Source organism: Aphanothece hegewaldii CCALA 016, from assembly GCF_003007785.1.
GTDB classification, from domain to species: domain Bacteria; phylum Cyanobacteriota; class Cyanobacteriia; order Cyanobacteriales; family Microcystaceae; genus Chroococcus; species Chroococcus hegewaldii.
The window spans coordinates 1-57,671 of record NZ_PXOH01000014.1; the positions used below are offsets into that span (position 1 = coordinate 1).

Here is a 57,671-nt window from a genome sequence, read left to right on the forward strand (position 1 = left end):
AATTTTTACCTACTAGCAACAACTAGAGCCACTAAAAGCTTACCACAAATATACAATTAATTATGCATTGTTACTTATAAACGCAAGTAAAAATATTTTGGCTGCGGGACTCGCAGTGTCAGTCTGTGGAGCGACCGTAAGACCCGAACAGAGTAAATCTGTTAAGGCTAGTGCTATGAAGCAGAAACCTAAATCGTGAGATTTGGGAATCTCCCCCGTTTACGGGGTGAGAGGATGTCAAGGAGAAACCGATAGAACATTAATTGTTTTAGATGAGACTAAAAATATCTCTTTGGAAGCTTCAGCTAGGTTTAATCAAATATGTAATCTTCAACTACGAATAGCAGAAGCTCAACCAATAGCTACTTCAGATATACTGGAGCTATTAGCCTACACGATAGAACGTACTCAAACTAGGATTCCTGCATGGGAGCGTAGTATCGAAGAAGTTAAACTAGACTGGAATCTACCATGAACGAACAATATCCTCTACCTGACCCCGAAAAAGTTAAGCAGACCGTTGCGAAATTACGTCAAACTCGTCTTGAGTTACAAGAATTTGGAATAGAGTTAGAAGAAATTATAGCTTTATTAGAAAAAAATATTCGTGAACAAAGATTGAAAAGAATACAGAAATCAAAGGAAATCTTAAGCTAGTTAGGATAACCTACAATGACACAACATAATTTAACACCAAAACAAGAACAACTAGGAAAAGCATTAGAACTGACTCAGCAGTTTGAACAAAAACTTCAAGAGCTTGATCACTTTAGTGAGGCTTTTGTACAAAAATATAAAAGGGAAGGCATTTTCAATAGCTTTAAAGAGAAAATTAATTTAGGATGGCAAAATCAAATCCCGCTCGAAGCCAAATTAATTCTTTTAGGAGAAGTTATTTATGCAACAGAAAGACAGGATCTAACCCCTAAGCAAGCTAGAGAATTAGAAGAATTATTAGATTTATCTAAGTTTATTCAAGATTATTCAAAGATTAGAGAACAAGCAATTTTAGGAGAGTTAGTTTAAATAGTAAAATCTCCATAGTTTAACATTTTGGTGTGTTCCTTCAGTTAAAGGCCAAGCGATCGCTCATAGTTAATCCTGTAGACGGCTGAGAAGTTCGATAATTGCTGCATGATTTCCATCCTTATAATGTCCTTGAGCTTGTCCAGTTCGGGCATAGCCTAACGCATCATTAAACTCATCATCAAAAGTTCGCTGAAAGGGATCGGCTCCTGCACTTAATAATCGCTCGACAACAGCTAAATCACCTCTGTAGGCGGCATTAGCGATCGGTGTACACCCAGTTTTCCAGCCGAGATTTACATCTGCACCTGCTTGGATTAAGCGATCAATTATTGCTAGATGCCCATTACCAGCCGCAGTAACTAAGGCACGACCATCACAATAATTTACATTTACGCCAGAGTGTAACAGTTCCTCTAGTTTCGTCAAATCTCCCCGATCAGCCGCATCCACTAAAGCAACCTCATTCAGACCTTCTTCGGAAGCTCCAGCCTGACGGAGTAACTGCTGTATCGCCCAACTTCCTAGCATCATAGCCGTATTGCCTTCCTTGTCTCGGATGTTTAGATCGGCACCTGCTTCTATCAATGCTTTTACCGCGTCAGCATTTTCACCAGCTTTTATGAGTGCGGTTTGTCCTTGATCATTCTGTACATTAACATCAGCCCCTCGCTGGATGAGAAACTTAATAACTTCAGCCCGATTAGAAGCAAAAAAGCTACTAGCAATGTACATCAATGCAGTTTCGCCCTCATCAAACTCTTCGTCACCACGCAGATTTGGGTCGGCACCTGCATCTAGAAGTGCTTCCATCACGCTTTTATGACCGTACATTGCAGCCAGCATCAACGGACTTTTGCCACATTCTGTAATTGTATTGGGGTCTGCACCTTCGGCGAGGAGTCGCTGAACTTTGGCTAGTTTACCAAATACTGCCGCAGTTCCTAATTTTTCTCCTAATTTATTGGCTTTTCGTTCCTTGCGTTTGATTCCTCGTTGAATGTCTTTCTGTCCATGTTTGTCAGCATAGCGACGAGTTTCTGCATCGAGTAATGGATAAAGATATTCGTATACATCTCGATGGACATTGCGGGCCGCACTCATAATGGCTGTCACTCCTTGACTCCAAGCATTTACATCAGCACCATAAGCGACTAGGAGTTTTACCATTTCCAAACGACCGTGTAAGGCCGCAAGCATAATCGCTTGATAGTCATCCTCCATCCCCATATTCGGGTCGGCACCCGCTTCTAGTAGCATTTGCAAAATGGGCAAGTTATTCTTATTAATTGCCACTGCCAATCCTGTATGCTCAAGATCGCCTCCATCTGGTGAAGCTCCAGCATCCAGTAAGAATTTAACCAAATCGGGTCGATTTTGCTTAATTGCTATACCAATTGGATGTGCATTGATATTCAAATCGAGTTGATCTAGGTTGGCTCCTGCTGCAATTAACGTTTGAATGATCGCTATATTTCCCCGATAGACGGCTGCAACGAGTGGTACTGCTTCATCCCAACTGCTAGGGTTAATGTCTGCTCCATCGGCTAAAAGAGCTTCTACTTGGGCTAAATCATCCTGAATAATAGCTCGAATCAATGGAGAGACTTGATTTTCATCGTAGTCAACGCGATCGTCATCATCTTCTTCCTCATCGTCATCATCTTCAATCTCATCAGCATTATCCCCCATCATTTGATCTACAGTTGCTTGGGCTAGTCCACCCGCGAATTGCAGGAAGCCGTGACCAATGTTAGATTGCTGACGGATGGTGTATTCATCGATGGTTTGTGCGATCGCCAATAAATCCGTAAAGATTGCCTGTACTGCACCGCTTCGGTTTTGAAAGTCTTGAACATAAGCTAGATGTTGTTCTAAAAGCTCGACAGCATTTAATCTAGGTAAGGAAACGCGAAATAGTTTCTGTTCGTCGTAGGCATGAGGGACGACTTGTACTGTAGTGGTTGTGAGAAAGCTATCGTCTATGAATTTACAAACACAATCAATTCCCTTTAAACTCGATTCGGCTGCCATGATTAAGACGGCGATGCGTTGCTCTGGTGTAGCATAGGCATAAATTTCGACTTGAGAAAATTGTGAGCAAGTTAACTGTCCTAGATAGATTAAGCCTTGATTTGTGAGCAGTTGACCCGCCTCAGCAATGCTAAAATGTACGTCGGCGGGTAAAGCCTCATAATCTGTACCGAAGTAGTTTCCAGCTTGACCACTGTAGATTAAGGGGATCGGTTGGGCTGCACTCATGAGATACCTTTAAAATAAGACATTAAAGAAATGTTTCTCCTAAAATGCCCTAAATGTTCGATGAAATTAACAATTAGTTGGTGTTGCCCCGATTAATTATGATAACGAACAATATTAAGGTCAGCGTATGATAATGAAAGTTGGTCTAGACAGGGTGAATTTTTAGATGATAGAACAATTAAACCGTCTGACAATTAATCCTGAAATTGACTTTTACTGATAAACTTTTAGAAGGTCAAGCTGTAGTAATTACAGATCAAACAATCCGTATAGTTACTAATTCTGTACGCAAATATTGCATTGAGTTTAAAATTAGCTTTATAGACTTTTACCTCTAATGGACGAACTACGCGCCTAATATCGAGTCCCAATCTAACTACTAGAATTAGAGCGCCTTCTCGACTACTTTAATTTGTACAACGAGAGAGTTTAAAGCTAAAACTTTTACGTCAACCGCTTAAATAGTTAAGGTTAAAATTAGTTAACATTTTCTTGGTTGACAACCTTCTAGTTTTAAAGTTAATTATTCTTTTGTTAAGGTGCTATTGAGATTTTAGGAGATTTGCTGCCATTTGACTACATTATTGTTAAATCTTTACAATACGCCAATTGCCTATTTAACTTAGCTCAAATCATGACCAACAACGGTACAATGGATCGTTTAGTAATGTGATGTATAGCTTGGGACAGTATGGCAGAAGTATTATTATTCAATGCGCTACGGCAAGCCCTCGATGAAGAAATGGGGCGCGATGAAACAGTATTTGTACTCGGTGAAGATGTTGGACACTATGGCGGTTCCTACAAAGTTACCAAAGATTTAGCTAAAAAATACGGAGACTTGCGCGTTTTAGATACTCCCATTGCTGAAAATAGCTTTACTGGAATGGCGGTCGGTGCAGCAATGACGGGATTACGTCCTATCATTGAAGGTATGAATATGGGCTTCTTGTTACTCGCCTTTAACCAAATTGCCAATAATGCGGGAATGCTACGCTATACTTCTGGTGGTAATTATAAAATCCCGATGGTTATTCGTGGGCCCGGTGGAGTCGGTAGACAGTTAGGCGCGGAACACTCCCAACGTTTAGAAGCTTATTTTCATGCGGTTCCAGGTCTAAAAATTGTGGCTTGTTCAACTCCTTATAACGCAAAAGGTTTATTAAAAGCAGCCATTCGAGATGATAACCCGGTTCTCTTTTTTGAACACGTTTTACTCTACAACCTAAAAGAAAATATCCCTGATGGTGAATATATTGTCCCTCTAGACAAAGCAGAAATGGTCAAAAAAGGAAAAGATGTCACCATTTTGACCTATTCTCGGATGCGTCACCATTGTTTACAAGCCGTCAAAGATATCGAAAAACTGGGCTATGATGCCGAAATTATTGATTTAATTTCCCTCAAACCTTTCGATATGGAAACCATCAGCGCATCGGTTCGCAAGACTCATAAAGTGATTATCGTCGAAGAATGTATGAAAACGGCGGGCATTGCTTCCGAATTAATTGCACTAATTAACGAACAATTATTCGATGAATTAGATGCCCCCGTGATTCGTCTTTCGTCACAGGATATCCCCACGCCTTACAATGGAACATTAGAGAGGCTAACAATTGTTCAACCGAATCAAATTGTAGAAGCGGTTGAAAAAATTATGACCTTGCGAGTGTAAAAGGGCTTCTAACTAGCTAACGATTTACTAACAATCGCTACCTTTCTTTAACCTTTGCTTTAGTCCTCTAATATAACTACGAAGTACATCCGTCATGGTTCTGTTAGTTTGTTGGCAATACTTTTCTAAAATCTCTTTTTCCTGTTTTGGTAACTGGATTTCAAGTCTTTCCATTTCCGTAAATCTTCCGTATAATAATTATATGGCTATCATATTCGGATTTAAGACAGAAATCAAAGCTAATAATGTTCAACGTACAGCTTTTTTAAAACACGCGGGTACGGCGCGTCATGCTTACAATTGGGGGCTAGGGTTAACTAAGCAAATCCTTGACCATAACAAAGCTAATCCAGAAGATAAGATTAAATTTCCAAGTAGCATTGACCTTCATAAATGGTTGGTCGCATTGGTAAAGAGCGAAAATGCTTGGTATTATGAGGTTTCTAAATGCCCTCCTCAATATGCCTTAAAAGCATTAAGGGAAGCTTGGGATAGATGCTTTAAAAAGACATCAGGAGTACCTAAATTCAAAAAGAAAGGTAGACACGATTCTTTTACTCTTGATGGCTCAATTAAGCTTGAATCCAAAAGAATCAAAGTGCCTGTCATCGGTTGGCTCAAAACTTATGAGATTTTACCCACTGGCTACACTCTGAAATCTGTCACCATTAGCCGTACTGCTGATAGATGGTTTATTAGTTTCTCTCTAGAAGTAGAACCACAAATCACACCAAAAACAGTTGATGTTGTTGGGGTTGATTTAGGGGTTAAATCACTAGCTACACTCTCGACTGGACAAGTATTTGAGGGGACTAAATCATATAAACAATACGAAGCCAAATTACAAGGGTTGCAATGGTTAAACCGACATAAAATCATCGGTTCAGCTAATTGGAAAAAAGCTCAAATCAAGATTGCTAGACTCCATCAGAAGATAGCTAATATCCGTAAAGATACATTGCACAAACTTACTACTTATTTAGCTAAGAACCACAGCGAGATAGTGATTGAGGACTTAAATGTATCTGGCATGATGGCTAATCATAAATTGGCTAAAGCGATACAAGACATGGGATTTTATGAGTTCCGCAGACAACTTGAATACAAGTGCAAAATCTACGGCTCTACATTAACAGTTGTTAGTCGTTGGCTCCCATCGTCTAAAACTTGTTCTAGCTGCGGACAAGTCAAAGAATCTCTTTCTTTGAGTGAAAGAATCTTTAGTTGTGAATGTGGCTTGGTTCTCGACAGAGACTATAACGCAAGCCTCAACTTAAAGAAGATGGCGGTAAGTCATACCGTTTCAGCTTGTGGACTGGTTTAAGCCGACTTATCCAGATTGAAGCAGGAAAATTTCAGTTTGGAGCGCAAACGTTAGTAAATTATGGACGGATTAAACTGATGCAACGACAACCGTGGTTACTCGCTCTAATTATTGGATTAGTTATAGCAGCGATCGTCATTCTAATCAAGCTACCATTACAATTGGGACTAGACCTTAGAGGTGGCGCACAACTCACAATTCAAGTCAAACCAACCGCAGAGGTGACAACCATTCGCCCTGAAGATTTGATAGCCGTTCAAAACGTCATTGAAAACCGAGTTAATGCGTTGGGAGTTTCCGAACCTTTGGTACAAACAGTCGGTAGCGATAAAGTTCTGGTACAATTACCCGGTGTGACAGACCCCGAACAAGCAGAAAGGGTTCTCGGTGGTACAGCCCAATTAGAATTTAGACAGCAAAAACAGGGTACAGAAGGACAATTCACGGCTGAATACACTATACAACGTCAGATGGAATTGGAATTAGAACAACTTCGTAAAAATCGTAGCGACCCCAATAATCAAAAGCGAATTGCTGAACTACAAGAGTCGTTGAAAAAGTCTAATGAAGCAATTTTAGCTTTATTTGACCCTATCGGTTTGACGGGAAAAAACCTTAAAAATGCCCTTCCTAGTCCAACTCAAGGCACAAACTGGGATGTTTCCCTCCGTTTTGACTCTGATGGCGGAAATAAATTTGCTGAATTAACGAAGAATTTGGCGGGTACTGGACGTTCTTTAGGAATTTTCCTCGATAATAGCCTGATTAGTGCGCCAGTCGTCGGGCCAGAGTTCGCCGCTACTGGAATTACGGGGGGAAGTGCCGTTATTACTGGTAATTTTACCCCAGAAACCGCCAATGATTTAGCGGTACAACTGCGCGGCGGTTCTTTACCATTCCCAGTAGAAGTCGCTGAAAACCGCACCGTAGGAGCAACTTTAGGACAAGATAGTATCCGTAGTAGTATTTATGCGGGTGTGTCTGGGTTGCTGCTGGTACTGGTGTTTATGGCGGTTTATTACCGTTTACCGGGTATTATTGCAGATGTCTCTTTATTGATTTATGCCCTGTTGTGTCTAGGGTGTTTTGCTTTAGTCGGTGTGACGATGACTTTACCCGGAATTGCCGGATTTATTCTCAGTATTGGGATGGCTGTTGATGCAAATGTACTAATTTTTGAAAGAACGAGAGAAGAATTAAAAGCGGGTAAAAGTTTATATCGGGCTGTTGAGTCGGGTTTTTATCGAGCATTTTCGAGTATTTTAGATGGTAACGTGACGACCTTAATTGCTTGTGCTGTACTGTTTTGGTTGGGTTCAGGATTAGTAAAAGGTTTTGCTTTAACCTTGGGAATTGGGGTTTTAGTGAGTATGTTTACGGCAATTACCTGTAGTCGAACATTTTTGTTATTGACGGTTTTAAATATTCCTGGTTTGCGTCAAAAACCTGAACTCTTTTCACCGAATCTTAAGGGGTGATGATGATGAAATTTAGTGTTACTAAACAACGTTCTTTTTGGTGGACAATTTCGGGTTTTGCGATTATTGCTAGTTTAGGTGCGATGATTATTTCCTACACTACCATCAAAGCACCTTTGCGCCCTAGTTTAGACTTTATTGGCGGAACTCGAATTCAACTTGAACTCGCTTGCGCTAAACAAAATAATTGTGCAAAACCTTTAACGACGGATGAAGTTCAAAATCTTTTAACCGAACAAGGTTTAGGTAATAGTAGTGTTCAAGTGATTGATAATTATACGCTTTCAATTCGTACACAAACTTTAGATGTCGAACAACGAACCAAACTACAAACCGCTTTAAATGACAAAATTGGTCAATTTGACCCCGAAACCATTCAAATTGATACAGTTGGGCCAACAGTAGGAAAAGAATTATTTGAGTCGGGTTTAAAGGCTTTAATATTATCTTTTGTCGGCATTATTGTTTATTTGAGTTTTCGCTTTCAATTCGATTACGCTTTTTTTGCCATTGTTGCCCTATTCCATGATGTTGTGATTACGGCGGGAGTCTTTGCTATCTTGGGTTTAGTGGCTAATGTCGAAGTTGATAGTTTATTTTTGGTTTCTCTCTTGACAATTATCGGTTTTTCTGTTAATGATACGGTAGTTATTTACGATCGCGTTCGGGAAAATTTCGCCTTAACCCCCGACTTGTCTGTGAGTGAAATCGTCGATAATGCGGTTAATCAAACTTTAGGGCGTTCTATTAATACAACTTTAACGGCTTTGCTCCCTCTTGTGGCGATTTTCTTATTTGGTGGTGCTACTCTAAAATTCTTCGCCCTAGCTTTAATTATTGGTTTTACTGCGGGTGCATATTCGAGTATTTTTATTGCGAGTACCTTGCTTGCTTGGTGGCGAGAACGTCAAAAGAAAACACAAATCATTAAGGAAATGTAGAATGAAAATAGCTATTCTTCCCTCACCGCATGACTACTATTTGTCCTCGTTGCCAGAAAACTATTAGTACACAAGCGATTAAATGTCCTCACTGTGGTAATATCCTTAAAGCCTATGGTCATCCTGGAATGACGCTACATCAAGCCACACAAGAAACCTATTTGTGTGAAAGTTGTACTTATCATGAGGATGATACTTGTACCTTTCCTCAGCGTCCTTTTGCTAAAAGTTGTATTCTTTATCAAGATAAATTACAAAAACCTGAGCAACCCATTATATTACCATTAAACCGAAGAATTAAAAATTGGTGCGATCGTAATCGAGGATTATTATTACTAATTGTATTGCTGCTGATGGGTCTAATTTTGACGTTTATAAGCTAAAAACATTAGAAATAGTATTCGACTGGTTAATATTTCGAGATTCTAATGTTGTCATTTGTTCTTCAAATAAATCCAAATCAAACCAGAAAGTTGTACCCACTTCAACCTCACTGATTAAATGAATTTTACTACAGTGTTTATCAATAATATTTTTCACAATAGATAAACCTAAACCCGTTCCCTCTAAAGTATGAACGCGGTTTTCAACACGGTAAAAACGGTCAAAAATTGCATCTTGATCTTCTGCATCAATACCAATACCTGTATCGGATACTTCGACTCTAATTTTATTTAAATCAGTATGATTATATTTAATTTTAATAGGATAAGCCCTTAAAACAACTTTGCCACCCGATTTAGTAAATTTAAGGGCATTTCCGACTAAATTGGAGATGACTTGCAACAAAAGATCGTAATGTCCTAAAACTGGAGGTAAATTAGATTCGACCTCGTAACTTAATTCTAATCCTTTATCTTTTGCATTTAGTTGATAAGTCCTTAAAATTTGTTCAATAATTTGACCAATATCAATCGCATCAAAATTATAGATTTTGCTCGATTCGAGACGCGATAAATCTAATACATCATTAACTAATCTAGTTAGCCTATCTGTCTCATTATTAGCAGTTTCTAAAAACTCGCGTCGTTCAGTTTCCGTCAAATCTTCGCCAAATTCTGTTAGAGTTTCTATAAAAGATTTAATATTAAATAAAGGGGTTCTTAATTCATGAGACACATTACTTATAAAATGACTTTTCGCTTCATTTAATGCTACTTCTCTCGTAATATCTTGAACCGTCATGGCAATTCCTTTAACGGTTTCTCGATATTGATCAAATACTTGAATTAAGATAATTCTTAAACTTTTGCGAAAGGGTGAACTCAGACTAATTCGCAATTCAACTGGAGTAGGTTGATGTTCTTCCGATTCATCTAATAAATCATTACTTGGCGAATCATCTGTATTTACATTAAGGGATTCACCTGCTGCCATTTTAGCCAAAGGTTGACTTAATTTACCCGTTAATTCTCGCGGAAAAAGATTGAGTACATTTTGTCCCATAATATCGGAACTTAACCAATCAAACATTCTGCGGGCTGCTGGATTAACTAACAATAAATTAAAGTTAGTATCTAATAAAATTGCACCATCAGCAATAGTTGAAACCAAAGTTTCTAATTTAGCTTTTTCGGATGTTAATTCTTCGATGTTTTGTTCTTCATAACTTTCTAACCGTTGCGCCATCTCATTAAAACTGTAGATTAATTCCCCTAATTCTCCACCCAAAGGTAAATCAATCCGTTGTTTAAAATTTCCTGCCGCAATATTTTTTACTCCAACTGACAATTCTTTAATCGGTTTAGTAATCGTTAAAGCATTAAAAACCGCACCTAAAATCACCATTGCCCAAATCGAAATAAAAACCGCGATCGTCACATCACGAGTTAAATTAGAAGAAGCGACTACCGTAGCATTTGGGTTAATTCCAATGGCTAAAACCCCTAAATTTTGACCCTCATGATTAATCGGTACAAAAACATCTGTTACTTCTCCATCGGGTGTTTTATGCTGACGAATCAACGGTAAATCCGTATTTTGGGCATAATTTTCGGGTAGCTGGATACTGCGTTCAATAGATAAAGAATTCTGGACGGCTGCTTCAGAATAAGGAATCCCAAAAAAAACCTTACCGTCTACATCAGCATACATCAAATAGCGAACACTAGACGTACTGCGATAGAAACGACTCGAAAAGCGTGCCACTTCTGTTAAATTATTTTCAGCAATCAAAGGGGCTGTATTTGTTGCCAGCAATAAACCTAAGTCGCTGCCAAAACGTGTATCATTGAGACGAGCATCTAACTGAATCGTATTGACAGCCCAAAACGTTAAACCACTCATCACCAAAGATACAACAAGAGTAGCCGCAGCCATTAACTTGGTTTGCAGTGGAAATTCTAGCCACCAACGGCTAATTGCTTCTCGAATCGTTTGCAACAGAGTTAGCACATTCACACAATGATTTTGATTGATGTTTAGCCCATCAGTATAGGAGTCAAGACTATCTTAACCCAGAACTATCGTTTACAGTTACAGCCCCGATAGATCATTCGTCTTCTAATGAGTATATCTATGTCTTACCAAGAAGGCGATTACCGATATCATGACGATAGTACATTCCTTCAAATTGAATTAAGTTAACTGCTTGATAAGCTTTTTCTATCGCTGTCTCAAAGCTTTCTGATACGGCAGTTACACCCAAAACTCGCCCGCCATCAGTGAGAATGTGATCATCTTTACAGATTGTTCCGGCATGAAAAACGATAACATCTTCTGATTCTGCTTCTTTTATACCTTTAATGACTTTACCTTTCTCATAAGAGTCTGGATAACCGCCAGATGCAACGACAACACAGACAGAAGATTCGTTTTTCCAAGCAATGGGGGGAAACTCGCCTAAACGCTGTTCTAAACAAGCTAGAATGAGTTCGATCAAAGATGTCTCTAAAAGAGGTAAGATAGCCTGAGTTTCGGGATCACCAAAGCGACAGTTATACTCTAATACTTTAGGTTCTCCTGATGGTGTAATCATTAAACCCACATAAATAATACCCCGATAATCAATACCTCGGTTTTTAAGGGTTTGTAAAGTAGGTTCAAGAACTTCTTGCTGGATGCGTTCCATTAATTCAGGTGTTACCAAAGGAGAAGGAGCATAAGCACCCATTCCCCCTGTATTTTTTCCTGTATCGCCGTCACCGACTCGTTTATGATCTTGTGCGGGTAATAAAGGACGAATCGTTAGACCATCAGTCAGAGCTAAGATAGAAACCTCTTCACCTTCTAAATAGTCTTCGATCAACAGTTTAGTAAAACCACCGGCAAATAATTCATCAACCGCTTGTTGTGCTTCTGCTTCAGTATGAGCGACAATTACTCCTTTTCCTGACGCAAGTCCATCAGCTTTAATGACAATAGGTGTACCCTGCTTTTGGAGATAAGTTTTAGCCGACTCTATGTCACTAAAAGTCCCAGAATGAGCCGCCGGTATACTTGCTTCATACATTAAACTTTTAGCCCAAGATTTACTCGCTTCGAGTTGTGCTGCTACTTTATTGGGGCCAAAAACTCGGATATTTTGTTCTTGTAGATAGTCTGTAATTCCCAAAGATAGCGGTAATTCTGGCCCGACAACCACTAAATCGATCTGTTGTTCTATTGCTACACGGGCAATTCCTTCAAAATGATCAACCGCTAAGGGTACATTCTGACATCTTTCTAGAGTAGCCGTTCCTGCGTTACCTGGAATACAGAACACCTGAGTAACTCTCGAAGATTGTAGTAGTTTATAGGCGAGAGTATGTTCTCTGCCTCCGTTTCCGATAACAATGACTTTCACAGTGTTTTTTGACTCCAGCGATTAAGATCTCTATCCTTACATTCTGAACAATATTGATTCAAGGATGGATAATATTCCCAGATAGTTTAAGAATCTCTGACTTGCGGTCTATTATATTCAAACTTTAGGGGAATTATCCTGATCCTTTTAGTCTAAAATGAATGGGCTGATCGATAGATTTATTGAGATTGCCGTCTTGGGCTAGAACCCAGATAAAATAGTAAAATAGGACTTTTGAAAGTCCTAGTAGTCACTATCTGACCCGTCTAGGAGTAATATTATTGTGGAGCCGAATTACAGCGCAGCAGCGATCGAACAAAAATGGCAAAAAGTTTGGCATGAAGCGAAATTAGACCAAACCCCCGACACAACAGAAAAGCCAAAATTTTACGCGCTGTCAATGTTTCCCTATCCATCGGGAAGCCTACACATGGGTCATGTTCGCAATTATACGATTACTGATGTCATCGCTCGTCTAAAACGTATGCAGGGTTATCGCGTTCTACATCCGATGGGTTGGGATGCTTTCGGTTTACCTGCCGAAAATGCGGCTATCGATCGCGGAATTGCTCCGGCAAAATGGACGTATCAGAATGTCGCCCAAATGCGAGAACAACTACAACAACTCGGTTTATCGGTAGACTGGGAGCGAGAAGTAACAACCTGTTCTCCCGATTATTATCAGTGGACACAATGGCTCTTTTTACAATTCTATCAAGCTGGATTAGCCTATCAAAAAGAATCCGCCGTTAACTGGGACCCCATCGATCAAACCGTACTCGCTAATGAACAAGTCGACAATGAGGGGCGTTCGTGGCGTTCTGGGGCGGTTGTCGAACGAAAATTACTCCGTCAGTGGTTTCTCAAAATTACCGACTATGCAGAACAATTACTCAATGATTTAGATAAACTTTCGGGTTGGCCCGATCGCGTTAGAGTCATGCAAGCCAACTGGATCGGTAAATCTACTGGTGCATATTTAGAGTTTTTTGTCAAGGGTGTAGATGAAAAAATTGCTGTTTTTACGACGCGCCCAGATACGGTTTACGGGGTCACATACGTCGTTCTCGCCCCCGAACACCCTTTAACCCCAAAAGTGACGACACCTGAGCGTCAAGAGGCTGTAGAAGCCTTTATTAAAGAAGTAGCGGGACAAACAGAAATCGAACGCACTGCCGAGGATCGACCCAAACGAGGCACTTTTACGGGGGGAGTGGCGATTAATCCGTTTAATGGCGCAGAAATACCGATCTTAATTGCCGATTATGTATTATATGAATATGGTACTGGTGCGGTGATGGGTGTTCCTGCCCATGATGTGCGAGATTTTAAGTTTGCTAAAGAAAACAATCTCCCGATTAAAGTGGTTATTGTTCCCGATGATGCGGATAATCCAGACTTAGAACTTACCCAAGCATATACCGAATCTGGAATTATGGTCAATTCGGAACGCTTTACGGGAATGAAATCAACACAAGGAAAAGATGCGATCGTACAATTTGCCGAAAACGAAGGTTATGGAAAAGCTAGAATACAATATCGCCTCAGAGATTGGTTAATTTCCCGTCAAAGATATTGGGGCTGTCCTATTCCTATCATCCATTGTCCGAGTTGTGGTGCAGTTGCAGTACCAAAGGAAGATTTACCCGTTTTATTACCCGATGATGTCGAGTTTAGCGGACGCGGACCCTCTCCACTCGCAAAATTAGATAACTGGGTAAATGTACCTTGTCCGAGTTGCGGCGAAAGCGCCAAACGGGAAACCGATACGATGGATACATTTATTGATTCATCTTGGTATTTCTTGCGGTTTGCTGATGCGAAAAATACGGAAAAACCCTTTGATTCAGCTAAAGTGAATGATTGGATGGCTGTAAATCAATATGTTGGCGGAATTGAACACGCTATCTTACATTTGCTTTATTCTCGTTTCTTTACTAAAGTACTTAGAGACAGAGGATTACTTAATTTTGATGAACCATTTGAGCGCTTATTAACACAGGGTATGGTTCAAGGAATGACTTACAAAAACCCAAAAACAGGTAAATACATTCCATCGAGTCAAGTTAATTCTAATGAGCCCAAAGATCCCGAAACAGGAGAACCTTTAGAAGTCTTTTATGAAAAGATGTCTAAATCTAAATATAATGGCGTTGAACCACAACAAGTGATCGGAAAATATGGGATCGATACAGCGCGGATGTTTATTCTTTTCAAAGCACCACCCGAAAAAGACTTAGAATGGGATGATGCAGACGTTGAAGGACAATTTCGCTTTCTTAACCGTGTGTGGCGAATCGTTGCAGAATATTTAGAGAAAAAACCCGCTAAAATAAAGTCTTCTGAAACTCTTTCTAAAGAAGAAAAAGATCTAAGACGGGCAACGCATATCGCCATAAAAGAAGTCTCCGACGACTTAGAAGAGGAATATCAATTTAATACCGCCGTTTCTGAATTAATGAAACTCAGTAACGCTATAAATGAGGCGAAATGTTATGAGTCTGCGGTATATAAAGAAAGTGTCGAAACCCTACTTATTTTACTTGCGCCTTTTGCCCCTCATTTAGCTGAGGAATTATGGCATAAATTGGGTTATACAGACTCTATTCATCATCAAAGTTGGCCAAAACTCGATCCATCTGCGTTAGAAGTCGATGAAATTACCCTTGTTATTCAAATTATGGGTAAAACACGAGGAACAATTCAAGTACCATCGAGTGCAGATAAACAAGCTTTAGAAGAGTTTGCCCGAACTTCTGAAGTCGCGCAGCGTCATCTCGCAGGAAAAGAGATCAAAAAGGTGATTGTTGTTCCGGGTAAACTGGTTAACTTTGTCGTCGCGGGTTAATGGAATTTTCCCATTAATTCGCTTATGATGAACCACCGTGAAATCTGGGAATTTTCCCATTAATTCGCTTATGATGAACCACCGTGAAATGAATTTCACGGCTAATAGCTTAAGTCGGCGGGGCGTACAAGGTCTGCCGTGCGACGGCAGACACAGCCCCTTGTTTAAACCGACTAATTTCAGGTTTTTTAGTCCGTTTTAACGGACTTGAGCTATTAGACAGTGAATTTATTCACTGACGGTATTGATTGATGTACTGGCGGTATTGATTGATGTACTAAACAATTTCGCCAGTTTTTCCCCTTCTATTCTTGTATTGTATTGCTCTTGAACTCGTTTTGCCCCGACTTGCCCCATTTGTTCTAATTGTTCGTTTGATGTTTCTAATAAATTTTGGATAGCCGTTACTAAAGCATCGACTGAACCGGCGGGAACTAACCAACCACAGACATTCGGTTCTACAAGTTCGGGGATACCTGCAACATATGTACTCAAAACGGGACGAGACAAAGCCAAACTTTCCATAATCACAACGGGTAATCCTTCGGCAAAACTAGGCAAAATCATCGCTTTAGCGGCTAAAATCTGTTTTTGTACGGTTTCTCCACTTGCCCAGCCCGTAATTTCTATATGTTTCTCTAATTTATATTGTTTAATTAAAGATTCTATTTCTTGCCGTAACTCCCCATCTCCCACTAACACAATTTTAAAATTAAAGTTTTTTTGTACTAATTTATAGACGGCTTGGACTAAAAGTAATTGTCCTTTTTGTTCACAGAGTCGCCCAACACACACCATACGCGGTTCATCGGGAATAGGCTGAAAAGGAGTATTGAGAAATGATTGATCAACGCCACAGTGAATCACATAAATTTTTGACCATTGTTCATGACTACACCAGCGATAGAGTTGACTACGCCCAAACTCACTAATTGCAATAACAAAAGACGCTTGTTTAATTTTTTCAGGTAATGCGATCGCTTGAACCTTATCAAATTCTTCTGGCCCGTGAACCGTGAAACTATAGGAAAAATCGCCTAAAATATGAGTTAGTAATGCTACTGTGGCCGAGTTCGTGCCAAAATGAGCGTGAACGTGAGAGATGTTTTTTTCTTGTAACCAGCTACAAAAAACACAAGCCTCAGCGAGATAGATGAGATGTATTAAAACTCCTCGCTCTGATTTTAGTCCTAGAACGATCGCTAATTTTAGAGCCTTTAACCATCGCAAAGGACTTGTAATAGCCTTTTGAATTAAACTAAATAATAGACCAAAAAGACCCACATCTAGAATAGCTTGGGTTTTTTCTAATTCCTGTTGATCCGCTTCATCGACGAGGGTTTCACGGGTGGGACGAACCGTAAAACGAGCGATCGCTATTCCTGCTTGTTCGAGTGCGATAATTTCTCGACGGATAAAACTATGACTAATTTTAGGGTATTGGTTAATGAGATATGCGATCGTCATATTTTAGATGATCAAAGATTTTTTAAAATGAATACTGCTACGATCATCCGATTCAATAAGATTATGATCGATTAAATGTATGTGTGCGGAATAAACCGCCTTTCAGCGTCTCGCAGAAAAGATGCGATGAGGAACGGCGGTAAAAAATCCAAACTCTTTCGTTCAATCTAGTTAAACAGAAGTTAAAGAAGCCAATGGTGATGGAATAGAATCAGAAGGGGACTGAAATTCACCTGTAATCACATATTCTAAGCGTAATTTTAGCCAAGTAATAAATTGAGGATTAGTCGAGATTACTGCTACAGCCGGTTGAGGACATTTAGCTTTAATTTGAGCAAATTCTGGAGTTTCTAAAAAAGCAGGTTGTTTAACTAGCCAAAAATCAATTTCTTTATTTTGTTCTTGATAATTTCTGGTTCGTTCTTTAAGAACTTCCTCAAAGGGTTCTTCTTCGAGTAAAAATTTTTGACTCGCTAAAACATAATAATAAGTGGTCATGATATATTCCTTAAGTGCGTTCCTACAACTTTTATTAATTATAGTTGGCCACGCATAGCCAATTTCATTTCTTTAACAGCGCGTTCGAGTCCAACCACAACCGCACGACTAATAATCGTATGTCCAATATTAAGTTCTTCCATGCCCGATAAACAAGCCACTGGATAAACATTCCAATAGGTTAAGCCATGTCCTGCATTAACTCGTAAACCTGAAGCGATCGCAATCTCACAACCTTTTCTCAAGAATTCTAACTCATGAAAGCGGCCAGTTTCACTAATCGCTTCTGCATATTTACCTGTATGGAGTTCAATAAATTTAGCTTGAGTTTTGGCTGCGGCTTCTATTTGTGAAGGATCAGCATCAATAAACCAGCTTACAGGAATTCCAGCACTTTGTAACTGTTCGACCACTTCTGTAAAACGCTTTAAATTCCCGACAATATCGATACCACCTTCTGTTGTGACTTCTTCCCGTTTTTCGGGTACAAGTGTGACATAATCAGGTTTAATATCAAGTGCAATACCAACCATCTCTTCAGTCGGTGCCATCTCTAAGTTTAAATGGGTTCTGACGGTTTGACGTAATAGCCTAACATCCCTGTCTTGGATATGTCGGCGATCCTCTCTAAGATGCACTGTAATGCCATCTGCGCCCCCTAATTCCGCTAATACCGCCGCCGCAACAGGATCAGGTTCTACGGTTCTGCGGGCTTGTCGAACGGTCGCCACGTGGTCAATATTAACACCTAGTGTCAGCAAAACTAAATGTCTCCTATGAATGGAAATTAGTCTAGACTTTCATTTTAATACTTACCTCATCGTTTCCTCATCTAATCTTGATCGCATACGGTCGCTCTTTATGAGACAATCGGCTATCAACAAGAAAATTAGATAAGACAAATACTATATGTCAGAATCTACTATTGAATCCGTTTTACACGAAGAAAGAGTCTTTAACCCACCGTCGGAATTTTCTTCTTACGCACATATTAAAAGCCTAGATGAGTATGAACAACTTTACGAAAAAGCTAAAGCCGATCCTGTCGCTTTTTGGGCAGAACTCGCCGAACAAGAATTAGAATGGTTCCAAAAATGGGATACTGTTCTAGACTGGAATGATCCGCCCTTTGCTAAATGGTTTGTCGGTGGAAAAATTAATATTTGTTACAACTGTCTTGACAGACATCTCACCACTTGGAGACGAAATAAAGCAGCCTTGATCTGGGAAGGTGAACCAGGGGACACGCGAACCCTTACCTATGCCCAACTGCATCGGGAAGTATGTCAGTTTGCCAATGCGATGAAACAGCTAGGGGTGAAAAAAGGCGATCGCGTTGGGATCTATATGCCGATGATCCCAGAAGCGGCTATAGCTATGTTAGCTTGTGCTAGAATCGGTGCAGTTCATGGCGTGGTTTTTGGTGGGTTTAGTGCAGAAGCCCTAAAAGAACGTCTAGGAGATGCAGAAGCAACTCTAGTTATTACCGCAGATGGTGGCTTCCGTAAAGACAAAGTCGTCGCCCTCAAAGAACAAGTCGATCTGGCTTTAGCGAATAATGCTTGCCCAAGTGTCCAAAATGTGCTAGTCGTTCAGCGTACCAAAGAACCCGTCACAATGGTAGAAGGGCGTGATCATTGGTGGCATGATTTACAAAAGCAAGTGTCTGATGACTGTCCTGCTGAACCGATGGATAGTGAGGATATGTTATTTATTCTCTATACCAGTGGCTCAACGGGCAAACCAAAAGGCGTTGTTCACACGACGGCGGGTTATAATTTATACACCCACATGACGACGAAATGGATCTTCGATCTCAAAGATACTGATGTCTATTGGTGTACGGCTGATGTCGGTTGGATCACAGGACATAGTTATATTGTGTATGGTCCCTTATCCAATGGTGCGACAACTTTGATGTATGAAGGGGTGCCGCGTCCTTCTAACCCTGGTTGTTTCTGGGACATTATCGAAAAATATAAAGTTAATATTTTCTACACTGCACCAACGGCGATCCGTGCGTTTATTAAAATGGGAGAAGAATTACCGAATGCACGTAATTTATCTTCTTTGCGTTTATTAGGAACTGTTGGCGAACCGATTAACCCTGAAGCTTGGATCTGGTATCATCGTGTGATCGGGAATGAAAAATGTCCGATCGTTGATACTTGGTGGCAAACCGAAACTGGTGGTATCATGATTACGCCATTGCCCGGTGCAACACCGACTAAACCTGGTTCTGCAACACGTCCGTTTCCCGGTATTTTAGCCGAAGTCGTGGATCTTGATGGTACTCCAGTTCCAGCGAATGAAGGTGGATATTTAGTCATTAAACATCCTTGGCCGAGTATGATGCGAACAGTGTATAAAAACCCTGAACGCTTCCGTAATACTTATTGGGAACATATCGCCCCCAAAGATGGAGAATATATTTATTTTGCTGGTGATGGAAGTCGTCAAGATGAAGATGGTTACTTCTGGGTGATGGGTCGCGTTGATGATGTGATCAATGTTGCGGGTCATCGTTTGGGAACAATGGAAGTAGAATCAGCTTTAGTGTCCCATCCGTCGGTTGCTGAGGCAGCAGTCGTGGGTAAGCCCGATGACCTCAAAGGTGAGGAAATTTACGCTTTTGTGACTCTAGAAGGCGATTATGTGGCTTCTGACGCACTTTTGAAAGAACTACAAGCCCATGTGGTCAAGGAAATTGGAGCGATCGCACGTCCAGGGGAAATTCGTTTTACTGATGTTCTGCCAAAAACTCGTTCAGGTAAGATTATGCGGCGTTTGTTGCGTAGTTTAGCAGCAGGACAAGAAATCGTCGGTGATACTTCTACTTTAGAGGATCGATCGGTTTTAGATAAATTACGTTCTGGCTCTTAGAACACTTGTAGGGGTTTGGTCGCCAAACCCAATATTTAACACTCTTAAGTCATTCTCTTTTTTTTTGTAAGATAGACATACACCCTTTTATTCTCCTACCATCGTCCTTGAATGTTTAATTGGTTTCGTCGTCAGCATAGTTCCTCTAACCAACCCCAAGAACAGGAACAAGAACAACAGCCTACAGTCGAAGACTCCATCGTTGAGACTCAAACCGAAACCGTCGAGTCAGTCTCAGAAACAACCGAGACAAATACCCTCAACTGGGCGAAAACTGCTTTTAAAAATATTCAACAACGCAAATCACAAAACACAACAGAAGTCAACCCACCTGAAGAAGAAATTAAGGAAGCTGTAGAAGAAACAGTAACCGCATCGGGCCCCGCTTGGATGCAAAAATCGAAACGACTCGAAGAACTTAAAGAAACTGCAATTGTTTCACCCACAGACGAACCAGAAACGACGACCCAAACTGATGATACTCTTGATGAAGAATTTGTTTGGTCGGCCAACGTTTTAGCCAAACAAGGACGGAAAGCGGAAGATGTTTCAGAAGAAGAAATTAACTGGCTCAAACGACTTCGCCAAGGACTCGGTAAAACAAGACGAAGTTTAGTTAATCAGCTTAAATCCATTGTTGGACAAGGGCCACTCAATCAAGATGCGGTTTCTGATATAGAATCTATTTTACTGCAAGCGGATGTCGGAGTAGAGGCGACTGATCAGATTATAGACGCACTACAAACAAAACTACGTCAAGAAGCTTTACCCTCTAATCAAGCTTTAGAATACCTTAAAGAAATTGTACGAGAAATCCTCGATCGCCCTCTTAAAGATGTGGAAGATGTTAGCTTTGAACCCGAAAAAGGTAAGCTGAATATTTGGTTACTCACGGGCGTAAATGGTGTAGGTAAAACCACTACCATCGGGAAACTAGCTCATCTCGCCCAAAAATCGGGTTATAGTTGTGTAATTGCCGCAGCAGATACCTTTCGGGCAGCCGCAGTCGAACAAGTTAAAGTATGGGGCGATCGCAGTGGCACGGAAGTCATCGCCAACCCTGGTAAAAATACTGACCCCGCCGCCGTCGTCTTCGATGGAATTGCCGCAGCACAAGCGAGAAATATAGAATTATTATTAGTCGATACAGCAGGACGCTTACAAAACAAGAAAAATCTTATGGACGAATTGACCAAAATTCGTCGTATTGTCGATAAAAAAGCGAGTAATGCTCATGTCGAATCTTTATTAGTCTTAGATGCTACCTTGGGACAAAATGGCTTACGTCAAGCGCAAGTATTCGCCGAAGCTGCTCAACTCAGTGGTGTAGTTTTAACCAAGTTAGACGGAACCGCTAAAGGTGGCGTAGCTTTAGCCGTCGTACAAGAATTAAATCTACCCATTCGTTTTATCGGTGCAGGTGAAGGAATAGAAGATCTAAGACCATTTTCGAGTTATGAGTTTGTCGAGGCTCTTTTAAATGGGTAATCAAAATGGTTCGGGTATTATACATTAAATCTCTAAAATAATCAATTGTTTTTGCTGAAGCGATCGCACTACGTCTAAACTGATCTTCGTTTCCTGTATAATTTCCCCTACGGTTTGTCCCTGACAATGCTCCATAAATCTAAATTCATCATCAGATAAAGTAATCGGTTGATAATCTAAATTGAGCAGTGTAGAACTCGGCCAACCGTGCATACAGGGATGAATTTCAGGAACCGCAGCCCGTAATAATTGCTCATCTGACCAATCTGTTTTTACAATAGGAGGTTTACCCAAGAAAAACTCATAGTGAGTAATTTCAGGATCTAAAAGTTCAATCAAACGATATTTTTCTCTTTCGCTTAAAGATTGCGTTCTTTCAAGTAATTCGGGTGATTTCCCTAATAAACGATCTAATTGCCAGTATTGGGGATTAGAAAAACCAATAAACTCCAATCCTGAAGCGTCAATCAATTCAAATAAAGTATGGATATTGTAATCAACTTCTTGAGGATGAACATACATATCAGCAAAAGATTCATCTCGATGATTTTCTAATGACCATCGTTCTTTTTCCCTCTTGACAATTCGATTGTTTTCTGGTAAAGAATTAAAAATCTGACGACCGACAAAAACACCATCTTTGTAGTCGCCTTTTCGTTCACCTTGAAGAAGTGCGATCGCTTGTTGCATCAATTGAATTTCCCAACGTCCCAACTCAGCATAAACAAAGATATGAAACAACCCGCCTGGGGCTAATTTTTTTGCTAAAGCTTGAATACCTTTCACGGGATCGGGTAAATGATGTAATACGCCTACACAGTTGATTAAATCAAATTCACCAGGAATTTGATCAGCATTTTCAATATTGATATGATGAAATGAAACAGGAGCCTTGTGAGAAGCGATAACACCCGATCGTTGAGATCTTTCTTGAGCAATTTCTAAAGCTTTTTCGCTGAGATCCATCCCGACAATTTCCGCTTCAGGATTAAGAAAAATCAGATATTCTGTACCAACACCTGTACCACATCCTGCATCTAAAATACGGACATTGTGACGAGTGGGTTTATGTCCCGTACAGAAATTATAAGCCGCCGTCCAATTCCATCGCCAGTTATAGCCTGGTGGGGGTTCATCGAGTAAAGGTTCTGGCGGAAAAGGATAAGTATTATAAAGACGTTGTACCGCTTTTCTACGAGTTGTATCGTTGGACATGAGTTCAATCAATTTTTAGGCGCTTCTTTATTAGTATAGAACGAGCTAGAGACATTAAATATAAACGGCGTGATTTAACTGACTAAAATTTCCTCATTGATTTAATACCACTGACCTTAATACCCATATAAAATAAATAATGTCATGGTGTATTAATAGACGTGTTTCGTTTTCTTTATCTATAAATTCATTTTCACCTAGTAAGATTTTTATGATTGCTCTATCGAATAACATTCCTTTAACCGTCGAAGAATATCTTAAATTTGAAGAAGAAAGCCCGCTCAAGCACGAATATATAGACGGACAAGTTTACGCTATGTCAGGAACGACAGATACTCATAACACCATCACCTTAAATCTTGCTTTGTTGATTCGTAATCATCTGCGAGGAACAAACTGTCGAGTATATTTTGCTGATATTAAAGCTACAATCGAAAAAAGAAACCGTTTTTATTATCCAGATCTTTTAGTTACCTGTAACCCCCAAGATCGAGAAACTTCGACTTATAAACGTTTTCCTAAACTGATTGTAGAAGTTCTCTCTAATTCTACCGAAGCTTTTGATCGCGGCGATAAATTTAACGATTATCAAACATTGGATAGTCTAGAAGAATACGTTATTGTTAACACCAAACACCAAAGAGTTGAAATCTTTCGACGTAACGAGCAAAATTTATGGGTATTAGAAACATATACCCCAAAAGAACAAACTTTTACACTTCAAAGTATTAACCTAACAGCTTCTTTTCTCGAACTCTACGAAGATGCAGATTTAGAATTAATTTAATATTGCTTCATTAGTCATGCACACGCTGACCTGAAGCCACTCAACAAGCTAAATTCGTATGACATTTGCTGATTGATTAAAATAAGTTAATCAATTATTACGAATCTTATAGATTGTTTTAATTCGAGTTAAACGAGGTCAGAATCCTTGCCTGACTTGACCCAAACAACAATTATTAACTAAAATTGAAAGTAGTACAGATATTAAGATAATACAATGGCAGTTCAACGATGGACAGATGAAATGTTAGATGAGTTGGCTTTAAGTTTGGTTGAGCTTCGAGATAACATAGATGGACTAAGGATAACCGCACAAGCTTTGTTACAAGTAGCCGCACAACAACAGCGAGACACGGAGTTAGCTAAACAAGATATGGAGTTAGCTAAACAAGATATAGAGTTACATAGACAAGATATAGAGTTAGCTAAACAAGAGATGGAGCTATTTAAACAACGACAAGCAGAATCCGATCAAAGGTTTAATATTTTGCTTGAAGAAATACGATATTTGAGACGAGCTAGTCAGGGTGATGAGATAGACTCTTAATGTATATCTTTGTAAAGTTAATTTTTAAAACAGATCAACCGAAGTGGAGTTGACTACTGAGTTACATTAAGTTAAGCTTTGTTCTCCTGTTTATCCAAATTGAACCAATATTCTATATAATTCTTAACAAACGTCCTCAGAAAGCACGAAACAGTTTAATCTAGATGCTGACTGAAATTTTAAACATCTGGTTTTAAAACAAGATGTTGCGGATCTCATCACTCCGTCTGGAGTAGAAACGCAATCTTTGTCAATGGGAGATAATTAAAATCCAATGAGTGTTAAGGCAAGTGGTGGAAGCTCGTTAGCACGTCCCCAACTTTATCAAACAGTCCCTGTTTCAGCAATTATCCAAGCTGAACAGCAAGATCGTTATTTAGCGAAAGCCGAATTAAACGAATTAGTTGCTTACTATCGCTCTGGTGTTCAACGGCTGGCAATTGCCCAAACCCTAACCAGAAACTCTGATCTTATCGTGTCTCGCGCCGCAAATCGGATCTTTACGGGGGGTTCTCCTATGGCTTATTTAGAAAAGCCCCCCGTAGAACAAGTGATGGTAGGTGCAGGAGCAAAAAAAACACCAGATGTACGAGAAGGCATGAAACTCGGCACAGTAACCTACTCGGAAGGTAGTAGCGGTGGCGGCGGTGGCGGCGGCATTGTCGGCGGTTTCCGTTCCATTTTTAACTCATCTGGCCCAATTCCCCCGGGGTTCCGTCCGATCAATATAGCTCGTTATGGCCCAAGCAATATGCAAAAGTCTTTAAGAGACTTGTCTTGGTTCTTGCGCTATACGACTTATGCGATCGTTGCGGGTGATCCTAGTATTTTAGTCGTCAACACTCGTGGTTTACGGGAAGTCATCGAGAATGCTTGTTCAACCGATGCAACCCTCGTCGCCCTACAAGAAATGCGGGCTGCTTCTCTGGAATATTTCCAAAGAGATTTAGAAGGCGCACAAATCATCAGCGACTATTTTAATGTTCTGATTAGCGAATTCAAAGCCCCCACACCGTCGAATAAAGTTCGTCAGCGTCCGTCGTCTGATCAACAAGGTTTGACCCTACCTCAGAGTTATTTCAACGCTTCAGAAAAACGACAAAAATTTGTCATGAAGCCTGGTTTATCTGATTCTGAGAAAATCTCGGTCATTAAAGCAGCCTACCGTCAAATTTTTGAAAGAGATATTACTCGCGCTTACAGCCAGTCGATTTCCTATCTGGAATCTCAGGTTAAAAACGGTACTATTTCGATGAAAGAATTTGTACGCCGTTTAGGAAAATCGCCTCTGTATCGTAAACAGTTCTTTGAGCCGTTTATTAACAGCCGCGCTCTAGAATTAGCCTTCCGTCACTTCTTAGGTCGTGGGCCAAGCTCAAGAGAAGAAGTACAGAAATACTTCTCGATCGTTTCTGAAGGCGGTTTATCGGCTCTCATTGATGCGTTAGTCGATTCTCAAGAGTATTCGGATTACTTCGGCGAAGAAACCGTACCTTATCTTCGGGGTTTAGGAACAGAAGCGCAAGAGTGTCGCAACTGGGGAATGCAGCAAGATCTGTTTAACTACAGCGCACCTTTCCGCAAAGTACCGCAATTTGTCACGACTTTTGCGAAATACGATCGCCCTCTACCCGATCAACACGTTTACGGTGCTGGCAACGATCCCCTAGAAATCCAATTTGGAGCGATCTTCCCGAAAGAAACTCGCAATCCTAATACCAGCCCTGCACCCTTTAGCAAAGACACGAAACGAATTCTCATTCACCAAGGGCCAGCAATTAATAACCAAAATAGCAACCCCAGTGCAAGAGGAGAATTCCCAGGAACACTCGGACCGAAAGTCTTCCGACTCAATAACGAGTTACCCGGTAGCAGTAACGGTGTTAGCGTTAAATATGGCGAAAGCTCAACGCAAAAAATCCTTAACGCTGCTTACCGTCAAGTCTTTGGACGGATGCCCTACGAAGGACAACGCCTCAGTGTCGCAGAAATTAAACTCGAAAACGGCGATATTAGCTTACGCGAGTTTATCAAAACCTTGGCGAAGTCTGAAGCCTTCCGTAAAATTTATTGGACTCCACTTTATGTGGTTAAAGCGATCGAATACATTCACCGTCGTCTGTTAGGTCGTCCGACTTACGGTCGTCAGGAAATGAATAAGTACTTCGATATCTGCGCCAAACAAGGGTTCTATGCTCTGATTGACGCGATCGTTGATAGTCCAGAATATAACGAAGCCTTTGGAGAGGATACCGTTCCTTATGAGCGTTATTTAACTCCTAGCGGTTTACAACTACGCAATGCGCGAGTTGGTGCGATCAAAGAAGACATCGGACAACGAATTGATAAAGAAGAAACACCACGCTTTATCGAGTTAGGTCAAGTCACCGCAGTCCGAAGCGAACCCGAAATTAAATTCCGTGTTAATCAGGGTGTTAGCATTCAACGCGAACAAACGAAGAACTTTAAACTAACCTCTTTAGCTGATAAAGTAGGGGTAAAAACTGTCATTCGTGCGGCCTATCGTCAAATCTTTGAACGGGATCTCGAACCCTATGTCGTCCAAGCTGAATTTACTGCACTCGAAAGTAAGTTAAGCAACGGTCAGATTACTGTTAAAGAGTTTATCGAAGGACTCGGAAACTCTGATCTGTACATCAAAGAATTCTATACCCCTTATCCCAATACCAAAGTAATTGAGTTGGGTACGAAGCATTTCTTAGGACGTGCGCCACTCAATCAGAAAGAAATCCAGAAATATAACCAAATTCTGGCTACTCAAGGGATTCGTGGGTTTATTCGCTCGATGGTGAACAGTATGGAATATCTCCAACTCTTCAGCGAAGATACAGTACCCTATCGTCGTTTCCCCACCTTACCTGCTGCTAACTTCCCCAACACCGAGAAACTGTATAACAAACTCACTAAACAAGATAGTGAAGTCGTTGTCCCCAGTTTTAAACCTGTGGTGAAAGTCGGCGGTTAATCATTTCCAAGTCATAAATTGTAGTTAGTTAAAAGGGGCGTATATTCTGCGCCTCTATTTTTTTTAAGCGTCTTTATGAATAATTTCTAAGTTTGGCATTCCCCAACATTCATAGCCCATATCATAAGCCATCATCCCTAGTCCTTCGGTTTCGATCTCACCTTTATATTTTTTAGACAACAGCCATTCTATGCCTTTAGTTCCCGAAAAATAATTATCATGGCGTATTAACTTGCTTTGATTTCCATACAGAAAAGGCGGGAAAACTAATCCTTCTCGATGAATATCAGCTTTAATAAACAGCATTGTTCCACCAACACCATGAATTTTAACTAAATCTCCTTCTTTTCTTAAATCGTGCATATATCGTTTTCCTTTATCGCGCCAAGCATTAAGATCGAAACTGTTTCCACCATATTTTTTAACACAATGAGGATGTACGATCACTTTTCCCGTGTTTAAAAATCTTTCGATAATGTCGGGTGGATATTCGATTACATCAACATCTATCCAAAGTACCCAATCTTGCTCATTGAGGGCATGAAATAGAAGCTGATTTCTACTTTTAGCGAGGATTGTTCTACGTTGTACTTGAATTTTTAAAGCCCAGCGTGGCATTCCTTCGGGGATACGAAACCCATAATCTTTTTTCCAGAGATTAGCTGAATCAAATTTTTGGTTTAGCTGTGGTAGTCTTTTTTTGAGTTCCTTATAAGTTTGATCTATACTATCACTTTCTAAAAATGCTAGAGAAATTAAATGATGTGGATAGGTAAGTTGCTCTAGTAATTTAAAATATGTTTCTAAAGATAATTCAGCATCTTTGACTGGTGTTAAGATGAGGATCTTTTCCGTATTGTCCATCAGTTTTCTAAATTTTTGAGGTTAGTTTTATAGCTTTCATAGTGAGACAGAACTGTATCTGTTTTACCTTGCAAGATAACCCGTCCTTGATTTAATAGAATAGCGCGATCGCAAATCTTTGCAACTGCTTTCATATTATGGCTTACAAATAAGACCGTTCTGCCAGATTGAACAATTTCTTTAATTTTTAAAAAAGATTTTTCTTGAAAGGCTACATCTTCTACTGCTAGAACTTCATCAATGATCAAAATTTCGGGTTCTAAATGTGCCGTAATCGCAAAACCCAATCGCCCTTTCATACCACTAGAATAATGCTTGACAGGTGTATCTAAAAATGCCTCTATTTCTGCGAAAGAAACAATTTCATCGAATTTACCGTTAATTTCTCCCCGTTTCATTCCTAAAATGATGCCGTTTAAATAAATATTCTCGCGCCCAGTTAATTCAGGATGAAAGCTGGCACCCGCTTCGATCATTGAACCTACTCTACCATGTATTTCAACATAACCTTCAGTCGGCTTAGTAATGCGAGAAAGAATTTTCAGTAATACAGATTTACCAGCACCATTGTGACCCATAATTGCGACTACTTCGCCCTGATTTACTTCAAAAGAAACATCTTTTAAAGCCCAAATGTAATTATTTTGTGTTTTGACTTGTTTTTTAGGATTAAATTGACGCAAAGGTGAGCGTATAATGTCATCAATAAATTCATGGAGAGCGCTAGAGGGATTTCGTTGATCGAGACAATAACGCTTACTTAAATTTTCGAGTCTAATCGCTAAATTTGTCATCTTTCATACCACATCAGCAAAACTATCTTCTTTAAACCGAAAATAGTAAGTACCACTGACTACCAATAGTACCGCAACCAAAGCGGAAACCAGCAGTAAGATACCAGAAAATTCGGCTTTTCCTAACAGCGCCCATCGAAAACCTTCTACGACACCCGCCATTGGATTAATCCCATAAATCGCTTTCCATTGGGGAGGAATTAAGCTACTTGAATACGTCACAGGAGTAATAAAAAACCAGATTTGGGTAATGAAAGGTAGGATATAGCTGATATCTCGATATTCAACATTTAACGCGGCTAACCATAGCCCAATTCCAAAAGCTGTTGTAATCGTTAGTATAATAAAAAAAGGTAAAGTCCAAATTGCTACAGTCGGCACGATACCATAAAAAAGCATTATTCCGAGTAAAATAATTAAGGCGATCGCTAAATCGACTAAACCTGTTACAATAACTGCCATCGGAAGAAGCAAACGAGGAAAATACGCTTTAGTAATCACATCATAATTGTTCACAATACTATTGCTCGTTTGTACCAAGATATTGGTAAAATAAGTCCAAGGAACTAAAGCTGTAAAAACAAAGACTGGATAAGGAATGCCTTGTGAGGGAATATTAAGCAATTTTCCAAAAAAAAGACTTAAAACAACCATTGTCATGAAAGGTTGAAGAACAGCCCAACTCGCACCGACAATAGTTTGTTTGTAACGCACTTTAAGATCTTTCCAAACGAATAAATACAATAAATCTATGTATTCCCAGAGTTCCCAAAGATTAAGAAAAATTCGTTTTGTTGGTGGGCGAATTATCGTAATAGGTAGTGGAGTATGATAAATGGATTGTTTTTTCGTTGCCACAAGCAGACTCGCTAAAATAAAAAGTTGATCACATTGATTCTTTTTGCTATATTAGCAGCTAATTTTCTCAAGGTACAATTAATCTTTATGGAAATCTTAAATGAAGATTATGAGAGAAATAATACGGATTATTTTTAAAATAAAATTAAAACTATTACCTAACTATGACTTAAGTACAGTCCCAATCTTTGGCAAATTCGTTAGATGGTTATTATTTTATTTAAGATCGGGTTACATTAATGTTGGGGAACATAAAATGTACCAAGATCCAAATCAACCATTAGGTCCGATTAATTCTGATTTGATTATTAATGGTTTTTGGGAGCAAAGCGAAACAAATTACTTTATTAAATTTATTCAAGAAAATGATATTGTTTTAGATATTGGCGCTAATCTTGGATACTTTAGTTTATTATTTGCTAAACAAGTTGGAAACAAAGGAAAAGTTTATGCTTTTGAGCCAGAACCAAATCTATTTTTACTGCTCAAAAAAAATGTAGAAGTTAATCAATATCAAAATATTACGCTCATTAATAAAGCGGTTTCTCATCAAAATACCAGCCTAAAATTATACATATCTGAGGACAATATAGGAGATCATCGAATTTATGATGCTGAAGATGGTAGACAATATATTGAAATAGATTCTCTAAAACTAGATGATTATTTTGCTGATTTTGAGCCAGAAATTAGACTGATTAAAATGGATATACAGGGGGCTGAATATGAAGCATTACAAGGAATGATTAATCTAATTAATAAAAATAAAAAAGTAGAAATTGTTACAGAATTTTCACCGTATCATTTAAAATTTGCTGGTGTAGAGCCAATTATCTATCTTGAATTGATTGAGAAACTTGGTTTTACTATTTATATTTTGCAGGAAAACGGTATTGAAAAAGCAAATATTCAAAGTTTACTGCAAACTTATCCATCTGATATCGAAGTAGGAACTAATTTACTCTGTAGAAAAGAAGAGATTTAAGCCATCTTTGAACTTTAATTCTGTTAGCTAACTGTAATCCTAGTGTGTGTCGTAAAGGTTCAGTTCGATCTAGTAATTCCTGATAAAACCAAAAGCGTCTAGAATCATAATAATAAATAACTTGATCGATAAAATATTCAGTTTGTAATGCTTGATTTTGACAAATTCTCATAGCCCAATCAACATCTTCAGAATAGCTAATATCTTCAAATAAATATTGTCTAGCAATCTCGCGTTTAATCGGATTAAGATGATAAGGTGGTCTGTAATAAATACCATTTTGTGAAAAATATTTTTGATATTGTAGAGAATGAATAAAAACTTTAGGTTTTTTCCCAGCAAAAGTAATCAGTCCTTTGATTCCAATACAATCTATATTTGGGTTTTCTTTAAGAATACAACAAATTAGAGGAATATAATTATCACTAACATCATCGTCATCATCAACAAAAGCAATAAACTTACCTTTTGCTGATTGAATAAGTTTATTTCGTTTAAAACCAATAGAATTTTCTTGATTATCTAAAAACTGTAAAATTTCAACTTTATCAATTAAAGAATGAGCAGATATTTGCTGACTGAGCTTTTGATACAGACGCTCATATTGATTTTTACGACTTTCTAAAGTTGGAATCAGAATGCTCAATAAAATCATCTAGTTTAATCCTTAAAATTGTCTTACAATTATTTTAATATTTTCTTTAAATTGCTCAATTGAAAAGCATTGACTTCTATCCTGAAGGTATTGACAAAGATGCTTTTGTTCATCGGGATTGCTAATAACTGAGACAATTTTTTCGACAGCTTCTCCAACTGTTTGATAGAGTAAACGTTTTTCTTCACCGACAATTTCTACTTGTCCTCCATCCCCTGGAATAAAGGTAATACAGCCCCCTTTTATCATCTCAGCTACTGCTATTCCAAAATGTTCATCTAGCATCCCGTGAATGCCATAACGATGTTTAGAAACTAAGTTAATTAATTCTTTACGAGATAAATTCTCATGAAAAAATATCCAAGAATTATTGATTTGTATTAGTTGCTTTATTTCTAAATAATAATTATCTTTTATTAAATCATTGTTTGCTGTTCCAATAATGTGTAAATGTATATCATAACCTCTAGCTCTTACTTCAGTTAATATTTTAATCATTCTTTTAAATCTTTTGCATAAAATAATTCGACCAATACAGACAAAACCATTTTCTTTTTCTTCCCAAGGAATTTGAGGAAAAATACCATGTACTGGAGGGTAAACCGTTTTAGTTTCAATACCATAACACTTTTTTATTTTTTTTCCTATCCAGTTTGAATTGACTAATGTCAGATTTTGTTTCATTCGTTCAAATGAATAGCCTGAGATTAATTTCCAAGGTCGTAAATGAGTTTTAATTTTTTTTAAATAATCATAACTATATTGTCCAAAATCACCTTGTAATTGTTGATATAAGTGATATAAATAAGGGTAGTTTATATACTGAATTCCTCGAACTCCTAAATCAACTTCATTACAAGATATTGTCATCACAATATCGTAATTAACTTGAATAATTTTACTTAAGCGCATGAGTAGACATAACTTTTGAAAATCAGACTGATCAGGAATCAAATTAATTAAACTTTGCCAGACCCAAGGAACTGTATATAAATTAAAATCAGAGCTACTGAGGGATGTTCCATAAAAATTATTAATCGAGTCAAAATCAACAGCATTCCAAGTTAGTATAGTAATCTCGTATTCTTGTTTTAGTGCTTCGAGTATCCAAGCAGTAACAGCTTTTCCTCCTCCAGGAGGCTGTAAATTATGTTCAATCAATAAAATTTTTTTCATTTTAAGTCTTAGTTGTTTAGTTGATTAATTGACCTATGAAAATCCTCGAAAATTCTTGGTATTTCTTTTTTTTAAGTTTGCGAAATTATTTATATTTAATTTATACCGTATGTAAAGTATTTTATCTCCATAAAATTAGGGTGGCTTTCTCTTTCGTTAAACCGACTCCCGTTCTTCTTTATGGTTTAAACAAACCCAATACTACTGAAAAAATTATCATACTATTCTTTAACACCATGTGGGGTCAGCCTCTTTTTTCACCATCTCTCAAGCTACCTAATAACTTTGAAATTACAACCGATAAACAGCGAATTTCGGACGCATCGGTAGTTGTTTTTTATTTGCCGACTCTAGGTCTAATGAACAGGATTGCAAAGCTTCCAGGTCAAATATGGGTGAGTTGCACAATGGAAAGTGAGGGACTTTATCCTTATTTCCGAGATCCTAAGTTTATGAAACACTTTGATTTAATCATGGGTTATCGCACTGACTATGATGTATACACTTCATATCTTGACCCAGAGCATTATCAAGATTTTAAAGAATTACCTGAACTACAACCCAAAACGAATCTAGTTGCTTATTTTGCATCTAGTTACTATGAACTCAGCAAGAGAACCCAATATGTTACTCAATTAATGCAGTATATCGAAATTCATAGTTATGGCAAAGTGTTAAATAATAAAAAGTTACTTGTGGATAAAAGAAAAGAGACGAAAAACGAAATAATTACTCACTATAAATTTACGCTATCAATCGAAAATGCTCTCGTTAAAGATTATGTAACAGAAAAATTTTTTGCTCCTCTTTTCGTTGGCTCTGTTCCAATTTATCTAGGTGCGCCCAATATTGAAGATTTTGCGCCAGGAGAACATTGCTTTATCGATATTCGTGATTTTGATAGTCCTAAATCTTTGGCTAAATACCTACTGTATCTTGAGCAAAATGATACTGCATATGAAGAGTATTTTGATTGGAGAAATAAACCGAGACGAAAAAGTTTTTTAGATTTGGTTGAAAGTCAAAAAGTGAATCCAATAATTAGGCTTTGTGAGAAAATACAAGAAAAGTTATCTAATGTTTGAGTAAATTCTCGTCAACCGTCATTAATTTTTGACTAATTTTTGACCAATCATATTGCACTTCGACAAGCTGACGGGCATTCTTTGCTATTTTTTCTCTTAATTCTTTGTTAGTAAGAAGTTCTATAGTATGGCGTACAAACTCTAAAGGTGTATCAGCAATCATGATATGTTTTTTGTGTATAACTTGCAAACCTTCACAACCCAATGATGTCGAAACGACAGCCTTACCTAAAGCCATTGCTTCTAATATTTTGAGTCTTGTACCACCACCTGCCCTTAATGGAACAATACTAACTTGTGATTGTTGATAATAAGGAATAATATCAGGTACAGCACCGGTAACAATAATATTTTTTGATGATGCTAGTTGACAGATTTCAGGTTTAGGATGATTACCCACAATAAAAAGTTTTGTATTAGATAATTGTTGTTGAATATCAGGAAAAATCTGAGCACAAAAATAAAGTATAGCATCAACATTAGGAGCATAACCCATCGTTCCCACAAAAATCATAGTGTTATTATTAGCATCATCAAGAAACGGATAAGACTGAGTATCAATTCCATTTTCTATGACAGATATCGCTAGTTTTGAAGGAAGTAACTGTCTTTCAAGTGATGAAACAACGAGACAATGATCAAACTTCTGAGCATATTTAGCCTCCCAATTTAGCATTAGTAACCATTTAATTTGATAAAGTAACTTTTCTTTTAAGTTACTATTTAATTTAATCATTGTGCGATATTGTTGATATCCCACATTATGAAAAGAAAGAATTTTTCGTAAGGTATTTTTAGGGTAAATAACATCAATATAAGGTGCTAAAAAAGAATGCTCAATTTGTATAATATCAATGTGATGATTCCTCAAAACTTCATTAAGCTTACTAGCCATCTCATCATAATAAAAAGGATAGCTTGCTATTGGTCGCTTTGTTAAAATTGCTTTTAATGCTTCTCGAATAGTTTCCCTCAAAGAACGAGGTTTAGCAAAAACATAATCTATAGTGTGGCAATATTGTTTTAATTGTGATAAATATTGCACTTCTTCTTGAAATTCGAGTAAACTAAGTAAAAAAACATGATGATATTGTGAAATATTTTTAATAAGATTAAAATCATGAATTCTTACACCGCTATTAGGTGGATAGGGAAGCCCGTAGGTCACAAATAATATCTTCAAGTTTTAATTTCTTTGATTAGATGAAATGTTAAAATAAGTATTATATAAATATAACAGAATTCCTAAAACTAGACCAACACCGCTATAAATATAGTTAAACCAATTCATAACCATTGTTTTGAGTGTAAACATAAATCCTTTTTTTTGTAAAACAAAATAATAAAAATGATAATTCAAGGTTATTAATAATAATATTAATAAAATAAATATATAAAAAATGAATGAATAAAATAAAACAAAAGGTAATATAAATAAAATTAAAAAAGAGATAGGCACACTAAAAACATTATTAATTTTCGTATTCAAATCATTTTTAAATATTTGATTTTTTAACATTAATTGTGTCCACGGTATGGCTCTATTCAAGACATCTGATTTAATTAATCCAATAAAAGAATACTCTTTACAATGCGTTAATTGTATATTTTTATTCAAGTAAATTTTATGTCCTGCTTGATAAAGTCTATAGCCTAATTCTATATCCTCAAGGCATCTATAATTTTGATTAAACTGACCTATTTTAAAAAAAATATCTTTTTTAATTGCACCATATCCACCACAAAAAGTAGCTGCGTCTTCGCAAGCATATTGATGAGTATAATGATGAAGGACATTTTTATAAATCGAGTAAAAGTTAGAAGGAATTGTCTCAATTTGATAAGAGCAAAAAAGTCCGCTAATATCAGCTTTTCTGTGAAAAGTATCTGAAATTTGCTTTAATGTATCAGACTCAATAATAATATCCGAATCGAGAAAAAAAAGAAGCTCACCATGTGATTGTAATGCACCTATATTTCTAGCTACAGATTGTCCCACATTTTTTTCTAATTTAATAAATGAGTGTGGAACATTTTTCACGGTTTTTTCAATAATATTAGAAGAATTATCAGTTGAGCGATTGTCAATAACAATAATTTCAAAAAGCTGATAATCTGAATTAATCACAGATGTTAAGCATTTTTCTATTGATTTTTCACTATTATAAACAGGTATGATAACAGAAATGAAAAAATCGTTATTCACTAGAAATTACCTAGCCTATTGTCCAAGATTTAAGTGATCTCAGAATTTTTTAACTAAGAATAAATGCTTAATTTTTAAAAATTTTTCTGATTTGACGAAATTATATCAGGCAATTGCAAAAAGTAGCCAAAGCATCAACAAAACTTAAGATTTTTGTCCATAGTCGTAAATTTGATGAAAAAGTTAAATGGTGAAAGTTCAATGTTTAAAGCCTTACTGTTTTAAAAGGGTTTAGAGACCAAACCCCTACTTTTTCACAATAATGACATTATCACCAACAACTGGACTACGGGCGACAATTTCTTTTTCTGCGTCTTTAATTTCTATTTTCTTAAAGTCTAATTGTTGAGAACGTTTCCATACTGAATCGGCTAATTCTTCTTGTTTAGATTCACTTAATTGATACCAATCATCATTAACAAAAATAGTTAAAAGACTATCGACAAAATTAGCTTGCAAAGAAGATACTAAACCTTCGGGAAACTGTTTAGTTAAACTATCAATTTCTGCTTGAATAGAAGCGATTAAGTTTTGTTCTGGTGTTAATACTACTGGTGCTGGCGGCTCAATAATAATAGGTTTTGGTGGTTCAGGTGCAGTTATTTCAGATGGCGTAGCTATTATTTCAGGTTCTATTTTAGGTGTTTCTTCAATGGGTTCTAAAATAGGTTCTTCTGTAGTGACTTCCACTGGTGCTTCGACTGGTAAATCTTCAATAATAATTTTGGGAAGTTCACTAATTTCTTGTTTTGGAGAAGGATTGAGTAAAGAAACAGAAGTGAGTAAAATAATTACTAAACTTCCCGTGACAATTCCTGTTAATACCCAGTTCGATAATTTATTGCTAACCGATGTAGGTAAGAAAGCACGAATAGTATCTAAAACGCCATCCCACAAAGTTTGTGAACGATTAAATTCTTGGGGTTCTTTTTGAATGACTCGTTGCGGTGGTTTGGGTAAAGGTGGTTTTTTAGAAATCTCTCTTTGGGGGGTTTCGGGAGGAACAATAATAACAGGGGGTTCAGGTTCAGAAATAACAGTGACGGGTATTTCGGGTTCTGTGGGTTCGGAGGAAACTTCAGTAAAAGACGGTTCAATAATGATGGGTTCTTCGCTTATAACTGGAGTGGGTTCTAATGATTCTATTAATCTTTCTGTGATGACAACCCAGCTATCTACTGCTACTTTTGAGGGTAAAATTTCAACGGATTCTGTGTTAAGTTTAGAAACGAGGCTATTTAATTGAGTAATGGTCTTTTGCAGTTGCTCAATGATTTGTGATTGTGAAAGTCGTTCCTCTGAATCTTGATTTGAGAAGTTTGACGGCTCTTGCATTTTCTCCCCTCTAACACAATTAATTTTTTTAAGCGATTTGGGTTATTTTGGTTTCGCCATTATTTTGTCTGCTGGCTCATCTTGTCTTCTTAACACCAATCATTGTACGACAAATTGTCAACAACCCACCATTAACCTAAATACAGGTTCAGTTGGAGTCTCCAAGGAGAAAGAAAGATGAAAACTCATTGGTTAAAAATTTTTATTATTCCTCTGCTGATCTTGATGTTAAACGCTTGTAGCAGTTTGACTCCACCTATAGAATTAGCCCCCAATGGAGAAATTGTCAAAAAAGCGATCGCACTTCAGCTTAAACAAACAGAAACCGCTTTAAGTGAGTCTTTAATGGCTTCTAGTCCTCAGTTTGATCTTAACCAAATTAAGGTTAAAAATATCGACCCACTTTTTATAGCTCATTTAGCGACTTATCACCTCCAAGGAACCTATAACCTGAAACTTAAGCTACCTCGTCAAAAAGTGACGCAACAGAGTAACCCTTTTGATATTTATCTACAGCGTCAGGTAGAAGGTAAAACTTGGCGACTCTTAAGACGAGATTTACATGATGATGATGCACAACCCCAATGGACAAGTTATTTGATCGAACCGTAAAGGAATATTTTGTAATATGTTGTTAGATAGAGAATTATTAATCTCTAATTAACGTATCTTAAAAATTATGATATTCTGTTCAAATACTGGAAAGAAATATAAAAATTTTAGATTAATTTAATGTTTGTTTTATCTTTCTTGACTTTCCAGTATTTCGCTACAGCCTACCCCATTAAGTCAATCGACTATAAATTTACTATTGGGTACTTTTTATGACGTTTACTGCTCCAAATGCGAAACCTATTTCTATTCATGCTATTGAAAGTAATTTAGATCCCTTAAAAGTAGCCAATGGGGTCTATATTACAATTCACGGACATTATTACCAACCGCCCCGGGAAAATCCTTATTTAGATACCATTGAACGTCAGCCTAGCGCTTATCCATTTCATGACTGGAATGAACGCATTCACCATGAGTGTTACCGTCCAAATGCTTTTGCTCGAATTTTAAATGAGCGAGGCGAAGTCGTTGGAATTGTTAATAATTTCGAGTATCTTAGTTTTAATATTGGCCCAACACTAATGTCATGGTTGCAAATGTATGACATCGAAGTGTATCAAAGAATTATTGAAGCTGATCAAAAAAGTTGTCAAAGACTCAATGGTCATGGAAATGCGATCGCACAAGTCTACAATCATATTATCTTACCTCTCGCCAATCAACGCGACAAAACAACACAAATTCGCTGGGGAAAAGCCGACTTTAAAAAGCGTTTTGGTCGTGATCCCGAAGGAATGTGGTTAGCTGAAACCGCCGTAGATTATGCAACTATCGAAACATTAATTAATGAAGGAATTAAATTTACAATTCTTGCACCTTCTCAAGCACAACGGTGTCGTCCTTTTCCAACCGAACTTGATCCCGAACCCGAATGGTTAGCAGTCGGAGGCTCACAGATCGATCCCACCCGTCCTTATCGTTGTTTTATTAAAGATGGTCGTTATATTGATATATTCTTTTATGATGGGCCAATTTCCCGCGATATGGGATTTAATGATGTTCTAAGCCATTGCGATCATTTAGTCGGACGAGTTAGTCAAGCTATTAAAGGGGATCATCGTCCATCTCAGTTAATAAGTGCGGCAACGGATGGCGAAACTTTTGGTCATCACAAAGCAGGGACCGAAAAATGTTTAGCCTATGCTTTCACTCATGATTTTCCGCAACGAGGTTGGACAGTCACCAACTATGCTCATTATCTCAGTATTTGTCCGCCCACTTGGGAAGTAGAACTCAAACCCGTTACCGCGTGGAGTTGTTCACATGGTGTCGATCGCTGGCAAGATGACTGTGGTTGTGGTGGCGGTGGAACGTGGCATCAAAAATGGCGCAAACCCCTAAGAAATGCTTTAAATTGGTTACGGGATCAATTGAGCGAAGTAACCGAAGAATATGGAAAACAGTTATTTAAAGATCCTTGGTTAGCCAGAGATGAATATATAGAGGTCATTTTAGAACGATCTCCCCAAACGATCGCTCCCTTTCTTGATCGTCATCAAAATTATCCCCTAAGTGATGCGGAAAAAATCGACGCTTTGCGGTTATTAGAAATGCAGCGTCATACTTTATTGATGTATACGAGTTGTGGCTGGTTTTTCGATGAACTTTCTCGGCCCGAAGGAACTCAAATTCTACGATATGCGGCACGTGCTTTAGAATTAGCGGGAGATATTGCGGGTATCCATTTAGAGTCAGACTTTGTTCGTCATTTAAAACTTTCACTCAGTAATGTCGATATTTTTGGTCATGGTGCCGAAGTTTACAGACAGTTAGTAATAAGCGCACAAATTAGCTTTAAACAAGTCGCTGCTCACTATGCGATTAGTTCTGTATTCTCCACTCATCAGCCCCAACAACGGGTATATTGTTACAATGCTCAACAATTAGACTACCAAAAACAGCAAATTGGTTCATTAACTCTAGCGGTTGGACAAGTTTGCCTTACCTCAGAAATGACCTTGGAAAGTCATCATTATGTCTTTTCGGTGTTACATATGGGAGGATGGGACTTTCACTGTTGTATTCAACCTTTTAATGGCAGACGGGGTTACACTCAGATTAAAGAAAAATTGTTTGCTTCCCTCAAACAAGCTAGTGTAGCCAAAATGATTATAGAAATGAGTCAATTATTTGGCTATCAATCTTTTGACCTGCAACATCTGTTCGCAGAAGAACGTCATCGCATCATGCAGCAAGTGACTGATCATACTAAAAAACGGTTAGATCAGCTTTATACTCAGGTTTATCGAGATAATTACGGAATATTAGTCGCATTCTTTAGAGATGAATTACCCGTACCCCAAGAGTTACAAGTTGCTGCTGAAATTGCGATATCTTATCGGTGTTTAGAAACGATCGCAGCTTTAGAACAAGTAACAGATGATCCCCAGACAATGGTAACCCATTTAGTCGAATTATCAGCGATCGCCGCCGAAGCGAATCATTTACGGTGTAATCTGAGAATACCCGAAGCGAAGAAAACTCTAGAACGTCTTGTTTTACAATTACTCTGGAACGTTTTACACGATGAAGATCCCACTTATTTAGAAGTCAGAATTCAGTTAATTAGTCAGATGATAGCGGTGGGAAATGAGTTACATTTAGGAGCATCTTTAGCACAAGCACAAGAACTCTATTACAACCGTTTATTAGATGAAATCATTCCTTATTGTGTCGGCGAAAAAGCCACTCAAAATAACTATTCTTCCTGTCGTTGGACTCCCTCCCAAATGTTACCATTATTGGGTTTAGGACAAACGTTAGATATTGATGTGAGTTCTTGGTTGTAGACATTTAATAGAGACGCGCTTTTGAAGCGTCTTTACAAATTAATAAAAAATTGATGGACACAGTTGTAACACTGATGTCCTTTTTGCGTATTATACGAAATCCAATTTAATATGACTCTTTTAATCTTTCTACCCTATATTTCACTCTCTTTTGGAGTGCCATACCCTACATTATTTTAAAAGATTTCCCCATAACTGATTAATATAGATTGTTTATTTTGTCAAGTATCCGTAACAATCTTTCTTAGTGGGGATGTAAACATAACTTAATACATACCTTATGATGGAGGGCGAACAGTAAAGAATTTATACATTATTAAGTCAGTAAGTGACAAGTGTGATAAAGGCGGTTCTATAGTTTATGTTGAGCAGAGAGTATTTTTCGATAAACCAGTTTAAAAGTGGTATTTGGTGGGTAGGAGTTCCCTCCTGCTTATTTGGAACCGTTGAGAGAAGTGTCGCGTTATTTTCAGACAACTATATATCGGTGATCAACATCTTTCATTTTCTCTTCACCGCTTTTCTATTTACCTGTTGGATATATTTAAAACCTGAATTAAAGTTTGACTCAAACATTAAAGAATCGAATAGCATGGAAAAAGATGATGTACTTCCCTTGGGGGACATTCATTTACAGAAAGCTAAAACCAGAATGGCTGAACTCCAACAATATCATGTCATCAGACAACTCTATATCTTGCCATTTTCTTTCATTTGTCAGATCTATCATCTACTTAACTTAAAACATCTCGAAACTGTACACAGCTTGAGTCTTGGTAATCTAAAAGTAATCGATGTTAATGGTTGTTATTCTACATCCACAGGCGGTTCACTCACCTTCAATACTGCATTAAGTTCACCTCTTAGTATTTTGAAAATATGGAGACAACCGACAGTACAAGTTGAATTAACCCTTCACACACCCTACACAGTTGAGTTAAGTATTCCCGTCTATCAAGACAAGAAAATGATCGTGCTTTTTAATGCTTTTCCCTTAAATAGCAACAAACATATATTTCTGGTAAATATTTATAGTAACTTGCAATGGCCGAAGTTTTTGTTATCGAGTCTACTGCATATTGCATCTTTTCTCACTGTTTATGAGGATCTGCCCTATTTAAAAAAATTATCCCAAAGAAATCTATTGAAATCAAATCAAACACCGAGTCATCAAACCATGTGGTTATATAAACGGTTTGTTGAGTTATACGCGTCAAAGCTTGAAAGTAAAGAGGAAATATAATGTATAAAGATAAATTATTGAATTTTGGTGGTTTTTCGTTTAGTTTCAAAGGTGGACTCTGGTTACTCGGTGCCTTAGCTTGGTCAGTGGGTCTTGTCGATCGAATTATTTCTATACTCTTAGATGGACATATTGTATCCCAAGAAATTTTACAGTTAATCATCATTACTGCTGTTCTTGTCAGTTGGTTTTACTTAAAACCATCTTCACGCCTGAGCGGTGACTTTTCTACGGGAATTGATGAGATTATTAACTTAGAATCGAGAAATAATCTAGAGCCATCACTTGTTACCATTAAACATGACGATCGTCCCTCAATCAACCCCCACTAATTTTAACCTTATACCCCAACTCACTGAGAACTTGTACAACCTTCTGACGATGATCCCCTTGTATTTCCAACGTATCATCTTTGAGTGTCCCCCCACTACCACATTGACTTTTAAGCTGTTTCAACAACTGCGCTAGGGTTTCGGGTTTGGTCTGAAAACCTGTAATGACTGTTACTGTTTTCCCCTTGCGTCCCGATCGAGAAGCCTGTACTCTAATATTTTGTTGTTGTGGGGGGAGTTCTGGGGTAGCCCGCTCAAAGGCTTCGCTAGAACTAGCATTGCCAAATTCTTGATATGAAATCTTATTTTTTTGAGATGACTTTTGTTTAGAATCCATATTAAAGTTGAAGAAGAGGCGTAGTCTTATAAAAAAATGTCGCGCCTAAAGAATTATTAAATCTATTATCACATGACTACTACACCGATCGCCCTACAAACATCTTCTGTGACCCAAGTTCCTGACCAATTGGGACGCTTTGGCCCCTATGGTGGGAAGTATGTTCCAGAAACCCTAATGCCTGCTTTAGCTGAGTTAGAAGCCGCTTACAATCAATATAAAAATGAGCCTGAATTCCAACAAGAATTAAACCAACTACTCAAAGATTATGTGGGTAGACCTAGCCCTTTATATTTTGCTGAACGCCTCACCCAGCATTATGCTAGACCCGATGGTACTGGAGCGCAAATTTATCTCAAACGAGAAGACTTAAACCATACTGGAGCGCATAAAATTAATAACGCCCTCGCTCAAGTCTTATTAGCGAAACGCATGGGCAAAAAACGCATCATCGCCGAAACAGGTGCGGGACAACATGGGGTAGCGACTGCCACCGTTTGCGCTCGTTTTGGTTTAGAGTGCATCATTTATATGGGTGTTCAAGATATGGAACGCCAAAAATTAAATGTGTTTCGGATGAACTTATTAGGGGCAACCGTGCAACCCGTGGCCGCAGGAACAGGAACCCTCAAAGATGCCACATCTGAAGCAATACGGGACTGGGTAACGAATGTAGAAACCACTCATTATATTTTAGGATCGGTTGCTGGTCCCCATCCTTACCCGATGATGGTACGAGACTTTCATCAAGTCATCGGAAAAGAAACTCGTCTTCAGTGCATGGAAAAATGGGGCGGTTTACCTGATATTCTTTTGGCTTGTGTGGGCGGTGGTTCTAATGCGATGGGATTATTCTATGAGTTTATCAAAGATCCCTCAGTCCGAATTATTGGTATTGAAGCCGCAGGGGAAAGCGTCGCATCAGGAAAACACGCAGCAACCTTAACTCATGGTCGTCCAGGTGTACTGCATGGTGCAATGAGTTATCTTTTACAGGATACTGAAGGGCAAGTCGTCGAAGCTCATTCTATTAGTGCCGGTTTAGACTATCCTGGAGTGGGGCCAGAACACAGTTATCTCAAAGATAGTCAACGGGCTGAATACTATAGTATTACGGATGCTGAAGCGATCGCCGCTTTTCAACGAGTCTGTCAACTCGAAGGTATTATCCCCGCCCTCGAAACCTCTCACGCTTTTGCCTATTTAGATATCCTTTGTCCTCAGTTATCGGGTCATCCTCGTATTATTATTAACTGTTCAGGACGTGGCGATAAAGATGTACACACAGTAGCCAAATATCTAGATTTATCGTTGTAATAGGTTTTTTCCTGTAGGGGTTTGGTCTCCAAATCCTTACTAGAATAAAAAGGTGAGCATTGCCCACCCTAAAAAAATACATACAATGTAATGCAAGAATTAACAGACCAAAGCCCCTAAACCTGCGACCATTTCCTGGGCTGTAATTTTGCCATCATGATTAACATCTAAAGCATCGAAAACAGCATCCGTTCCTAGCCATTCTTCACGAGTAATTAAACCATCGCCATCAAGATCATAGGATTTGAATATATCCGCCGCAGCATTACAAACGACGGCTGTTCCTTCAATTTGTTCTAGTCGTTCGGCTAACAATTTCTCTAGAGTTTCTAAGGCTTTTGTAAAACCTTGGATACCTTCTGAGAGTTTTTCGCTTGCCATGCGATCCGCCGCGTGCATTTCATCAAAAGTGGCTTGATCAATGGTAAGTTTTTCGATGTCCAAAGAGGCTGCGATCGCTGGATCGAGTTTCCGAGGTAAGTCAGCTTCAGTCGCTTTTAAATTGTCTAAAAGTTTCGGAGAAATGGTTAACAAATCACAACCCGCAAGCTCACAAATTTCGCCAATATTACGGAAACTTGCCCCCATTACCTCAGTTTTGTAACCAAACTTTTTGTAATAGTTGTAGATTTCGGTAACAGATTGAACACCTGGATCTTCTGTGCTAGTGTAGTCTTTTCCAGTTTCTTTGACGTACCAATCTAAGATCCGGCCGACAAAAGGAGAAATGAGAGTAACGCCCGCATCGCCACAAGCGATCGCTTGATGTAAACCAAACAATAGTGTTAAGTTACAGTGAATTCCTTCTTTTTCGAGAACTTCAGCCGCTTTGATCCCTTCCCAAGTCGAGGCAATCTTAATCAAAACGCGATCGCGGGAAATTCCAGCCGCTTCATATTCACTAATCAGATAGCGACCTTTTTCGATCGTGGCATCAGTATCATAAGATAAACGGGCATCTACTTCAGTTGAAACACGCCCTGGAACAATTTTCAGGATTTGTATACCAAAGGCAACCGCCAAACGATCAAATGCTAGTTTAGCCACCTCAAACGCCGGCGCATCTTTACCTAATTTTTCTCTAGCTAATCTGAGAGTCGTATCTACAATCTCTTGATACTGGGGCATTTGTGCCGCAGCCGTAATCAAAGAGGGATTAGTAGTCGCATCCTGTGGGGTAAAGGTTTCAATGGCTTGAATATCTCCTGTATCAGCTACGACAACCGTGACTTCTTTGAGTTGATCAAGTAGGGTTTTAGCCATAAATGCTTCCTAAAATTTATCGCAACACCCCTAATATAACGAAAGAAACCTAGCTCATTGTGAACAATTTACTAAAGTCTTTAGAATTGAAAACACAATTAGTTAATCTGTAACTTTAGTCGAGAATTGTTTTTCCTATTAGGCAAAACCCATAGGCACAATAAACCGATGAGTCACGCAACGATGTCTTACCCCTCTTCTTTCACTCGAATTAAAAAATAGTTAATTAAAACAACAATTTTAGCCATCAGGTACATAAGCATTAAACTGATTTATTAAAGCAATAAGTGTTAAAAAACCTTATTTCAAAGGAGCGAATCAATAAACTGATAACGAAAGAGTAATCAAACCGCAAAAAACATCGATATAATTATATCAATTTTCCAAAGTTATATTACATATTGTTAAGTTGGGGACTCTATTAGTGACGAAGCAAACAATACTTTGCTTTTCTCCTTGGAGAGTTTTAAAAAATTTTAAATTTTTCAGTGATGCTTATAGCCAATTTGGAAAAAAATATAAATTTGTAACAAATCGTACTTTTTTCGTACACAATAAAGAATATTAAATTAGAGTTAATCCCTGAACAACATTGGTTTAAGGTAGTGTACGGTTTATTTAAAATCACAAAATTTTAAGTAAAATCTTAAAAAAATCAAATTATAATTACTTTATGTCTTTTAACCCGTTAAACTTTTGATGATGTTGAAAAATTAGCCGAAATGATTATAATAACCAATACTTAATCATTAGCTAAACTCAATTTTTAATAAAGCTTACTTAATTTTAGATAAAGCTTTCATTAAAAAAAATTAGAAAAGAAAAAATATATCATTTTTCTTTCATATTCTCGAAAAACCCAACTTATAAACTAAACGCGAAATTCGGAGTAACTGTCAATGGTAGCAGCATTAGAAAAATCCATAGCAGAACCAAACCCGCTTAAGAGTGAAGAAGTCCAGAAAATTCATGCTTACTGGCGTGCTTGTAACTATCTCGCCATTGGCATGATTTATTTACGAGATAATCCTCTTTTAAAAGAACCTCTTAAAGCTGAACACGTTAAATATCGTCTATTAGGTCATTGGGGAGCAAGTCCCGCTTTAAGCTTTACTTATATCCATCTCAATCGTCTTATCAAGAAATATCACCAAAACATGATTTTCATGGCAGGGCCTGGTCATGGCGCACCTGGGGTTCTGGGTCCTGTATATTTAGAGGGAACTTATTCGGAGATTTATCCCGATAAAAGCGAAGACGAAGAGGGTATGCAAAAATTCTTTAAGCAGTTCTCTTTTCCTGGTCATATCGGTAGCCATTGTACACCCGAAACCCCAGGCTCAATTCATGAAGGAGGGGAGCTAGGATATAGTGTTTCCCATGCTTACGGAGCCGCTTACGATAATCCTGATTTAATTGTGGCAGTTGTCGCAGGAGACGGAGAAGCAGAAACCGGACCACTTGCTACATCATGGCACTCTAATAAGTTTTTGAATCCCATCCGTGATGGCGCAGTCCTCCCCATTTTGAACCTCAACGGTTATAAGATTGCTAATCCAACTATTCTTTCACGGATTTCTACAGAAGAACTAGAAAGCTTATTTGTCGGCTATGGTTACACACCTTATATCGTAGAGTGCAAAGAAGACGATGACTATCTAGAGTGTCATCAAAAAATGGCCGCTACGATGGAACATTGTGTTACTCAAATTCGAGCTATTCAACAGGAAGCGCGTTCATCGGGAGTGGCTAAACGTCCTCGCTGGCCGATGATTATTCTTCGTTCTCCTAAAGGATGGACAGGGCCAAAAGTCGTCGATGGCAAAAAAGTAGAGGGTTTCTGGCGTTCTCATCAAGTACCGATGGGAGAAATGCACACCAAACCCGACCATCTAAAACTTTTAGAAGAATGGATGAAAAGTTATAAACCAGAAGAACTTTTCGACGAAAACGGTACGCTGATTCCTGAACTTAAAGAACTGGCACCAACGGGAACACTACGGATGAGTGCTAACCTAAACGCGAATGGTGGTTTACTCCGCAAAGCCCTAAAACTGCCCAACTTCCGTAATTATGGCATTGATGTCCAAAAACCAGGCACTGTCGAAGTAGAAAATACTCGCCCCTTGGGTCAGTTTATGCGGGACATTATGAAATGTAATCTACATAACTTCCGTTTATTCGGGCCTGATGAAACCGCTTCCAACAAATTAGATAATGTTTACGAAGTTTCTAAGAAAACTTGGTTAGCAGATTATCTTCCCGAAGACGACCCCTGTAGCCAAATGTCTCCTGATGGTCGGGTGATGGAGATGTTGAGCGAACATACCTTAATGGGTTGGTTAGAAGGCTATCTTCTCACGGGACGGCATGGCTTTTTCCATACTTATGAGGCTTTCGCTCACGTCATTGATTCCATGTTCAACCAACACGCGAAATGGCTTGATATTTGTATTAAAGAAGTTTCTTGGCGAGCGCCTGTTTCTTCGATGAATATCATGTTATCTTCGGTGGTTTGGCGGCAAGACCACAACGGATTTAGTCATCAAGACCCTGGTTTTATCGACCTTGTAACTAATAAGAGTGCTGAAGTCGTCCGCATTTACCTACCCCCTGATGTCAATACCTTACTCTGTGTTGCTGATGAAGCTTTCCGAAGCACAGACAAAGTAAACGTCATCGTGGTTGATAAACAGAAACATATGCAATTCCTTAGCATGGATGAAGCGATTAAACACTGTGCTAAAGGCATTGGTATCTGGGATTGGGCGAGTAACGATGATTGCGGAACTGACCCCGATGAACCCGATGTCGTGATGGCCTGCTGTGGTGACATTCCGACGATGGAATCTTTAGCGGCTACGGCTATTCTAAGGGAAGAGTTCCCAGAACTTAAAATCCGCTTTATTAACGTAGTTGACTTGTTTACCCTAACTCCAGATACTGAACATCCTCACGGTTTATCCCACAAAGATTTTGATACTTTGTTTACTCCCGATAAACCCGTCATCTTCAACTTTCATGGTTATCCTTGGTTAATTCATAAGCTAACCTATCGCCGTACCAATCAACATCGAATTCGGGTTCGCGGTTACAAAGAAGAAGGTAATATTAATACTCCTTTAGAGTTGGCTATTCGTAACCAAGTTGACCGTTTTAACCTCGTTATTGATGTGATTGACCGTGTTCCTAAACTCGGTTCGGCGGCCGCACACGCTAAAGAACGCATGAAGAACGCGATTATTGAAAACCTCGATTACGCTTTCACCAACGGTATCGATAAAGAGGAAATCGTTAACTGGAAATGGCCTTACTAGGGTTGTAAGTTCATAGATTGATTAGTAGGAGTAGGCTTTAAGTTTACTCCTATTTTTTAAAAACGCTTTTTTGGCTTTAAACCTTGCTGCCCTGGTTGAATAGGTTGATTGTCAGGGTCTGTTAAAGCATTTTGCTCAACCTCTAATTCTGACATTTTTTCAACACGTTCCCAATCTGTTAAGTCTTCTAATTTTTTAACTTGCTCAAGTGTTATTCTTGTAATAAATTTCTCTTTCATTTTTTGTGGCCTTCCTTGCACTAATTAAGCGGATTCTCGAACCTCGCACAGTATAAACAATAGTTAAAAGCTGACCTCCTGCTTGTCCAGAAGACTTTACAGCAATGATAAAATTATAGATAATAATTTTTATATTTAACTATGACTTCAACAACAACATTTTTGGAACAAAAAGTTACTTATACTCTTGAAGTAGAAGGAAAATTTTATCTTATTGAAAATGTACCTGCTAGAGTTAGCATTGAAACGGGCGAGCGTTTTTTCTCTCCTGAAACTGTAGAAAAATTACAGCAAATTATATGGCAAGAAAAACAACCCACAAGAATAATTGAAACGCCTGTTTATGAGTTTAGTTAATTGAATTAATTTTTTTGGGCTTGGAAATCAAGCCCCTACAAGTGGAATCTATATTAGCGTAGGGGTTTGGTCTCCAAACCTTCTATTTTTAATATCAATAATTTCTGACTATCACCACAATTTTAAGTCAAATAATTCCTCACAATCTCCACAATGCGTTCTGATGCTTTCCCATCACCAAAAGGATTAATTGCATTCGCCATTTTTTCGTAAGCGGTCCGATCGCTCAATAACTCTCCAGCTTGTTGTAAAATCTGATTAGGATTCGTACCAATCAATTTAGCGGTTCCTGCTTCCACTGCTTCGGGGCGTTCGGTGGTTTCCCGCAACACTAAAACTGGTTTTCCTAAACTGGGGGCTTCTTCTTGAATTCCGCCAGAATCAGTTAATAATAAATAACAACGTTGAATCGCTCCGACTAACTCTGCATAATCTAGCGGTTCTGTCAAGAAAACTCTTGGATGTTCGCCGAGTGCCGCTTGAATAGGTTCTCTAACCGTTGGATTGCGGTGTAAAGGTAATAATAAAGCCGTATCAGGAAAGGTGTCTAAAACAAGCTGAAAACCCTTAATAATATCCTGTAACGGTTCGCCCCAATTTTCTCGACGATGCACAGTGGCTAAAAGTACTCGATATTGAGTCCAGTCTAAATCAGGAATATTACAAACGGGTTGACGTTGGGCTACTTTTAATAGTGCATCAATGACGGTATTTCCCGTGTGATGAATTTCCCCTGTTACACCCGAATGATTAAGATTTTTCACCGCTAACTGAGTCGGGGCAAAATGAAGCTGTGTAAGTTGAGAAATTAAACGTCTATTTGCTTCTTCAGGATAAGGATTATAAATATCATTTGTTCTTAAACCCGCTTCTACATGACCTACAGAAATCTTTTGATAAAAAGCCGCTAAAGCTGCTGCAAAGGCTGTTGTTGTATCGCCTTGGACGATAACTAATTGAGGTTGTATTGTTTGGAATATATTTTCTAAACCTTGTAAACTCCGATAAGTAATATCAGTTAATGTTTGTTGTGGCTGCATAATATTTAGGTCATCATCAGCTTGCAAGTCAAAAAGATTCATGACTTGTTCGACCATTTCTCGATGTTGTCCAGTTAAAATAACATGAGTTTTAAAATCCGAGCAATTCCGAAAAGCTTGGATAACTGGAGCAAGTTTAATCGCTTCTGGGCGTGTTCCTAGGGTAATACAAATAGAAGAAATAGACATTATTAGTTAATTATAATTAATCATTAATAGCTTTTAGTTTTTGTTGTTTTTCGTCAATAATTTTAGGTTGAGTGAGAAAATCATCAGAACTTTGAGGTTGGAAATCATTCAATTCTAGTTTATTAGAGGTTGTCTTTTGTAAATTTTGTTGTGCAAGTTCTAAAGATTTAGCAATCCTAATTTGTTCTTCGAGATGATCTGCTGAAGACACTAAATTACTCAATCCATTAATGAGAATACGAATATTTTCACGAAGTTTAGGATCGCCGAGTATTTCATCAAGATCTGATGTGAGTTTTTGGGTATTCGCAAAAGTAACACGGGCTGAGTCTAAGGTTTGTTGTAGCGTCACGACGATAGTCGGATCATTAAAGCTTTTCGATAAATCTCTTAAATTGGCTGATGCTTCTGCTGCATTAGCGGTTAGAGTTTGAAGGTTTTGTACAAGTGCTTGAGTATCTGTTTGATCTAACGTTTGATTCACTGTGCCAACTGTCGTATTGAGATTGCTTGCTAAATTATTTAATTCTGAACTAGCTGTATAAATTCGATCAATCGTTTCCACCAGTTTAGAACGATTTGCCCCGATTAACACATTAAGATTGCTCACCAGTTGTGAGGTTTCATCAACGGTTTTAGTAACTTTAATTCCATTGGCTGTAACAACACTATTAGCATTATTAATTAAACGAGATGTATCTGCGGCGGTTTTTGTTGCAGATTGACTGACAGAGGAAATTTCTTTCGTCACCGTCGATATATCTTTTTGGGCGGATCTAAGAATGATCGCAGCATCATCAGTTAGTCTAGCCAATCTCGCCGCCGCTACAGAGGCATTTTTTGTCGCACTATTAAGATTATCGACAAAAGCTTGATCGCTGTAAGTTTCGGCTAATTGAATCATACTAGCAAAGATATCGGGGGCGTTTTCTCCCGATAAGCGATCGCCTTGACAAATGACGAGATTTGAGTCACAGTCTTCGCTTAAGGGGCTAATCTGAGGGACATCGGGGGGTAATTTTGTCAAGGGTAAAATATCAACCGAGGCATCACCAATTAAACCATAACGATTGGTTGTTACAACCACATTTTTCGGAATTTGTAAAGAGGCGGAAGAAATTTCAATCGTAGCCTCAACCTTATTACTACCTGGTTGTAAGTCAACGATTTTACCAACAGTAACACCACGAAAACGTACTGGCGCACCAATTTGCATTCCATCCACTGTCGGAAAAGAAGTCGTAAACTGATAGGTTTTTTCACCCCAGCCACCACCTCGTAACCAAATAGTGATCCCACCAAAGACAATCAGTCCTAGTAAGGCAAAGATTCCGATAGAACCTTCTCGAATGGCACGCGATCGCAGCATAGCATTGCCTCATTAGATGAATAAAAGTATAGTTTAATCGATGACGCGAATCGGCCCATTAATGCTACCACTAAAAAATTGTCGCATCAAAGCATTATCGGTCACATCAATCTCATCTACGCCGCCTTGCCATTGTACTTGACCTTGATAGAGCATCACAACGCGATCGGCCGTCCGCCGAATTGTACTATCTTGGTGGGAAACCATCACATATGAACCGCATCCCTTTTGATTTTGTTTTAAATGACGTACTAAATCTTCGATCACCGTTGAAGCGATGGGATCAAGTCCGGCGGTGGGTTCATCATACAAGACTAACTCAGGACGTTCTCTATGATTATCGGGATTTGCAATCAAAGCACGTGCAAAACTGACGCGCTTTTTCATTCCTCCTGAAAGTTCCGACGGATAGCGATCGCCAATATTTTCTAATCCGATCATGTGTAAAGCTTCTTCGACAATTTCTCGAATACGACGACGAGAAAGGTTAGTATGTTCATAAAGAAAAAAACCGACATTTTCCTCAACCGTCAAAGAATCAAATAACGCCGACTGTTGAAAAACAAGAGCCATTCGCATCAATTCTTCGCCATCTTCTACTGATCCTTTTCTCAGTTGTCCTTTGATGTAAATTTCTCCTTCATCTGGTTCCGTTAATCCTGCAATTAGGCGCAATACAGTAGATTTCCCAGTACCAGAAGGTCCAATAACAACCAGTGCCTCACCGCGATAGATGGTTAAATCGAGCTTATCTAAAATAACATTATTACCAAACCGTTTAGAAATTCCTCTGAGTTCGACTAACGGTTCTTTTTCAGTACAAGGAAGAGTCGGAGAGTGAGATTGAACAGTAGGGATAGATGCAGCGTTTTTGGGTTGATCTTGCCCAATCATAAATTCACTCATCTCCTTTTAGATAGTCTTCTTTTAGTTTAATTCATTCCGTCCGGGGAGTTTCCAAACCAAAGACACGATTAAACTCTTTTTGCACTTTGTAACCTGAATCGATCGATTCTAAAGGATCTTTTCTTAAACGGTGACGTAGACACAAAGTCATGACACGACGAATATCATCTACAGTAACCTCTTTTCGTCCTTCTAGGGCTGTGATGGCTTTTGCGGCACGATTCGTCACAATATCCCCTCTAAGTCCGTCTACATCCAATGCAGAGCAAACTTCTGAGATTTTCACCCTTAGATCATAATCTAGATTCACTTCGTTTAAAAGTTGCTGTGCTTGAATCAATTTTTCTTGAAGTGCGTCTTGTTCCGTTTGATATTGATCACAAAATTTAGCGGGATTTTGATCAAAGTCTGAGCGTTGTTCGACGATTTTAACTCGTAAAGCGGGTTCTTTTACGGTGCGGATTTCTGCGTGCATTCCAAAGCGATCTAACAACTGTGGGCGAAGTTCGCCTTCTTCGGGGTTTCCTGAACCAACTAAAACAAATTGGGCCGGATGACGAATTGATATTCCTTCCCTTTCTACAGTATTCCAACCACTGGCCGCCGAGTCAAGAAGTACATCAACGAGGTGATCATCAAGAAGATTCACTTCATCTACATACAGAATACCTCGGTTTGCTTTGGCGAGTAATCCTGGTTCAAATGCTTTTACCCCTTCTGAAAGTGCTTTTTCGATGTCGATCGTACCACAGACCCGATCTTCTGTTGCACCGAGTGGTAAGTCAACCATCATGACTTTTTTCTGTGTTGTTTGTAGAGGGATGTTTTCTTCTACTTGTCTTCTGACTTCATCACTCATCATGTCAGGATCGCTAGGATGAGAATTAAAGGGATCGTTTGCTACGACTTCAATTTCGGGTAAAAGATCGGCTAAAGCGCGAATTGTGGTCGATTTGCCCGTTCCGCGATCGCCCATAATCATGACACCGCCGATTTTAGGATCGATTACATTTAAGAGTAAGGCCAATTTCATTTCTTCTTGACCAACGATCGCAGTGAATGGAAATACAACCCGACGTGTTTTCGGAGGAGCTTGGATAGCAGTCATAATTACAGTGGATTACGGATAAATTTTTTGTTTAATGTTTTTTAAGCAATGTTTCTCATTTTCCCACAAACTTGTCTAAGCTTGAGGTGCTGTTTCCTCGGATAATTCTAGTAATTTTTCTTTGTCTTTACGACGTTTTTTGGCGTATAGTTGAATCGAAGCCGCCATCGCTACCACCAGCGCAAAAATTACCCAAGTGGTGAGATCTAACGGTAATTGATTTTTGAAAACCGCTAACATGACGATAATCACTAATAAGACGGTAGGTGCTTCATTTAAGGCTCTAAATTGCTGTCCTGTCCATTTACACTCATTTTTGGCTAATTTCTTCATAATACGAGCGCAAAAATGATGATAACCCAGCAGTAAGACAACGAATCCTAGTTTAATATGAAGCCATCCTGATTTTAATATTTCGGGTTCAGTGGAAATTAAACCAATTGCCATAGCGACTGTGACTAACATACCTGGTGTGGTAATGATGTTATATAGTCGTTTTTCCATGATTTCATATTGATTTTTTAAAATGCTGCGTGCGGGTTCGGGTTGTTCCTCTGCTTCTGCATGATAAACGAATAAACGAACAAGGTAAAATAACCCTGCAAACCAAACGACTACGCCAATGAGATGAAATGCTTTAAACCAGTAATAAGCCATATTGATATTTTAGTCACGTGTTCCCTTTTGTGAGTCTAATGCCTTCTGAGCAAGGTTTTTCGGTTTGTGCAATAAAAGTTTAAGAATTGTAATCTGGTCTGTAGTACACTAAGGATTAATAAAAGATGAAAAAATAAATCGGTAATTATTAAATTATCAATATTGTCAGGGAATTTATTCACTGTCTCAAAGCTTAAGTCGGTTAAAACCGACTAATTGAAGGATCTGTATTAATGTACTAATAATTACCTGATTAAATATTCATCTTCCATAAACTGACTCAGTGCAACGAGTCTAGTCCATTTTAATGGACTTTAGCTATGAGACAGGGAATTTATTCACTGTCGGTATTAATATTAATGTATTTACATTCTCTCCAGTGTAGAAATTCCGAGTAAAGATAATCCTAATTTTAGAGTTCTTGCCGTCAAATCACATAAAACTAAACGCGAGGTTTTAGTGGGTTCTTCCGATTTAAGTACGGGACATTTTTCATAAAATTGGTTAAATTTTTTGCTTACTTCAAACAAATATTCACACAAACGATTTGGATACAGTTCTTTTTCTACATCTAAAATAATGTCAGATAGTTGTAGTAAGTGTTTAGCTAAATTAATTTCGGTTTCTTCAGCTAAAATAATTTGAGCTTCTTTTTCTAAATTACTAAAATCTATTCCACCCTCACGACTAATGCTTTGAACTCTCGCATAAGCATACAACATATAAGGGGCTGTATTGCCTTGAAGATTCAGCATTTTTTTGTAACTAAAAATATAGTTACTAATACGATTTTGACTGAGATCTGCATATTTAACCGCACTCAAACCAACAATTTGTGATACGTTACTAATAAAGTCTTCGGTTTCGGTTCTTGATTCTTCTTTTAGACGAGTTTCTAAATCTTTTCTTGATTGAATAATGGCTTCATCTAATAATTCTTTTAGCTTGACAGTTTCTCCCGATCGCGTTTTTAATTTCTTGCCATCTTCACCTAAAACTAAACCAAAAGGAACATGAATAACTTCTACCGCATCGGGTAAAAATCCAGCTTTTTTAGCGACTTGGAAAAATTGAGCAAAATGGTTAGCTTGTCCAGCATCTGTAACATATATTATTCTTTCTGCTTTATCTTCTGTAATTCGATAACGAATTGCTGCTAAATCAGTCGTAGCATAGTTATAACCTCCATCCGATTTTTGTACAATTAGGGGTAAAGGTTGCCCATCTTTATTCGTAAATCCGTCTAAAAATACGCATTGTGCGCCGTCATTTTCCTCTAGTAATCCTTGTTTATCTAATTCTGTAACAATATCCGCTAAAAAAGGATTATAAAATGATTCGCCTCGTTCGATTAATTTAATATCGAGTAAATCATATATTTTCTGGAATTCTCTACGAGATTGATTACATAGAAGCTGCCATGCTTGAAGACTTGATGCTTCTCCTGCTTGTAATTTAACCACTTCTTGTCTAGCAGTTTCACGGAAAACCTCATCTTCATCAAAACGGATTTTTGCTTGTTTATAAAGCGTCACTAAATCGCCTAAATCAATCACATCGGCAGTGGTTAAAACTTCGGGATATACTTCTTTAAGATAAGCGATAAGCATACCAAATTGTGTACCCCAATCGCCAATATGATTGAGTCTTAAAACATCATGTCCTCGAAATTCTAAGACTCTAGCAATACAATCACCAATAATAGTAGATCGTAAATGTCCCACGTGCATTTCTTTAGCAATGTTTGGACTAGAAAAGTCAACGATTATTTTTTGTGGATGAGTGGCTTTTTCTACTCCTAAAAGGGAGTCAAGATTAATTTCACTTAGAAGGGTTTCTAAATAACTTGGTTCTAGACTCAGATTAATAAAACCAGGTCCCGCAATTTCTGGGGGTTTACAGATATTATTTAAGTTTAAATGATCAATAATTTTTTGTGCGATCGTTCTTGGTGGTTCGCCTAATTTTTTTGCCAAAGAAAGAGGAATATTAGACTGATAATCGCCAAATTTAGGATTACTAGCTAAAACAACTAAGGGATCAATTTGATAATATTCTTCTCCAAAAGCGTCTCCTAATGCTTTTCTAAATTCAGAGCGAATGACTTCTATAATTAATTTCATAATAAATTTAACAAATTATCCTAAAAAAACAATAGGGTGAGCCAAAACCCACCCCGAATTAGTAAACAGTGAACCTGTCTAAATATCTTGGTTTGCTTAAGCCATACGAGAGTAGTACTCAACAACTAACAATTCATTAATTTTAAGTGCAATCCATTCTCGATCTATTACACTGTTAACTTTGCCGACGAGGGTGTTTTTATCAAATTCTAAATGACTGGGGAGGTTTGCTAAACCTGGATACTCCATATTCGCTTTAACTAGATTACGGGAACGATCTTGATCTTTTACCCCAATCACGTCACCAGGGCGACACTGATAGCTAGGAATATCAACAACTCTACCATTAACCGTCACATGACCATGATTAACTAACTGACGAGCGCCGGGGATTGTTCCCGCCATACCCATACGAAAAACAGTATTATCTAAGCGCATTTCTAACATTTGCAACAAAGCTAAACCCGTAGAACCTGTAGCGCGACGGGCGCGACGAACATAACGAATTAATTGCGTTTCACTAACACCGTAGTTGAAACGTAATTTCTGTTTTTCTTCTAAACGAATCGCATATTCTGAACGTTTTCTGCGGTTTTGTCCGTGTTGTCCTGGGGGATAGGCGCGACGGGCATTTTTACGAGTCAATCCGGGTAAATCTCCCAGACGACGTACAATTCTTAGGCGAGGGCCTCTATAACGAGACATATAAGCAATTTTCTCCTGTTTAAAATTTATCCCAAAACTATAATTATATGTCTTTTCCCCCAACTTTAGGTAAGTCAGGGACACGATCTATCATTATAACCTAGCGCGTACTGTAAATTGATAATCGCCGCCTGGTTCTAGCTGATAATCGTAACGTTCTAAAAAACGGCCGAGGGGTTCAAGAATAAGGGCGCGTCCTAATGAAGGTTGTACAGCGAGATGCCCTCTCTGAAAATGCCATTGAAAACGCCATTGATAGAACTCGGTTCTAACTTCTCCTTCGAGTTTACCTTGTTGCCAAGATTGTTGAGTAATTCTAACGTAGGCAGTGGTTTCGGGTCGTTTTTTCGCACTCACGATCGCTATGTAGTTATAATTTGCTCATCAAATTTCAAGATAACAAATCCTCAGTTCAATGTCAGTCCCATCAATCTTGAGATGAGAAGATTATTATAGGAATTAGTGTCCTCAATAAGAGTGTTCTATGACTGACCCTCTTTTTCTTGATCATTGGAATTCGGAAGATATCAATCAAGCAATCCTTGATGTAGAAGCCATTCAAGAAGAAATCAACTATAAACAAGCGCAAGATTCTCTAA

General features: G+C 38.3%; 51 protein-coding genes and 1 pseudogene (1 of these 52 running past the window's edge). 25 read left to right on the forward strand and 27 right to left on the reverse strand.

The features are described from left to right. Nucleotides 1-76: 76 nt before the first annotated feature. From C7H19_RS13465 to C7H19_RS26410, 4 genes and pseudogenes are all read left to right on the forward strand, one after another. Nucleotides 77-199: pseudogene (locus tag C7H19_RS13465) on the forward strand (RNA-guided endonuclease TnpB family protein); the annotation flags it as partial. Nucleotides 200-202: 3 nt separating this feature from the next. Beyond that, nucleotides 203-475: a hypothetical protein gene (locus tag C7H19_RS13470; RefSeq protein ID WP_106457403.1), complete on the forward strand. Its 273-nt coding sequence runs from the start codon at nucleotides 203-205 to the stop codon at nucleotides 473-475. Beyond that, on the forward strand, nucleotides 472-657 hold the full coding sequence (locus tag C7H19_RS13475) for a hypothetical protein (protein WP_106457404.1): 186 nt from the start codon (nucleotides 472-474) through the stop codon (nucleotides 655-657). The genes C7H19_RS13470 and C7H19_RS13475 overlap by 4 nt, the downstream gene beginning before the upstream one ends. Before the next feature lie 15 nt (nucleotides 658-672). Next, complete coding sequence (locus C7H19_RS26410; protein WP_219907653.1) at nucleotides 673-1,026, forward strand: hypothetical protein; 354 nt, start codon at nucleotides 673-675, stop codon at nucleotides 1,024-1,026. A 69-nt stretch (nucleotides 1,027-1,095) separates the two neighbouring features. Here the strand turns inward: C7H19_RS26410 and C7H19_RS13485 are convergent, their stop codons facing one another. Next, nucleotides 1,096-3,288 carry an ankyrin repeat domain-containing protein gene (locus C7H19_RS13485; protein WP_106457405.1) on the reverse strand — a complete coding sequence of 731 codons (2,193 nt, stop codon included), beginning with the start codon at nucleotides 3,286-3,288 and terminating at the stop codon, nucleotides 1,096-1,098. Nucleotides 3,289-3,979: 691 nt separating this feature from the next. Here C7H19_RS13485 and C7H19_RS13490 point away from each other — a divergent pair. From C7H19_RS13490 to C7H19_RS13515, 5 genes are all read left to right on the forward strand, one after another. After that, complete coding sequence (locus C7H19_RS13490) at nucleotides 3,980-4,963, forward strand: alpha-ketoacid dehydrogenase subunit beta (protein WP_106457406.1); 984 nt, start codon at nucleotides 3,980-3,982, stop codon at nucleotides 4,961-4,963. 208 nt (nucleotides 4,964-5,171) lie between these two features. Then, on the forward strand, nucleotides 5,172-6,287 hold the full coding sequence (locus tag C7H19_RS13500) for an RNA-guided endonuclease InsQ/TnpB family protein (RefSeq protein ID WP_106457495.1): 1,116 nt from the start codon (nucleotides 5,172-5,174) through the stop codon (nucleotides 6,285-6,287). Nucleotides 6,288-6,364: 77 nt separating this feature from the next. Next, on the forward strand, nucleotides 6,365-7,765 hold the full coding sequence (gene secD / locus C7H19_RS13505) for a protein translocase subunit SecD (RefSeq protein WP_106457496.1): 1,401 nt from the start codon (nucleotides 6,365-6,367) through the stop codon (nucleotides 7,763-7,765). A 5-nt stretch (nucleotides 7,766-7,770) separates the two neighbouring features. After that, nucleotides 7,771-8,706 (forward strand): protein translocase subunit SecF, encoded by a 936-nt coding sequence (gene secF, locus C7H19_RS13510; protein ID WP_106457497.1) that lies wholly within the window; start codon nucleotides 7,771-7,773, stop codon nucleotides 8,704-8,706. A 29-nt stretch (nucleotides 8,707-8,735) separates the two neighbouring features. Next, nucleotides 8,736-9,089 (forward strand): zinc ribbon domain-containing protein, encoded by a 354-nt coding sequence (locus C7H19_RS13515; RefSeq protein ID WP_106457408.1) that lies wholly within the window; start codon nucleotides 8,736-8,738, stop codon nucleotides 9,087-9,089. Here the strand turns inward: C7H19_RS13515 and nblS are convergent. Together nblS and purD are read right to left on the reverse strand one after the other, a co-directional pair. Then, entirely contained in the window at nucleotides 9,079-11,025 is a 1,947-nt protein-coding gene (nblS, locus tag C7H19_RS13520) for a two-component system sensor histidine kinase NblS (RefSeq protein ID WP_181280609.1), read from the reverse strand. The genes C7H19_RS13515 and nblS overlap by 11 nt on opposite strands. A gap of 196 nt (nucleotides 11,026-11,221) precedes the next feature. Then, nucleotides 11,222-12,490 (reverse strand): phosphoribosylamine--glycine ligase, encoded by a 1,269-nt coding sequence (purD, locus tag C7H19_RS13525; protein ID WP_106457410.1) that lies wholly within the window; start codon nucleotides 12,488-12,490, stop codon nucleotides 11,222-11,224. A gap of 283 nt (nucleotides 12,491-12,773) precedes the next feature. Between purD and leuS the strand changes: the two genes are divergently transcribed. Continuing rightward, nucleotides 12,774-15,338 carry a leucine--tRNA ligase gene (gene leuS / locus C7H19_RS13530; protein WP_106457411.1) on the forward strand — a complete coding sequence of 855 codons (2,565 nt, stop codon included), beginning with the start codon at nucleotides 12,774-12,776 and terminating at the stop codon, nucleotides 15,336-15,338. A gap of 228 nt (nucleotides 15,339-15,566) precedes the next feature. Here the strand turns inward: leuS and C7H19_RS13535 are convergent, their stop codons facing one another. From C7H19_RS13535 to C7H19_RS13545, 3 genes are all read right to left on the reverse strand, one after another. Continuing rightward, nucleotides 15,567-16,805: a glycosyltransferase family 4 protein gene (locus C7H19_RS13535; RefSeq protein ID WP_106457412.1), complete on the reverse strand. Its 1,239-nt coding sequence runs from the start codon at nucleotides 16,803-16,805 to the stop codon at nucleotides 15,567-15,569. Nucleotides 16,806-16,976: 171 nt separating this feature from the next. Then, entirely contained in the window at nucleotides 16,977-17,303 is a 327-nt protein-coding gene (locus C7H19_RS13540; RefSeq protein ID WP_106457413.1) for an MgPME-cyclase complex family protein, read from the reverse strand. 38 nt (nucleotides 17,304-17,341) lie between these two features. Next, a complete protein-coding gene (locus C7H19_RS13545; RefSeq protein WP_106457414.1) occupies nucleotides 17,342-18,064 on the reverse strand; it encodes a pyridoxine 5'-phosphate synthase in 723 nt (240 codons plus the stop codon). Between the two features lie 148 nt (nucleotides 18,065-18,212). On the opposite strand from C7H19_RS13545, the gene acs reads away from it, so the two are divergent. After that, entirely contained in the window at nucleotides 18,213-20,186 is a 1,974-nt protein-coding gene (gene acs / locus C7H19_RS13550) for an acetate--CoA ligase (RefSeq protein WP_106457415.1), read from the forward strand. Between the two features lie 111 nt (nucleotides 20,187-20,297). Further along, entirely contained in the window at nucleotides 20,298-21,674 is a 1,377-nt protein-coding gene (gene ftsY, locus C7H19_RS13555) for a signal recognition particle-docking protein FtsY (protein ID WP_106457416.1), read from the forward strand. A 24-nt stretch (nucleotides 21,675-21,698) separates the two neighbouring features. Here the strand turns inward: ftsY and C7H19_RS13560 are convergent, their stop codons facing one another. Further along, a complete protein-coding gene (locus C7H19_RS13560) occupies nucleotides 21,699-22,889 on the reverse strand; it encodes a class I SAM-dependent methyltransferase (protein WP_106457417.1) in 1,191 nt (396 codons plus the stop codon). Between the two features lie 211 nt (nucleotides 22,890-23,100). On the opposite strand from C7H19_RS13560, the gene C7H19_RS13565 reads away from it, so the two are divergent. The 3 genes from C7H19_RS13565 (at nucleotide 23,101) to C7H19_RS13575 (ending at nucleotide 27,208) form a co-directional block, all read left to right on the forward strand. Then, nucleotides 23,101-23,676, forward strand: a complete 576-nt coding sequence (locus C7H19_RS13565) for a Uma2 family endonuclease (RefSeq protein WP_106457418.1) — start codon at nucleotides 23,101-23,103, stop codon at nucleotides 23,674-23,676. 216 nt (nucleotides 23,677-23,892) lie between these two features. After that, nucleotides 23,893-24,222 carry a hypothetical protein gene (locus C7H19_RS13570; protein ID WP_106457419.1) on the forward strand — a complete coding sequence of 110 codons (330 nt, stop codon included), beginning with the start codon at nucleotides 23,893-23,895 and terminating at the stop codon, nucleotides 24,220-24,222. A gap of 274 nt (nucleotides 24,223-24,496) precedes the next feature. Beyond that, nucleotides 24,497-27,208: a phycobilisome rod-core linker polypeptide gene (locus C7H19_RS13575; RefSeq protein ID WP_106457420.1), complete on the forward strand. Its 2,712-nt coding sequence runs from the start codon at nucleotides 24,497-24,499 to the stop codon at nucleotides 27,206-27,208. 63 nt (nucleotides 27,209-27,271) lie between these two features. Here C7H19_RS13575 and C7H19_RS13580 read toward each other — a convergent pair whose 3' ends face one another. Genes C7H19_RS13580 through C7H19_RS13590 form a run of 3 tightly spaced genes read right to left on the reverse strand, consistent with a single transcriptional unit; the run spans nucleotide 27,272 to nucleotide 29,724 of the window. Further along, nucleotides 27,272-28,072: a glycosyltransferase family protein gene (locus C7H19_RS13580; RefSeq protein WP_106457421.1), complete on the reverse strand. Its 801-nt coding sequence runs from the start codon at nucleotides 28,070-28,072 to the stop codon at nucleotides 27,272-27,274. Further along, a complete protein-coding gene (locus tag C7H19_RS13585; RefSeq protein WP_106457422.1) occupies nucleotides 28,072-28,866 on the reverse strand; it encodes an ABC transporter ATP-binding protein in 795 nt (264 codons plus the stop codon). The genes C7H19_RS13580 and C7H19_RS13585 overlap by 1 nt, the downstream gene beginning before the upstream one ends. Nucleotides 28,867-28,869: 3 nt before the next feature. Continuing rightward, nucleotides 28,870-29,724, reverse strand: a complete 855-nt coding sequence (locus C7H19_RS13590; protein WP_245927516.1) for an ABC transporter permease — start codon at nucleotides 29,722-29,724, stop codon at nucleotides 28,870-28,872. A gap of 100 nt (nucleotides 29,725-29,824) precedes the next feature. Here C7H19_RS13590 and C7H19_RS13595 point away from each other — a divergent pair, with 100 nt between their 5' ends. Then, nucleotides 29,825-30,709, forward strand: coding sequence for an FkbM family methyltransferase (locus tag C7H19_RS13595; protein WP_106457423.1), 885 nt, complete (start codon nucleotides 29,825-29,827; stop codon nucleotides 30,707-30,709). On the opposite strand, the gene C7H19_RS13600 is transcribed toward C7H19_RS13595, so the two are convergent. Both C7H19_RS13600 and C7H19_RS13605 read right to left on the reverse strand, forming a co-directional pair. After that, a complete protein-coding gene (locus C7H19_RS13600) occupies nucleotides 30,678-31,364 on the reverse strand; it encodes a hypothetical protein (RefSeq protein ID WP_106457424.1) in 687 nt (228 codons plus the stop codon). The two genes, C7H19_RS13595 and C7H19_RS13600, sit on opposite strands and share 32 nt — an antisense overlap. 12 nt (nucleotides 31,365-31,376) lie before the next feature. Further along, on the reverse strand, nucleotides 31,377-32,540 hold the full coding sequence (locus C7H19_RS13605; RefSeq protein ID WP_106457425.1) for a glycosyltransferase: 1,164 nt from the start codon (nucleotides 32,538-32,540) through the stop codon (nucleotides 31,377-31,379). A 35-nt stretch (nucleotides 32,541-32,575) separates the two neighbouring features. Between C7H19_RS13605 and C7H19_RS13610 the strand changes: the two genes are divergently transcribed. Next, nucleotides 32,576-33,625 (forward strand): glycosyltransferase family 10 domain-containing protein, encoded by a 1,050-nt coding sequence (locus C7H19_RS13610; protein WP_106457426.1) that lies wholly within the window; start codon nucleotides 32,576-32,578, stop codon nucleotides 33,623-33,625. Here C7H19_RS13610 and C7H19_RS13615 read toward each other — a convergent pair. The 3 genes from C7H19_RS13615 to C7H19_RS13625 all read right to left on the reverse strand — a co-directional run bounded on the left by C7H19_RS13615 (nucleotide 33,615) and on the right by C7H19_RS13625 (nucleotide 37,166). Beyond that, nucleotides 33,615-34,793, reverse strand: coding sequence for a glycosyltransferase family 4 protein (locus tag C7H19_RS13615; RefSeq protein WP_106457427.1), 1,179 nt, complete (start codon nucleotides 34,791-34,793; stop codon nucleotides 33,615-33,617). The genes C7H19_RS13610 and C7H19_RS13615 overlap by 11 nt on opposite strands. An 18-nt stretch (nucleotides 34,794-34,811) precedes the next feature. Next, entirely contained in the window at nucleotides 34,812-35,831 is a 1,020-nt protein-coding gene (locus C7H19_RS13620) for a glycosyltransferase family 2 protein (RefSeq protein WP_106457428.1), read from the reverse strand. Between the two features lie 246 nt (nucleotides 35,832-36,077). Beyond that, a complete protein-coding gene (locus tag C7H19_RS13625) occupies nucleotides 36,078-37,166 on the reverse strand; it encodes a hypothetical protein (protein ID WP_106457429.1) in 1,089 nt (362 codons plus the stop codon). 177 nt (nucleotides 37,167-37,343) lie between these two features. On the opposite strand from C7H19_RS13625, the gene C7H19_RS13630 reads away from it, so the two are divergent. The 4 genes from C7H19_RS13630 to C7H19_RS13645 all read left to right on the forward strand — a co-directional run bounded on the left by C7H19_RS13630 (nucleotide 37,344) and on the right by C7H19_RS13645 (nucleotide 42,145). Beyond that, entirely contained in the window at nucleotides 37,344-37,778 is a 435-nt protein-coding gene (locus C7H19_RS13630; RefSeq protein ID WP_106457430.1) for a hypothetical protein, read from the forward strand. Nucleotides 37,779-37,990: 212 nt separating this feature from the next. Then, nucleotides 37,991-40,570, forward strand: a complete 2,580-nt coding sequence (locus C7H19_RS13635) for a DUF3536 domain-containing protein (protein WP_106457431.1) — start codon at nucleotides 37,991-37,993, stop codon at nucleotides 40,568-40,570. Nucleotides 40,571-41,162: 592 nt separating this feature from the next. After that, a complete protein-coding gene (locus C7H19_RS13640; protein WP_146136517.1) occupies nucleotides 41,163-41,813 on the forward strand; it encodes a hypothetical protein in 651 nt (216 codons plus the stop codon). Next, on the forward strand, nucleotides 41,813-42,145 hold the full coding sequence (locus C7H19_RS13645) for a hypothetical protein (RefSeq protein ID WP_106457433.1): 333 nt from the start codon (nucleotides 41,813-41,815) through the stop codon (nucleotides 42,143-42,145). Before C7H19_RS13640 ends, C7H19_RS13645 begins: the two co-directional genes overlap by 1 nt. On the opposite strand, the gene C7H19_RS13650 is transcribed toward C7H19_RS13645, so the two are convergent. After that, a complete protein-coding gene (locus C7H19_RS13650) occupies nucleotides 42,132-42,482 on the reverse strand; it encodes a translation initiation factor (protein WP_106457434.1) in 351 nt (116 codons plus the stop codon). The two genes, C7H19_RS13645 and C7H19_RS13650, sit on opposite strands and share 14 nt — an antisense overlap. A gap of 72 nt (nucleotides 42,483-42,554) precedes the next feature. On the opposite strand from C7H19_RS13650, the gene trpB reads away from it, so the two are divergent. After that, entirely contained in the window at nucleotides 42,555-43,799 is a 1,245-nt protein-coding gene (gene trpB, locus C7H19_RS13655; RefSeq protein ID WP_106457435.1) for a tryptophan synthase subunit beta, read from the forward strand. 99 nt (nucleotides 43,800-43,898) lie between these two features. On the opposite strand, the gene C7H19_RS13660 is transcribed toward trpB, so the two are convergent. Further along, nucleotides 43,899-45,062 carry a transaldolase gene (locus C7H19_RS13660; RefSeq protein ID WP_106457436.1) on the reverse strand — a complete coding sequence of 388 codons (1,164 nt, stop codon included), beginning with the start codon at nucleotides 45,060-45,062 and terminating at the stop codon, nucleotides 43,899-43,901. Nucleotides 45,063-45,961: 899 nt separating this feature from the next. Between C7H19_RS13660 and C7H19_RS13665 the strand changes: the two genes are divergently transcribed. Continuing rightward, complete coding sequence (locus C7H19_RS13665) at nucleotides 45,962-48,379, forward strand: phosphoketolase family protein (RefSeq protein ID WP_106457437.1); 2,418 nt, start codon at nucleotides 45,962-45,964, stop codon at nucleotides 48,377-48,379. Nucleotides 48,380-48,435: 56 nt separating this feature from the next. Here C7H19_RS13665 and C7H19_RS13670 read toward each other — a convergent pair whose 3' ends face one another. Both C7H19_RS13670 and C7H19_RS13675 read right to left on the reverse strand, forming a co-directional pair. Beyond that, on the reverse strand, nucleotides 48,436-48,618 hold the full coding sequence (locus C7H19_RS13670) for a hypothetical protein (RefSeq protein WP_106457438.1): 183 nt from the start codon (nucleotides 48,616-48,618) through the stop codon (nucleotides 48,436-48,438). Beyond that, nucleotides 48,584-48,667: a BrnT family toxin gene (locus C7H19_RS13675; protein WP_425428908.1), complete on the reverse strand. Its 84-nt coding sequence runs from the start codon at nucleotides 48,665-48,667 to the stop codon at nucleotides 48,584-48,586. Before C7H19_RS13675 ends, C7H19_RS13670 begins: the two co-directional genes overlap by 35 nt. A 92-nt stretch (nucleotides 48,668-48,759) precedes the next feature. Here C7H19_RS13675 and C7H19_RS13680 point away from each other — a divergent pair, with 92 nt between their 5' ends. Further along, complete coding sequence (locus tag C7H19_RS13680) at nucleotides 48,760-48,975, forward strand: hypothetical protein (RefSeq protein ID WP_106457440.1); 216 nt, start codon at nucleotides 48,760-48,762, stop codon at nucleotides 48,973-48,975. A gap of 122 nt (nucleotides 48,976-49,097) precedes the next feature. Here C7H19_RS13680 and wecB read toward each other — a convergent pair whose 3' ends face one another. The 8 genes from wecB to C7H19_RS13720 all read right to left on the reverse strand — a co-directional run bounded on the left by wecB (nucleotide 49,098) and on the right by C7H19_RS13720 (nucleotide 57,429). After that, on the reverse strand, nucleotides 49,098-50,204 hold the full coding sequence (gene wecB, locus C7H19_RS13685; RefSeq protein WP_106457441.1) for a non-hydrolyzing UDP-N-acetylglucosamine 2-epimerase: 1,107 nt from the start codon (nucleotides 50,202-50,204) through the stop codon (nucleotides 49,098-49,100). 16 nt (nucleotides 50,205-50,220) lie between these two features. Continuing rightward, the gene (locus C7H19_RS13690; RefSeq protein WP_106457442.1) at nucleotides 50,221-51,573 is read right to left on the reverse strand and encodes an MlaD family protein; all 1,353 of its coding nucleotides are present in this window, start codon (nucleotides 51,571-51,573) and stop codon (nucleotides 50,221-50,223) included. A gap of 33 nt (nucleotides 51,574-51,606) precedes the next feature. Then, nucleotides 51,607-52,479 carry an ABC transporter ATP-binding protein gene (locus C7H19_RS13695; protein WP_245927518.1) on the reverse strand — a complete coding sequence of 291 codons (873 nt, stop codon included), beginning with the start codon at nucleotides 52,477-52,479 and terminating at the stop codon, nucleotides 51,607-51,609. Nucleotides 52,480-52,510: 31 nt separating this feature from the next. After that, nucleotides 52,511-53,587, reverse strand: coding sequence for a magnesium chelatase ATPase subunit I (gene bchI, locus C7H19_RS13700; protein ID WP_106457444.1), 1,077 nt, complete (start codon nucleotides 53,585-53,587; stop codon nucleotides 52,511-52,513). Between the two features lie 75 nt (nucleotides 53,588-53,662). Then, nucleotides 53,663-54,244: a protoporphyrinogen oxidase HemJ gene (hemJ, locus tag C7H19_RS13705; protein WP_106457445.1), complete on the reverse strand. Its 582-nt coding sequence runs from the start codon at nucleotides 54,242-54,244 to the stop codon at nucleotides 53,663-53,665. A gap of 365 nt (nucleotides 54,245-54,609) precedes the next feature. Then, nucleotides 54,610-56,367 (reverse strand): arginine--tRNA ligase, encoded by a 1,758-nt coding sequence (gene argS / locus C7H19_RS13710; RefSeq protein WP_106457446.1) that lies wholly within the window; start codon nucleotides 56,365-56,367, stop codon nucleotides 54,610-54,612. A 96-nt stretch (nucleotides 56,368-56,463) separates the two neighbouring features. Next, nucleotides 56,464-57,072: a 30S ribosomal protein S4 gene (gene rpsD, locus C7H19_RS13715; protein WP_106457447.1), complete on the reverse strand. Its 609-nt coding sequence runs from the start codon at nucleotides 57,070-57,072 to the stop codon at nucleotides 56,464-56,466. Between the two features lie 93 nt (nucleotides 57,073-57,165). Next, nucleotides 57,166-57,429: a DUF3146 family protein gene (locus C7H19_RS13720; protein ID WP_106457448.1), complete on the reverse strand. Its 264-nt coding sequence runs from the start codon at nucleotides 57,427-57,429 to the stop codon at nucleotides 57,166-57,168. A 127-nt stretch (nucleotides 57,430-57,556) separates the two neighbouring features. Between C7H19_RS13720 and C7H19_RS13725 the strand changes: the two genes are divergently transcribed. Continuing rightward, nucleotides 57,557-57,671, forward strand: the 5' end (the start) of a protein-coding gene (locus C7H19_RS13725; protein WP_106457449.1) for a GTP-binding protein. It continues 1,307 nt past the right edge of the window; only the first 115 of its 1,422 coding nucleotides appear in the window; its start codon is at nucleotides 57,557-57,559; its stop codon lies beyond the right edge, outside the window.

Coding starts and splice junctions, on each gene's coding strand:
- C7H19_RS13475 (WP_106457404.1), top strand. CDS start 472: ATGAACGAACAATATCCTCTACCTGACCCCGAAAAAGTTAAGCAGACC.
- C7H19_RS26410 (WP_219907653.1), top strand. CDS start 673: ATGACACAACATAATTTAACACCAAAACAAGAACAACTAGGAAAAGCA.
- C7H19_RS13485 (WP_106457405.1), bottom strand. CDS start 3,288: ATGAGTGCAGCCCAACCGATCCCCTTAATCTACAGTGGTCAAGCTGGA.
- C7H19_RS13490 (WP_106457406.1), top strand. CDS start 3,980: ATGGCAGAAGTATTATTATTCAATGCGCTACGGCAAGCCCTCGATGAA.
- secD (WP_106457496.1), top strand. CDS start 6,365: ATGCAACGACAACCGTGGTTACTCGCTCTAATTATTGGATTAGTTATA.
- secF (WP_106457497.1), top strand. CDS start 7,771: ATGAAATTTAGTGTTACTAAACAACGTTCTTTTTGGTGGACAATTTCG.
- C7H19_RS13515 (WP_106457408.1), top strand. CDS start 8,736: ATGACTACTATTTGTCCTCGTTGCCAGAAAACTATTAGTACACAAGCG.
- nblS (WP_181280609.1), bottom strand. CDS start 11,025: ATGGCTGCGGCTACTCTTGTTGTATCTTTGGTGATGAGTGGTTTAACG.
- C7H19_RS13535 (WP_106457412.1), bottom strand. CDS start 16,805: ATGACGATCGCATATCTCATTAACCAATACCCTAAAATTAGTCATAGT.
- C7H19_RS13540 (WP_106457413.1), bottom strand. CDS start 17,303: ATGACCACTTATTATTATGTTTTAGCGAGTCAAAAATTTTTACTCGAA.
- acs (WP_106457415.1), top strand. CDS start 18,213: ATGTCAGAATCTACTATTGAATCCGTTTTACACGAAGAAAGAGTCTTT.
- ftsY (WP_106457416.1), top strand. CDS start 20,298: ATGTTTAATTGGTTTCGTCGTCAGCATAGTTCCTCTAACCAACCCCAA.
- C7H19_RS13560 (WP_106457417.1), bottom strand. CDS start 22,889: ATGTCCAACGATACAACTCGTAGAAAAGCGGTACAACGTCTTTATAAT.
- C7H19_RS13565 (WP_106457418.1), top strand. CDS start 23,101: ATGATTGCTCTATCGAATAACATTCCTTTAACCGTCGAAGAATATCTT.
- C7H19_RS13570 (WP_106457419.1), top strand. CDS start 23,893: ATGGCAGTTCAACGATGGACAGATGAAATGTTAGATGAGTTGGCTTTA.
- C7H19_RS13575 (WP_106457420.1), top strand. CDS start 24,497: ATGAGTGTTAAGGCAAGTGGTGGAAGCTCGTTAGCACGTCCCCAACTT.
- C7H19_RS13580 (WP_106457421.1), bottom strand. CDS start 28,072: ATGGACAATACGGAAAAGATCCTCATCTTAACACCAGTCAAAGATGCT.
- C7H19_RS13585 (WP_106457422.1), bottom strand. CDS start 28,866: ATGACAAATTTAGCGATTAGACTCGAAAATTTAAGTAAGCGTTATTGT.
- C7H19_RS13595 (WP_106457423.1), top strand. CDS start 29,825: ATGAAGATTATGAGAGAAATAATACGGATTATTTTTAAAATAAAATTA.
- C7H19_RS13600 (WP_106457424.1), bottom strand. CDS start 31,364: ATGATTTTATTGAGCATTCTGATTCCAACTTTAGAAAGTCGTAAAAAT.
- C7H19_RS13605 (WP_106457425.1), bottom strand. CDS start 32,540: ATGAAAAAAATTTTATTGATTGAACATAATTTACAGCCTCCTGGAGGA.
- C7H19_RS13610 (WP_106457426.1), top strand. CDS start 32,576: ATGAAAATCCTCGAAAATTCTTGGTATTTCTTTTTTTTAAGTTTGCGA.
- C7H19_RS13625 (WP_106457429.1), bottom strand. CDS start 37,166: ATGCAAGAGCCGTCAAACTTCTCAAATCAAGATTCAGAGGAACGACTT.
- C7H19_RS13630 (WP_106457430.1), top strand. CDS start 37,344: ATGAAAACTCATTGGTTAAAAATTTTTATTATTCCTCTGCTGATCTTG.
- C7H19_RS13635 (WP_106457431.1), top strand. CDS start 37,991: ATGACGTTTACTGCTCCAAATGCGAAACCTATTTCTATTCATGCTATT.
- C7H19_RS13640 (WP_146136517.1), top strand. CDS start 41,163: ATGGAAAAAGATGATGTACTTCCCTTGGGGGACATTCATTTACAGAAA.
- C7H19_RS13645 (WP_106457433.1), top strand. CDS start 41,813: ATGTATAAAGATAAATTATTGAATTTTGGTGGTTTTTCGTTTAGTTTC.
- C7H19_RS13650 (WP_106457434.1), bottom strand. CDS start 42,482: ATGGATTCTAAACAAAAGTCATCTCAAAAAAATAAGATTTCATATCAA.
- trpB (WP_106457435.1), top strand. CDS start 42,555: ATGACTACTACACCGATCGCCCTACAAACATCTTCTGTGACCCAAGTT.
- C7H19_RS13660 (WP_106457436.1), bottom strand. CDS start 45,062: ATGGCTAAAACCCTACTTGATCAACTCAAAGAAGTCACGGTTGTCGTA.
- C7H19_RS13665 (WP_106457437.1), top strand. CDS start 45,962: ATGGTAGCAGCATTAGAAAAATCCATAGCAGAACCAAACCCGCTTAAG.
- C7H19_RS13670 (WP_106457438.1), bottom strand. CDS start 48,618: ATGAAAGAGAAATTTATTACAAGAATAACACTTGAGCAAGTTAAAAAA.
- C7H19_RS13680 (WP_106457440.1), top strand. CDS start 48,760: ATGACTTCAACAACAACATTTTTGGAACAAAAAGTTACTTATACTCTT.
- wecB (WP_106457441.1), bottom strand. CDS start 50,204: ATGTCTATTTCTTCTATTTGTATTACCCTAGGAACACGCCCAGAAGCG.
- C7H19_RS13690 (WP_106457442.1), bottom strand. CDS start 51,573: ATGCTGCGATCGCGTGCCATTCGAGAAGGTTCTATCGGAATCTTTGCC.
- C7H19_RS13695 (WP_245927518.1), bottom strand. CDS start 52,479: ATGAGTGAATTTATGATTGGGCAAGATCAACCCAAAAACGCTGCATCT.
- bchI (WP_106457444.1), bottom strand. CDS start 53,587: ATGACTGCTATCCAAGCTCCTCCGAAAACACGTCGGGTTGTATTTCCA.
- hemJ (WP_106457445.1), bottom strand. CDS start 54,244: ATGGCTTATTACTGGTTTAAAGCATTTCATCTCATTGGCGTAGTCGTT.
- argS (WP_106457446.1), bottom strand. CDS start 56,367: ATGAAATTAATTATAGAAGTCATTCGCTCTGAATTTAGAAAAGCATTA.
- rpsD (WP_106457447.1), bottom strand. CDS start 57,072: ATGTCTCGTTATAGAGGCCCTCGCCTAAGAATTGTACGTCGTCTGGGA.